Annotated in this window: 52 protein-coding genes (2 of these 52 only partly in view); 19 read left to right on the top strand and 33 right to left on the bottom strand. The window is 67.0% G+C overall.

Annotation, left to right across the window (positions count from 1 at the left end; all coding sequences use genetic code 11):
- The 4 genes from dxs to KAJ83_RS11555 all read left to right on the top strand — a co-directional run.
- Positions 1-1,140, top strand: the 3' portion of a protein-coding gene (gene dxs / locus KAJ83_RS11540; RefSeq protein WP_246484464.1) for a 1-deoxy-D-xylulose-5-phosphate synthase. It extends 813 nt beyond the left edge of the window; 1,140 of the gene's 1,953 nt are visible here — the last part of the coding sequence; its start codon lies beyond the left edge, outside the window; it ends in the stop codon at positions 1,138-1,140.
- Positions 1,141-1,385: 245 nt separating this feature from the next.
- A complete protein-coding gene (locus KAJ83_RS11545) occupies positions 1,386-1,778 on the top strand; it encodes a YbaN family protein (protein ID WP_210682234.1) in 393 nt (130 codons plus the stop codon).
- Between the two features lie 76 nt (positions 1,779-1,854).
- Complete coding sequence (locus KAJ83_RS11550) at positions 1,855-3,270, top strand: MATE family efflux transporter (protein WP_210682235.1); 1,416 nt, start codon at positions 1,855-1,857, stop codon at positions 3,268-3,270.
- Positions 3,267-4,025, top strand: a complete 759-nt coding sequence (locus KAJ83_RS11555; protein WP_210682236.1) for a TlyA family RNA methyltransferase — start codon at positions 3,267-3,269, stop codon at positions 4,023-4,025. Before KAJ83_RS11550 ends, KAJ83_RS11555 begins: the two co-directional genes overlap by 4 nt.
- Positions 4,026-4,051: 26 nt before the next feature.
- Here KAJ83_RS11555 and KAJ83_RS11560 read toward each other — a convergent pair whose 3' ends face one another.
- From KAJ83_RS11560 to fabI, 5 genes are all read right to left on the bottom strand, one after another.
- A complete protein-coding gene (locus tag KAJ83_RS11560; protein WP_210682237.1) occupies positions 4,052-5,833 on the bottom strand; it encodes a S49 family peptidase in 1,782 nt (593 codons plus the stop codon).
- Positions 5,834-5,993: 160 nt separating this feature from the next.
- Entirely contained in the window at positions 5,994-7,379 is a 1,386-nt protein-coding gene (locus KAJ83_RS11565; protein ID WP_210682238.1) for a tetratricopeptide repeat protein, read from the bottom strand.
- Positions 7,380-7,761: 382 nt separating this feature from the next.
- Positions 7,762-8,661, bottom strand: a complete 900-nt coding sequence (locus KAJ83_RS11570; RefSeq protein ID WP_210682239.1) for a GNAT family N-acetyltransferase — start codon at positions 8,659-8,661, stop codon at positions 7,762-7,764.
- An 18-nt stretch (positions 8,662-8,679) separates the two neighbouring features.
- On the bottom strand, positions 8,680-9,801 hold the full coding sequence (gene aroC, locus KAJ83_RS11575) for a chorismate synthase (protein ID WP_210682240.1): 1,122 nt from the start codon (positions 9,799-9,801) through the stop codon (positions 8,680-8,682).
- A gap of 54 nt (positions 9,802-9,855) precedes the next feature.
- Positions 9,856-10,716 (bottom strand): enoyl-ACP reductase FabI, encoded by an 861-nt coding sequence (gene fabI / locus KAJ83_RS11580; RefSeq protein ID WP_246484465.1) that lies wholly within the window; start codon positions 10,714-10,716, stop codon positions 9,856-9,858.
- Between the two features lie 234 nt (positions 10,717-10,950).
- Here fabI and KAJ83_RS11585 point away from each other — a divergent pair, with 234 nt between their 5' ends.
- A complete protein-coding gene (locus KAJ83_RS11585; RefSeq protein WP_210682241.1) occupies positions 10,951-12,366 on the top strand; it encodes a YihY family inner membrane protein in 1,416 nt (471 codons plus the stop codon).
- A 16-nt stretch (positions 12,367-12,382) separates the two neighbouring features.
- Here KAJ83_RS11585 and KAJ83_RS11590 read toward each other — a convergent pair whose 3' ends face one another.
- From KAJ83_RS11590 to purS, 3 genes are read right to left on the bottom strand one after another with little or no spacing between them, the layout of a single operon-like run.
- Positions 12,383-12,772, bottom strand: coding sequence for a DUF2237 family protein (locus KAJ83_RS11590; protein WP_246484466.1), 390 nt, complete (start codon positions 12,770-12,772; stop codon positions 12,383-12,385).
- 27 nt (positions 12,773-12,799) lie between these two features.
- Positions 12,800-13,495 (bottom strand): phosphoribosylformylglycinamidine synthase subunit PurQ, encoded by a 696-nt coding sequence (gene purQ / locus KAJ83_RS11595; protein ID WP_210682242.1) that lies wholly within the window; start codon positions 13,493-13,495, stop codon positions 12,800-12,802.
- Between the two features lie 26 nt (positions 13,496-13,521).
- On the bottom strand, positions 13,522-13,764 hold the full coding sequence (gene purS / locus KAJ83_RS11600; RefSeq protein WP_210682243.1) for a phosphoribosylformylglycinamidine synthase subunit PurS: 243 nt from the start codon (positions 13,762-13,764) through the stop codon (positions 13,522-13,524).
- A 192-nt stretch (positions 13,765-13,956) separates the two neighbouring features.
- Between purS and KAJ83_RS11605 the strand changes: the two genes are divergently transcribed.
- Positions 13,957-14,814 (top strand): CE1 family esterase, encoded by an 858-nt coding sequence (locus tag KAJ83_RS11605; protein WP_210682244.1) that lies wholly within the window; start codon positions 13,957-13,959, stop codon positions 14,812-14,814.
- A gap of 201 nt (positions 14,815-15,015) precedes the next feature.
- On the opposite strand, the gene KAJ83_RS11610 is transcribed toward KAJ83_RS11605, so the two are convergent.
- Both KAJ83_RS11610 and purB read right to left on the bottom strand, forming a co-directional pair.
- A complete protein-coding gene (locus KAJ83_RS11610) occupies positions 15,016-17,148 on the bottom strand; it encodes a tetratricopeptide repeat protein (RefSeq protein ID WP_210682245.1) in 2,133 nt (710 codons plus the stop codon).
- 25 nt (positions 17,149-17,173) lie between these two features.
- Positions 17,174-18,487 carry an adenylosuccinate lyase gene (purB, locus tag KAJ83_RS11615; RefSeq protein ID WP_210682246.1) on the bottom strand — a complete coding sequence of 438 codons (1,314 nt, stop codon included), beginning with the start codon at positions 18,485-18,487 and terminating at the stop codon, positions 17,174-17,176.
- A gap of 176 nt (positions 18,488-18,663) precedes the next feature.
- Between purB and purL the strand changes: the two genes are divergently transcribed.
- The 3 genes from purL to grxD are packed head-to-tail and all read left to right on the top strand — an operon-like array spanning position 18,664 to position 21,605.
- Positions 18,664-20,937 carry a phosphoribosylformylglycinamidine synthase subunit PurL gene (purL, locus tag KAJ83_RS11620; RefSeq protein ID WP_210682247.1) on the top strand — a complete coding sequence of 758 codons (2,274 nt, stop codon included), beginning with the start codon at positions 18,664-18,666 and terminating at the stop codon, positions 20,935-20,937.
- 33 nt (positions 20,938-20,970) lie between these two features.
- Positions 20,971-21,207: a BolA family protein gene (locus KAJ83_RS11625; RefSeq protein WP_210682248.1), complete on the top strand. Its 237-nt coding sequence runs from the start codon at positions 20,971-20,973 to the stop codon at positions 21,205-21,207.
- A gap of 59 nt (positions 21,208-21,266) precedes the next feature.
- The gene (gene grxD / locus KAJ83_RS11630) at positions 21,267-21,605 is read left to right on the top strand and encodes a Grx4 family monothiol glutaredoxin (protein ID WP_210682249.1); all 339 of its coding nucleotides are present in this window, start codon (positions 21,267-21,269) and stop codon (positions 21,603-21,605) included.
- 112 nt (positions 21,606-21,717) lie between these two features.
- On the opposite strand, the gene KAJ83_RS11635 is transcribed toward grxD, so the two are convergent.
- Both KAJ83_RS11635 and KAJ83_RS11640 read right to left on the bottom strand, forming a co-directional pair.
- The gene (locus KAJ83_RS11635; RefSeq protein ID WP_210682250.1) at positions 21,718-22,872 is read right to left on the bottom strand and encodes a pyridoxal phosphate-dependent aminotransferase; all 1,155 of its coding nucleotides are present in this window, start codon (positions 22,870-22,872) and stop codon (positions 21,718-21,720) included.
- Between the two features lie 3 nt (positions 22,873-22,875).
- Positions 22,876-24,552 carry a gamma-glutamyltransferase gene (locus tag KAJ83_RS11640; RefSeq protein ID WP_210682251.1) on the bottom strand — a complete coding sequence of 559 codons (1,677 nt, stop codon included), beginning with the start codon at positions 24,550-24,552 and terminating at the stop codon, positions 22,876-22,878.
- Between the two features lie 106 nt (positions 24,553-24,658).
- Here KAJ83_RS11640 and KAJ83_RS11645 point away from each other — a divergent pair, with 106 nt between their 5' ends.
- From KAJ83_RS11645 to radC, 5 genes are all read left to right on the top strand, one after another.
- Complete coding sequence (locus KAJ83_RS11645) at positions 24,659-26,032, top strand: M48 family metalloprotease (protein WP_210682252.1); 1,374 nt, start codon at positions 24,659-24,661, stop codon at positions 26,030-26,032.
- Between the two features lie 192 nt (positions 26,033-26,224).
- A complete protein-coding gene (locus KAJ83_RS11650; protein ID WP_210682253.1) occupies positions 26,225-27,007 on the top strand; it encodes a DsbA family protein in 783 nt (260 codons plus the stop codon).
- A 3-nt stretch (positions 27,008-27,010) separates the two neighbouring features.
- Positions 27,011-27,742, top strand: coding sequence for a DNA/RNA nuclease SfsA (sfsA, locus tag KAJ83_RS11655; protein ID WP_210682254.1), 732 nt, complete (start codon positions 27,011-27,013; stop codon positions 27,740-27,742).
- A 53-nt stretch (positions 27,743-27,795) separates the two neighbouring features.
- Positions 27,796-28,611: a type I methionyl aminopeptidase gene (gene map / locus KAJ83_RS11660; RefSeq protein WP_210682255.1), complete on the top strand. Its 816-nt coding sequence runs from the start codon at positions 27,796-27,798 to the stop codon at positions 28,609-28,611.
- Between the two features lie 35 nt (positions 28,612-28,646).
- The gene (gene radC, locus KAJ83_RS11665) at positions 28,647-29,354 is read left to right on the top strand and encodes a RadC family protein (protein WP_210682256.1); all 708 of its coding nucleotides are present in this window, start codon (positions 28,647-28,649) and stop codon (positions 29,352-29,354) included.
- A 21-nt stretch (positions 29,355-29,375) separates the two neighbouring features.
- Here the strand turns inward: radC and KAJ83_RS11670 are convergent, their stop codons facing one another.
- On the bottom strand, positions 29,376-30,884 hold the full coding sequence (locus tag KAJ83_RS11670) for a phospholipase D-like domain-containing protein (protein ID WP_246484467.1): 1,509 nt from the start codon (positions 30,882-30,884) through the stop codon (positions 29,376-29,378).
- Between the two features lie 84 nt (positions 30,885-30,968).
- Between KAJ83_RS11670 and KAJ83_RS11675 the strand changes: the two genes are divergently transcribed.
- The 4 genes from KAJ83_RS11675 (at position 30,969) to KAJ83_RS11690 (ending at position 36,199) form a co-directional block, all read left to right on the top strand.
- Positions 30,969-32,141: a homogentisate 1,2-dioxygenase gene (locus KAJ83_RS11675; protein WP_210682257.1), complete on the top strand. Its 1,173-nt coding sequence runs from the start codon at positions 30,969-30,971 to the stop codon at positions 32,139-32,141.
- A complete protein-coding gene (locus KAJ83_RS11680; protein ID WP_210682258.1) occupies positions 32,138-33,202 on the top strand; it encodes a fumarylacetoacetate hydrolase family protein in 1,065 nt (354 codons plus the stop codon). The genes KAJ83_RS11675 and KAJ83_RS11680 overlap by 4 nt, the downstream gene beginning before the upstream one ends.
- A gap of 262 nt (positions 33,203-33,464) precedes the next feature.
- Positions 33,465-34,016 (top strand): MarR family winged helix-turn-helix transcriptional regulator, encoded by a 552-nt coding sequence (locus tag KAJ83_RS11685; protein WP_210682259.1) that lies wholly within the window; start codon positions 33,465-33,467, stop codon positions 34,014-34,016.
- 140 nt (positions 34,017-34,156) lie between these two features.
- Positions 34,157-36,199 (top strand): NADH:flavin oxidoreductase, encoded by a 2,043-nt coding sequence (locus tag KAJ83_RS11690; protein ID WP_210682260.1) that lies wholly within the window; start codon positions 34,157-34,159, stop codon positions 36,197-36,199.
- Between the two features lie 21 nt (positions 36,200-36,220).
- Here KAJ83_RS11690 and KAJ83_RS11695 read toward each other — a convergent pair whose 3' ends face one another.
- From KAJ83_RS11695 to KAJ83_RS11720, 6 genes are all read right to left on the bottom strand, one after another.
- Entirely contained in the window at positions 36,221-37,027 is an 807-nt protein-coding gene (locus KAJ83_RS11695) for a phytanoyl-CoA dioxygenase family protein (protein WP_210682261.1), read from the bottom strand.
- A 120-nt stretch (positions 37,028-37,147) separates the two neighbouring features.
- Entirely contained in the window at positions 37,148-38,083 is a 936-nt protein-coding gene (locus KAJ83_RS11700; RefSeq protein WP_210682262.1) for a bifunctional transcriptional activator/DNA repair enzyme AdaA, read from the bottom strand.
- A gap of 70 nt (positions 38,084-38,153) precedes the next feature.
- On the bottom strand, positions 38,154-38,663 hold the full coding sequence (locus tag KAJ83_RS11705) for a GNAT family N-acetyltransferase (protein WP_210682263.1): 510 nt from the start codon (positions 38,661-38,663) through the stop codon (positions 38,154-38,156).
- Positions 38,664-38,745: 82 nt separating this feature from the next.
- Positions 38,746-39,564, bottom strand: coding sequence for a PhzF family phenazine biosynthesis protein (locus KAJ83_RS11710; protein WP_210682264.1), 819 nt, complete (start codon positions 39,562-39,564; stop codon positions 38,746-38,748).
- Positions 39,561-40,559 (bottom strand): threonine dehydratase, encoded by a 999-nt coding sequence (locus KAJ83_RS11715; RefSeq protein WP_246484468.1) that lies wholly within the window; start codon positions 40,557-40,559, stop codon positions 39,561-39,563. Before KAJ83_RS11715 ends, KAJ83_RS11710 begins: the two co-directional genes overlap by 4 nt.
- 274 nt (positions 40,560-40,833) lie before the next feature.
- Positions 40,834-41,130, bottom strand: coding sequence for a DUF1127 domain-containing protein (locus KAJ83_RS11720; RefSeq protein ID WP_210682265.1), 297 nt, complete (start codon positions 41,128-41,130; stop codon positions 40,834-40,836).
- A gap of 140 nt (positions 41,131-41,270) precedes the next feature.
- Here KAJ83_RS11720 and KAJ83_RS11725 point away from each other — a divergent pair, with 140 nt between their 5' ends.
- The gene (locus KAJ83_RS11725; RefSeq protein WP_210682266.1) at positions 41,271-42,752 is read left to right on the top strand and encodes an aminotransferase-like domain-containing protein; all 1,482 of its coding nucleotides are present in this window, start codon (positions 41,271-41,273) and stop codon (positions 42,750-42,752) included.
- A 32-nt stretch (positions 42,753-42,784) separates the two neighbouring features.
- Here KAJ83_RS11725 and glmM read toward each other — a convergent pair whose 3' ends face one another.
- The 14 genes from glmM to KAJ83_RS11795 form a co-directional block, all read right to left on the bottom strand.
- Positions 42,785-44,143: a phosphoglucosamine mutase gene (gene glmM / locus KAJ83_RS11730; RefSeq protein ID WP_210682267.1), complete on the bottom strand. Its 1,359-nt coding sequence runs from the start codon at positions 44,141-44,143 to the stop codon at positions 42,785-42,787.
- 131 nt (positions 44,144-44,274) lie between these two features.
- Complete coding sequence (gene ftsH / locus KAJ83_RS11735; RefSeq protein ID WP_210682268.1) at positions 44,275-46,203, bottom strand: ATP-dependent zinc metalloprotease FtsH; 1,929 nt, start codon at positions 46,201-46,203, stop codon at positions 44,275-44,277.
- Between the two features lie 283 nt (positions 46,204-46,486).
- Entirely contained in the window at positions 46,487-47,836 is a 1,350-nt protein-coding gene (gene tilS / locus KAJ83_RS11740) for a tRNA lysidine(34) synthetase TilS (RefSeq protein ID WP_210682269.1), read from the bottom strand.
- A gap of 85 nt (positions 47,837-47,921) precedes the next feature.
- Complete coding sequence (gene ybgF, locus KAJ83_RS11745) at positions 47,922-49,226, bottom strand: tol-pal system protein YbgF (RefSeq protein ID WP_210682270.1); 1,305 nt, start codon at positions 49,224-49,226, stop codon at positions 47,922-47,924.
- Between the two features lie 314 nt (positions 49,227-49,540).
- Positions 49,541-50,074 carry a peptidoglycan-associated lipoprotein Pal gene (gene pal, locus KAJ83_RS11750; RefSeq protein ID WP_210682271.1) on the bottom strand — a complete coding sequence of 178 codons (534 nt, stop codon included), beginning with the start codon at positions 50,072-50,074 and terminating at the stop codon, positions 49,541-49,543.
- Positions 50,075-50,462: 388 nt separating this feature from the next.
- Positions 50,463-51,848 carry a Tol-Pal system beta propeller repeat protein TolB gene (gene tolB / locus KAJ83_RS11755; RefSeq protein ID WP_210682272.1) on the bottom strand — a complete coding sequence of 462 codons (1,386 nt, stop codon included), beginning with the start codon at positions 51,846-51,848 and terminating at the stop codon, positions 50,463-50,465.
- Positions 51,848-52,834 carry an energy transducer TonB gene (locus KAJ83_RS11760; RefSeq protein ID WP_210682273.1) on the bottom strand — a complete coding sequence of 329 codons (987 nt, stop codon included), beginning with the start codon at positions 52,832-52,834 and terminating at the stop codon, positions 51,848-51,850. The genes tolB and KAJ83_RS11760 overlap by 1 nt, the downstream gene beginning before the upstream one ends.
- A 48-nt stretch (positions 52,835-52,882) precedes the next feature.
- Complete coding sequence (gene tolR, locus KAJ83_RS11765) at positions 52,883-53,353, bottom strand: protein TolR (protein WP_246484469.1); 471 nt, start codon at positions 53,351-53,353, stop codon at positions 52,883-52,885.
- Between the two features lie 3 nt (positions 53,354-53,356).
- Positions 53,357-54,073: a protein TolQ gene (gene tolQ, locus KAJ83_RS11770; protein WP_246484500.1), complete on the bottom strand. Its 717-nt coding sequence runs from the start codon at positions 54,071-54,073 to the stop codon at positions 53,357-53,359.
- 108 nt (positions 54,074-54,181) lie between these two features.
- The gene (gene ybgC, locus KAJ83_RS11775; RefSeq protein ID WP_210682274.1) at positions 54,182-54,616 is read right to left on the bottom strand and encodes a tol-pal system-associated acyl-CoA thioesterase; all 435 of its coding nucleotides are present in this window, start codon (positions 54,614-54,616) and stop codon (positions 54,182-54,184) included.
- Positions 54,613-55,737, bottom strand: coding sequence for a Holliday junction branch migration DNA helicase RuvB (gene ruvB / locus KAJ83_RS11780; protein ID WP_210682275.1), 1,125 nt, complete (start codon positions 55,735-55,737; stop codon positions 54,613-54,615). Before ruvB ends, ybgC begins: the two co-directional genes overlap by 4 nt.
- Positions 55,734-56,408, bottom strand: a complete 675-nt coding sequence (gene ruvA / locus KAJ83_RS11785; protein WP_210682276.1) for a Holliday junction branch migration protein RuvA — start codon at positions 56,406-56,408, stop codon at positions 55,734-55,736. Before ruvA ends, ruvB begins: the two co-directional genes overlap by 4 nt.
- Positions 56,405-56,950, bottom strand: a complete 546-nt coding sequence (gene ruvC / locus KAJ83_RS11790) for a crossover junction endodeoxyribonuclease RuvC (protein WP_210682277.1) — start codon at positions 56,948-56,950, stop codon at positions 56,405-56,407. Before ruvC ends, ruvA begins: the two co-directional genes overlap by 4 nt.
- Before the next feature lie 12 nt (positions 56,951-56,962).
- Positions 56,963-57,136: the 3' portion of a YebC/PmpR family DNA-binding transcriptional regulator gene (locus KAJ83_RS11795; RefSeq protein ID WP_210682278.1), read on the bottom strand. It continues 576 nt past the right edge of the window; only the last 174 of its 750 coding nucleotides appear in the window; the start codon falls outside the window, past its right edge — the gene reads right to left on this strand; the stop codon is at positions 56,963-56,965.

The following is a 57,136-nucleotide window of genomic DNA, read 5'->3' on the forward strand; positions in this document are numbered from 1 at the left end:
GACGCGGGCCCCGTCCTGATCCATGTCGTGACCCAGAAGGGCAAGGGCTACGACCCGGCCGAACAGTCGGCGGACAAGTATCACGGCGTGGCCAAGTTCGACGTCGTCACCGGCACCCAGAAGAAGGGCAAGCCCAACGCCCCGGCCTACACCAAGGTTTTCGGCCGTACGCTTTCCAAGCTTGCGGAGGCCGACGACAAGATCGTCGCCATCACCGCCGCCATGCCGTCGGGCACCGGCGTCGACATCTTCCAAGAGACACACCCGACGCGCAGCTTCGACGTCGGCATCGCCGAGCAGCATGGCGTCACCTTCGCCGCCGGCCTCGCCGCCGAAGGGTATAAGCCCTTCGCCGCGATCTATTCGACCTTCCTGCAGCGCGCCTATGATCAGGTGGTGCACGATGTGGCGATCCAATCGCTGCCCGTGCGCTTCGCCATCGACCGGGCGGGTTATGTCGGCGCGGACGGGCAGACCCATTGCGGCGCCTTCGATGTCGCTTATCTCTCCTGCCTGCCGAATTTCATCGTCATGGCCCCGTCCGACGAGGCGGAACTGGCCGCCATGGTCGCCACCCAGGTCGGGATCGACGACCGGCCATCGGCCGTGCGTTATCCGCGCGGCGAGGGTGTCGGCGTCGAAATGCCGGAACACCCCGCCCCGCTGGAAATCGGCAAGGGCCGCATCGTCCGCCAGGGCGCGAAGGGCGCGCGCGGCGCGGTCGCGATCCTCTCCCTCGGCAATCGCCTACAGGACGCGCTGGCCGCCGCCGACCGGTTGGGAGCGCGCGGCCTCGTCACCACGGTGGCGGATGCCCGCTTCGTCAAGCCGCTGGACGGCGACCTGATCCGGCAATTGGCGGAAAGCCACGACCTCCTCATGGTGATCGAGGAAGCCTCCATCGGCGGTTTCGGCAGCCATGTGCTCGACTTCCTGGCGCGCAACGACCTGATGAAGGGGCTGGCCGTGCGCCCGATGGCCATGCCGGATCGCTTCCTCGACCAGGACAAGCCGGAGGAGCAGGTGCGCCTCGCCGGCCTCGACGCCGACGCGATCGTCGCCACCGCCCTCGACGCCCTCGGCATAGACGCCGGCGATCGAGGGAACAGCGACGACAAGGACGCCCCCGCCCGGGCCTGACGTCGAAGCGCGGTCCCCGAAAGGAGGCCGCGTTTCATTTTGTGGTCTTCACCTTGTTCACGGAAAGACCGCAACCCTGGCGCAATCCGATGACCACGCCAGCAGAGTGTAGCCGACTAGAGCATGAAGATATGATGCGGCCCCGCCGCACGCCTCGTCGACGGCGCGTCGGGCTTGCCGCCGGGGGACGGGCGCGATAGCCAAGGGATGTTTCGCCTGTTTCCCTGGGGAGCGGAAGCCCGCCCGTGACCGACGCCGCGCGCCGACATCTTTTCTTCGCGATCGGTATCGTCGCCACCGCGCTCGGCTTCGTCGGCGTGGCCTTGCCGATCATGCCGACGGTGCCGTTCCTGATCGTGGCGGTCTGGGCCTTCTCGCGGTCGAGCCGCCGGTTCCACGATTGGCTCTATCACCATCCCACCTATGGTCCGACGCTTCGCCGATGGGACAAATATCGGGTGATCCCGCCACTGGCGAAGCTGTGGTCCGTGTTGGCGATGGCCGGCGGGCTGACGCTGACGGCGCTGTTCACCGAGGTTCCCGCCTGGGCCGTGGTCGGCGCGGCGGTCGCGATGACGGCGGTCGGGATCTATATCTGCACGCGCCCGTCCCGCCCGCCGCCCGGAGCCGGCATATAGCGGCCGATAGATAGCGCGGCGCGGGCCGGCGCGCGGCGCTTTAAATTCCCGGGAATTTCCCCCATAAGCCACCGCCATGAGCAAGCCGACGGCCATCGACAATCTGGATGCGCGCGGGGAAACCCGCGCGATGCTGACGCTTGCCTGGCCGATCGCGGGGTCGATGCTGCTGCTGATCGCGACGGACACGGTCGATGTGGTGATGATCGGCCATCTGGGGGAACGGGAGTTGGCGGCGGCGGCGCTGGGCTTCAACTTCGCGATCCTCTTCATCCTGTTCGCCGTCGGCTCGATGAGCGCGGTGGCCGCGCTGGGCGCGCAGGCGATCGGCGCGGGCGATGCGCGCGGCGTGCGCCGCACCATGCGCCAGGGCGTGTGGTTCGCGGTGCTGGCGAGCGGACCGTGCGTCGCGATCATGTTGCAGGGGGAGGCTATCCTGATCGCGCTGGGTCAGGACCCGGGCCTCGCGGCATTGGCGCAGACCTATCTCGACTATTTCGCCTGGACGCTGGTGCCGGTGTTCCTGATCATCGTCTTCCGCAACACCATGGCGGCGTTCGAGGTGGTGCGCCCCGGCCTCTATTTCATCATGGCGATGGTGCCGCTCAACGTCGCGCTCAACTGGGTGTTGATGTTCGGCGGGCTGGGGCTGGTGGCGCCGATGGGGCTGCCGGGGGCCTCGCTCTCCACCCTGATCGCGGAGAGCATCGGCGTCCTGCTCTATATCGTCTATCTACTCCGCGCACCGAAGTTCCGCGCCATGGCGCTGTTCCGCAATTTCCACCGGCCGGATTGGCCGCGCTTCCGCTCGCTGTGCCGGATCGGCCTGCCGGCCGGCGGCCTCGCGATGGTGGAACATGGGATGTTCGTCATCGCCGCCCTGCTGATGGGCGTCATCGGGACGACGCAGCTCGCCGCCTTTCACATCGCGACCCAGGTGATCTCGATGATCTTCGTCGTCGCCTTCGGCATCTCCCAGGCGGCGTCGATCCGGATCGGCGGGGCCGCCGGGGCGCGCGACCTGCCGTTGGTGCGCTGGCGCGGGCGGCTCGCCTTCCGGCTGACGGCGGTGCTGATGGGGCTGCTCGGCGTCGTGTTATGGCTGGGCGCGGAGGAGATCTTCGCCCTCTTCGTCAACGACGCCGACCCGAAGGCGGCGGAGTTGATCCGCATGGGGGCCGGCTATCTGACGATCGCCGCCGTCTTCCAACTGGTCGACGGGTTGCAGATCGTCGCCTGCGGCGTGCTGCGGGGCCTCAACGACACGGTGGCGGCACTGTGGCTCGGCCTCGTCGGCTATATCGCGGCGGGGGTGGGCTTCGCCTGGCTTTTCGCCTTCCCGCTGGCAATGGGCGGGGACGGGGTGATCTACGGCCTGTCGGTCGGGCTGGCGATGGTGGCGGCGCTGGCGCTGGCGCGCTTCCATCTGCTGACCCGAAGCGAGGGGGTAGCCTTCCGCCGACTGCTGCGCGAGGAGGCGCCCGCGGCATGAGCGCGTCGAAACCCTCGAAGCAACGCGCCGATCAGGCGCTGGTCGATCGCGGGCTGGTGGAAACGCGTAGCAAGGCGCAGGCCCTGATCATGGCCGGCAAGGTCTTCACCGGCGAGCAACGGGTCGAGAAACCCGGCCAGCCGATCGCGGCGGACAAGCCGCTCGACGTGCGCGGCCAGGACCACCCCTGGGTCAGTCGCGGCGGGTTGAAGCTGGAAAAGGGTCTCGCCGCCTTCGCCATCGACCCGGCGGGCATGACGGCGATCGATGTCGGCGCCTCCACCGGCGGCTTCACGGACGTGTTGTTGCAGAATGGCGCGGCGCATGTCCATGCGGTCGATGTCGGGCGCGGTCAGCTTCACTGGAAGCTGCGCCAGGACGACCGCGTCACCGTGCTGGAGAGCCGCAACGCCCGCCAATTGACGGCGGAGGATGTGCCGGAGCCTGTCGATATCGTCGTCTGCGACGCGAGCTTCATCGGGCTGGAGAAGGTGCTGCCCGCCGCGTTGGCGCGCACCAAGCCGGAAGCGTGGCTGGTCGCCCTCATCAAGCCGCAGTTCCAGGTCGGCAAGGGGGAGGTCGGCAAGGGCGGCGTGGTGCGCGACCCGGCCCTGCATGAACGAGTGTGCGGGGAGGTCTCCGACTGGCTCGCCGCCCTGCCCGGCTGGCATGTCCTGGGCTTCGCGGAAAGCCCGATCACCGGCCCCCAGGGCAATGTCGAATTCCTGATTGGCGGGCGCAAGCGGGCCGGATAGCGGCCCGACGCCCTTTCCCGGTTGCCCTACCGCGCCACCCGGATCGGCGGCATGGCAAGCGGCCCGGCGGCCAGCGCGCGGAAGGGCGCGAGATCGCCCGTCACCGCCTCCACCTCCCGGCCGAGGATGCGCGCGCCCGCCGTGGCGACGAGGTCGTCGAACCCGCCCCCGCCATCGACCCACTCCACCGCGCGCTCCCAGGGCGATTTGGGCTCCGGCATCAGCCGCAGGTCGAGCGGCGCGTCGGCCGGCAAGTCGAGCGCGCCGCGCACCTCCGCCACGGCTTGCGAGAAGCCGCCCAGCGCATCGACGAGGCCGACATCGACCGCGTCCTCCCCCAGCCAGACCCGCCCACGCGCGGCCCGGTCGATCCCGGCATCGTCCAGGCCCCGCGCCCGCGCGACATGGCCGGTGAAGCCGTCATAGACCGAATCCAGCATGGCGTCGAAGCGCGCCCGCTCGCCCGCGTCGAAACGGTCGACGAAGCTCCACATCCCGGCATTCTCGCCCGCCGCGATGCTGTCCCATTCGACGCCAAGGCGGTTCCACAACTCGCGCGTGGCGAGCTTGCCGGAATAGACGCCGATGGAGCCGGTGAGGGTTCCGGGCGAGGCGACGATGCGGCTCGCGTCCAGGCTGACCATATAGCCGCCCGAGCCCGCGACATCCCCCATTGAGACGATGACGGGCTTACCCGCCTCGACCAACCGGCGCACTTCCCGCCGCACCATGTCGGAGGGACCGTAGGCGCCGCCCGGGCTTTCCACCCGGAAGAGGACGGCGGCGATGCCCGCATCCTCCCGCGCGTCGGCGAGCGCCTGGGCGACCGCATGCGGGGCGAAACCGCGCGGGCCGAACAGCGGATTGCCCGAGCCTTCCTCCGGCGTGATCGGCCCGACGCCATAGATCAGGGCGACGGATTTCTCCGCCGTCCCCTCCACATCCGCGCGGGCCACGGCGAGATACTGCCCGGGATGGACGTGACGCGCCTGCCCCCCGACCGCCGCGTCCACGGCCGCCAACATCTCGTCGCGATAGCCGAGGCGATCGACGAGGCCGACATCGCGCGCCTCCGCCGCGAGGAAGGGGCCCGCATCCACCAGCCCGCGCACGCCCGCGGGGTCGAGGCCGCGATTGAGGGCGACGATCCCGCTCAACTGACGGACCCAGCCGTCGACCACGCGACGCAGGGATGCCTCGACCGGCGGCGAGAAATCGCGCCGGATCAGCGGATCGATACCACCTTTATATTCGTGGCGCTGGCCGACCTCGGCCTCGATATCGAGATCCGCCAACGCTTCCGCGAAGAAGGGCGATTCGATCGCGATGCCGGAGAAACCGACCCCGCCCGAAGGCTGCAGCCACAGATCGTCGAAGGCCGTCGCCACGGCGACATCCGGCATCTGATCGCCGAGCGCGCCCAGATCCTCCGCGAAGGCGATCGCGGGCTTGCCGCTCTCCCGGAAATGGCGGATGGCCTCGGCCAGTTCCTGCGCCTCCGCGACGCCAAGCCCGGCCCCGCCGACCGAGGCGACCAATGCCTTGATCCCCGCATCGTCGCGCGCGCGCTCGATGGCCTCGACCATCTCGCGCAGGCTGGGGGCGGGATCGGTGTCGAAGAAGGGGGGATCGCCCGGCTTTTCCAAGGGTGCGACGGTCAGGTCGAGGCTGAGGACCGCGTTCTCCGGCAGGGTCGGGTCGTCCTGGCGCACGGAAAGGGTGAAGGCCGTGACCGCGAGTAGCAGAACGGCGAATAATCCACCGAAAATCGCGAAAAGCCATAGCGTGAAGCGACCGAAGGCGCGCATCCATCCTCCTCCGCGCCGCCGGGTGGCGACGCCATCGGGTTATCGGGTCGGGGACGATCCCGGGGCGATCCTATCCCCCAAGGCCGCCTATCACGGCGCCCACCGGTCATGCGCCGTATCGGATTGGGAGATGCCGCATGGCCGACCACCGGGCAAGGGGTCATGCAGTCGCGGTTGCGCCGTCCGCCCTCACCTCCCCCGTATCGAGCGCCCGGCAGCAGGCGAGGGTCCAGCGCTCCTCCGGCCGGGCGGCCAGCCGCTCGGATATCAGGGCGCGGGCCAGCGCGTCGCGCCCATCGGCGAGCGCCGCGCTCAACAACAGCCGCTCGAACACGTCGCGTTGGGCGTGGCTGCCGCCGATACGCAGGATTTCGGCGCGGGCGGGCAGTAGATGATCGACCGCCTCCCCCGGGCGGCCGGCGCGGCTGGCGCGCACCGCCTTGACGATGGCGGCACCGGCCGCCCGCCAGACATGCGCGAAGGTGGTGTCCGGATGCGCCCGCATATGGGCCGCCTGAGCCGCTTCCAGCCGGTCCAGCGCATCGGCATGCCCCTCGCCGTCCCCGCCGTCGCCCGCCAACGCCATCGCGAAATGGCAGGTGGCGAAGACGAGGGCGTGCTCCTCCACCCGTTCCGCCGACAGGGCGGCGACCGGCGCCCAGCGGTCGCCGACATCGACGCCCTCCTCCTCCAACCGCCAGAGGAGGGAGGCGGCGTTGGAGATATCGAGATAATCGCCCGCGACCTCGGTCCAGATATCGCGGTCATGGATATCCAGTACGTCGTCATGCAGACCGAGGTCGAGCGCGAAGAGCGCCCGGTGCCAATGGGCATGGTGCTTGAAGTTATGAACGCCCGCCCATTCCCCCTTGAGCACGTCGAGCCAGCCATAGCCCTGGCCGGAATGGCCCTGCATCTCCATGACATGGGCGACGGCATGGGCGGCCCAGATATCGGTCGGGTCGATTTCGATGGCGCGGCGCCCATGGCGCTCGGCCTCGGGATAGTGCCCCGCCTCCTCCAACGCGAAGGCGTAGGAGCCGAGGAGGTAGCCATAGCCCGGCATCGCCTCGGACCAGCCATGCAATGCCCGGGCGATGCCACCGCGCATCGCGGACGGTTGCCCCAGATAGAAGCGGTTGAGCTGCGCCAGCTTGATCGCGAACAGATCGCGCGGATGATCGATCAGGATCGCCTCCCACGCATCGCAGGCGGCACCCAGATCGCCCGCGACATAATGGCCGAGCGCCCCGGCATGCGCGCGTTCGCGCGCCGTCGTCTCGCCCGCCGCGATCACGGCCGATAACTGCGCGTGCGTCTTGGCGGCGGCCGCGTCCATCTTCGCGGTGGCGAACATCTTGAGGAAGGCCGTCTTGGCGGCGAGCGCCATCGGCATCTCCGCGTCCGCCTCGAAGACCGTCTTCATGCGGTCGCCGATATCCACGCGCATGCCGCAATAGGCCAGGATCGCGCCATCCAGCCGCGCGACCGCCGCCGCGTCGGCCGCCGTCACGTCGTGTCCCCAGCCATCCTTATGCAGTGCCATGCGCGTTCCGCTCCCTCGGGGCCCGGGTCGTCGGTCGGCCCGGCCGTCGCGGGGCCAGTGTAACCGTCGGGGCGCCGCGGGGCCACCATCCCCCTATCGCGCCCGTGCTAGAGCATGATGATTTCATATGGACCCATCCGAGATCTTTTTTCCGGGTTTCCGGCAAGAAGAGGACGCGCGGGCGATGTGGGTCATCGTCAAGCGGCCTCGACGCGGTCCGGGAGCCCGGAAAATCGACCGAAGGCGCCGCTTTCGGCTCCCCTGGGGCATGGGGGCCAGCGTCGCGCCGCGCTTCCGATGCCCCGCATCGCCGCGCGCGGCGCTCCTAGCCCAAGAAACCGAAAGCGGCGTCTCGGGCGGGTCCATATGAAATCATCATGCTCTAAAGAAACGCCTGCGCCGCGATCGCGGCATAACCCGCCCAACCACCGGCCGGCAGGGCCGTCATGCCGCGCGCCATAAGCGGCGGCCGGTCGGCGACCCGGAACCCCATGCCCTGCAAACCGTCCGAAAGAGCCGTATGTCCGGCGGGTACGTCGATGCGCAAGGGGCCTTCATGCCCCGCCGCCAGGGCCGTGCTGAGTGCCAGCGCCGCCCGATCGTCGTCCGCCGCGATCGGACCCAGGATCAGCAGATCGCCCTGCCGCACGGCAAGCCCGTAGCCCGCGAGTCGGCCGGCCGCATCGAACAGGGTCGCCGCGCCCGCGGCCTGGGAAATGCGATGCTTCAGGAACCCGTCGCGCGCGCCGCCGAAAACCCGACGGTCGAGCCGCAGGACCGGGATCAGATCCGCCATGGCGATATGCGGGCCGAGGCGCCACCCCGCCGGCAAGGCCGGGGATGCGGTGGGAAGCGGCCCGTCATGCAGCAGTTTCTCCAGACGGCCCACCGTCGCGAAGCCGAGACGGCGATAGAGCGGCTCCCCCTCCACCGTGCTGGCGAGCAGGACCGGCACCCCGTCATGCGGCCGCGCGGCGAGGCAGCGTTCCACCACCCGCCGGCCAAGACCCCGCCGCCGCGCCCCGGACGCCACCATCACCATGCCAAGCGCGCACATACCCTCGCCATAGGGGAAGAGCGCGGCGCAGGCCAGGATCGGCGCGCCCAGGCCGCCGCCTTCCGCGCGAACCCCGTAGACGATGCCGGAAAGCAGGATCGTGCGCCAATCGACCTCGGTATGCGGCCAATCGAGCGCGGTGCTCAGGTTCAGGAGCGCCTGCAAATCCTCGAAACCGAGGCGCGTCGGTTCATCCGCCAGCCCGCCGCCGGGAATTGGCGCCATCGCTTACTCCCGGGTCCGTTACGCGCCGAGCGGCGGGGTGGGCGGAAGCGGCGCGCCGCATTGCGCGCGATGACGCATCAGATGATCCGCCAGGACAAGGGCCATCATCGCCTCCCCCACCGGGACGGCGCGGATGCCGACGCACGGGTCGTGGCGGCCCTTCGTGACGATCTCCGTCTCCTCACCGTCGCGGGTAACGGTCTCGCGCGGTTTCAGGATGGAACTGGTCGGCTTGACCGCAAAGCGGGCCACCACGGGCTGGCCGGTCGAGATACCGCCCAGGATGCCGCCCGCCTTGTTGGAGCGGAAGATCGGATGGCCGTCATTGCCAATGCGGATTTCGTCCGCGTTCTCCTCGCCGCTAAGCGCGGCGGCCTCGAAGCCGGCGCCGATCTCGACGCCCTTGACCGCGTTGATCGACATCATCGCCGCCGCGATGTCGGTGTCGAGCTTGCCATAGATCGGCGCGCCCAGACCCGGCGGCAGCCCCTCGGCCACCACCTCGATCACCGCGCCACAGGAAGACCCCGCCTTGCGCACACCGTCGAGGTAATCCGCCCAGCGTTCCGCCGCCCGCGCGTCCGGACAGAAGAAGGGGTTGGCATCCACCGTGTCCCAGTTCCAGTTACCCCGGTCGATGCCGTGCGGCCCCATCTGGACCAGCGCCGCGCGGATGGAGATCGCGCCCCCCTCGATCCCCGTTTCCAGCACCTTGCGCGCGACCGCGCCGGCGGCGACGCGCATCGCCGTCTCGCGCGCGGAGGAGCGCCCGCCGCCGCGATAGTCGCGGATGCCGTATTTCATGTCATAGGTATAGTCGGCATGGCCCGGCCGGAACTTCGGCGCGATGTCGGAATAATCCTTGGAGCGCTGATCGACATTGCGGATGACGAGGCTGATCGGCGTGCCGGTGGTCATTCCTTCGAACACGCCCGATTGGATTTCGACGGTATCGGGCTCCCGCCGCTGGGTCGTGTATTTCGACTGGCCCGGCTTGCGGCGGTCGAGATGATGCTGGATATCCGCCTCCGCCAGGGGGATGCGCGGCGGGCAGCCATCGACGACGCAGCCGATGGCGGGCCCGTGACTTTCGCCCCAGGTGGTAAAGCGGAAAAGCTGGCCGAACGTATTGGACGACATGTGGTCTCGCTTCCGAAGGCCGGGGACCGCCCCTTCCCTCAGGCACCCCGCGGATCAGCCGTTGCGGCGCAACCCCTGCAGCAGTTCGGAAATCTGGTCGGCCGCGTCCTCGCGCACCATGCCGACCGTGTGGTAGCCGCAATCGACGTGATGGACCTCCCCCGTCGCGCCGGAGGCGAGATCGGAGAGGAAATAGAGGCCCGCGCCCCCGACCTCGTCGATCGTGACGTTGCGGCGCATCGGGCTGTTGATCTCGTTCCACTTCAGGATATAGCGGAAATCGCCGATACCGCTCGCCGCCAGCGTCTTGATCGGGCCCGCGGAGATCGCGTTGACCCGCACATTGCGCTTGCCGCAATCGACGGCGAGATAGCGCACCGAGGCCTCCAGCGCCGCCTTGGCCACCCCCATGACGTTATAGTGGGGCATCACGCGCTCCGCCCCGAAATAGGTGAGCGTCAGGATCGAACCGCCTTCCGACATCAACGGCATCGCGCGCTGGCAAAGCGCCGTCAGGGAATAGCAGGAGATATCCATCGTGCGCAGGAAATTGCCGCGCGTGGTCGCCAGATACTCGCCCTTCAACTCGTCCTTGTCGGAATAGGCGATGGCATGGACCAGGAAGTCGATCTTGCCCCAACTCCGCTCCAGCGCCTGGAAAACCGCGTCGACGCTTTCCTCGTCGGTCACGTCGCAAGGCAGCACCATGTCCGGCGAGCATCCGAGGCTTTCCGCCAGCGGCACCACCCGCTTCTTCAGCGCGTCGCCCTGATAGGTGAAGGCGATTTCCGCGCCCTGCGCGGCGATCGCCTTGGCGATTCCCCATGCAATCGATTTATCGTTCGCGACGCCGAGGATGACGCCCTTCTTACCGGCCATGAGCGTGCCCGATTGAATGGGCCCGGAACCGTCCATGCCGAAACTCTCCCTGGAAGCGACGCCGCCCAGCGAACCGGCGGCGAAATGTGAACCTTAGACTGGTATCCCGGCCGATTCCATCGGCACGACCCCCCAAAATCCGGCACCCGGGCCGGAAGCGCGCACATCCTACACGATGGTTCCGGGCGGTCAAAGCCGGCGTGGACGCATTGGGCAATCGGTTGAAAAGAGCCGACTCGCACCAATCCTCTATGCTATGGGAAACGGGCGATGATGGACGAACCGACATCCCCGCCGCCGGCCGGCAAGCAGCCGCCCGAGAAGGCACCGAACGCGGTCAAGGACACCGCGCGGTTCCTGCTCTATGCGGCGGAAAGATTCGCGCGCGATGGCTGCCCGCAGCGCGCGGCATCGCTGACCTTCACCTCGCTGCTGGCGATGGTGCCGCTGCTGGCCGTCAGCTTCGCGATCTTCGCCGCCTTCCCGGCCTATGATTCGCTGCAAGTGAAGGTCCAGGATTATATCTTCGAGAATTTCGTCCCCCAGGTCGGCACCCAGGTTCAAGGCCATATCCAGACCTTCATGGCCCAGACGGGGAAGTTGAGCGCGGTCGGCGTCGTTTTTCTGGCGCTCAGCGCGGTACTTCTCCTCTCCAGCATCAACGGCACGCTCAACACCATCTGGCGCGCGCGGCAAACACGCGGGCTGGTGATGCGGCTGATGGTTTTCTGGTCGGTGCTGACATTGACGCCGTTGCTGTTCGGCGCGTCGATCTCGCTGTCCAGCGTGCTCTTCGCATTGGCCCAGGCAAGCGGGGTGGAAAGCGTCACCGGCAGCCTCGCGCGGTTCGCCTTCGCGCTGCCCTTCCTGTTTCAGGCGGCGGGGCTGACCGTGCTGTTCCTGGTCATGCCGGCGGCGCCCGTCCGGCGGCGCGACGCGGTGATGGGCGGGCTCGTCGCCTCGGTCCTGCTGGAGGGGCTGAAGCAGGGCTTCGCCTTCTATGTCACCAATTTCCCGACCTACGAGACGATCTACGGCGTCATGGCGACGATCCCGATCTTCCTGATGTGGGTCTATCTGAGCTGGATGGTGATCCTGTTCGGCGCGGAGGTCGCCGCCGGCCTGCCGGAATGGCGCACCGGCGCGCGGCGGCTCGGGCGGGAGGGATTGTCGCCCATACGCCGACTAACCGCCGCGCTCGCGGTCCTGCGGGCACTTTCCCAGGCGGCCCGCGCCGGGAAGAGCCTGAGCGACCGGAATCTCTCGCGGGCCTGCCGACTGGGGCCCGACGCACTCGGCTACGCGACGCGGCGCCTCGACCAGGACGATTATATCGCGCGCACCACCCGCAACCAATGGGTCCTGAGCCGGGATCTGGAAACGGTCACCCTCGCCGATCTGCATCGCGACCTCGATCTCGGCCTCGGCACCGGCATCCCACGCGTGCATCTGCGCACCGCCTGGGGGCAACGATTCGCCAAGGCGGTGGACGGGCTGGAAGCGGCGGAGGATGAAATCTTCGCCATGCCGCTCAAGCAACTGCTCGCCCCACCGGCGGTGGGGGAGGATCGCGTTCACGCCCCCGGCCCAGAGGACGAGGATGTGGAGGATCGTATCGCGCGAAAGGGCTTCAACGCCCGTGTGCTGGCCCTGATCGGCCTGGGAACCTTGGGGCAGGCCGGTTAATCTTGGCGTTCCCCCGTCAGATCAGGTCGGCGGCGTGGCGCTTCAGATCGTCGATATCGACGATCTCCAACGCCTTCTCGTTGGTCGCCAATAAATTGACCTGAGGGGCGGCATTGGCCTCGAACGCCTGCTGCCAGCGCGCGGCGCACAGGCACCATTGGTCGCCCGGCCGAAGCCCACGAAAGCCGAAATCCGGCATCGGCGCGGACAGGTCGTTGCCACGCGCGGCGCTGAAGGCCAGGAATCGTTCCGTCATGATGGCGCAAACCGTGTGGGAGCCGATGTCCTCCACCCCGGTATTGCAGCAGCCGTCGCGGTAGAAGCCGGTTACCGGATCGACGGAGCAGGGCATGATCGGCTCGCCGAAGACATTGCGCTGACGGTCGTCGTTCGCGGCACGCATCATCCGGCGCCCTTCGGCCCATCCCCCGCGCTATGCGCTCACCAATGCCTCGGCCACGCTCTCGAACAACGGCATGCCTTCGGTCTTGCCGAGACCCGCGTCGGTCGCGTCTTCCGGATGCGGCATCATGCCCAGCACGCGCCCCGTCGTGTCGACGATACCCGCGATATTTCGGCGCGATCCGTTCAGGTTCGTCGTCGCGTCCACCCTGCCGGCGGCATCGCAATAGCGGAAAACGATGCGCCCCTCGCCCTCCAGACGGTCGAGCGTCGCATCGTCCGCGAAGTAATTGCCCTCGTTATGGGCGACGGCCACCTCCGTCACCTGACCGGGCGTCAGGCGCTGGGTGAAGGGCGGCGCGCAACGCTCCGCCTTCAGGTGGGTATATTTGCAGATGAACTTCAGCCCGGCGTTGCGCAACAGCGCGCCCGGCAGCAACCCCGTCTCCGTCAGGATCTGGAAGCCGTTGCATACGCCGAGCACCGCCACGCCGCGATTCGCCGCGTCCTTGACCGCGCGCATGATCGGCGAATTGCCGGCCATCGCGCCGCAGCGCAGATAATCGCCATAGGAGAACCCGCCCGGCACGACGATCAGATCATACCCGTCGAGCGCCGTTTCCCGGTGCCAGACGATGTCGGGGCGACGGCCGGAAGCGCGCTCGATCGCGTCGGCCATGTCCTTCTCGCGGTTGGTGCCGGGGAAGAGGATAACGGCGGATTTCATCGGCGTGGCGCTCCCGCTTGCGGCCTTCAGGCCTCGATCTCGATGCGGTAGTTCTCGATCACGGTGTTGGCGAGAAGCTTGCGGCACATCGCCTCGACCTCGCTCTCCGCCTTCGCCTCGTCCTCCGCGGCGAGGTCGAGTTCGATCACCTTGCCCTGACGGACCTCGTTGACGCCGTCGAAGCCGAGACCGCCGAGCGCATGCTCGATCGCCTTGCCCTGCGGGTCGAGGACACCGGGCTTAAGGGTAACGAAGACTTTGGCTTTCATGGCGGCGCCCTTCGCGGATCGGTGAGGAATGTCGCTGTCCCGGGCCGAATAGCCGATTCGCCGGGGATCGCGTGGCTTTTATCAGCCACCCGCCCCCCGGGCAACAGAGCAAGCGGCCACCCTTGTCCCGGAGGCCGATGCGCGCCACTGTCCTTCCTGGGAGGAGCCCGAACGAGAAAGGGGAACGCCGTCATGATCGCGCGTTGGATCGCGGCCTGCGGCATCGCCGTCCTGACGATGGTCATTCCACCGGCGCATGCCTGTGGCCCCGACAGCGATTGTCGGCTGGACAACGGACGGACCTATCGAATCGCCATGCCGAACGCTACGGGCGCGGAGGGGGGCGACCGCGGACCCGTCGGTGCCATTCTCTATGTCCACGGCTATAAGGGAACAGCCGCCGGAAGCATGGGGAATTCTGGATTGCGCGCCCTCGCCCGGTCGCTCGGCATCGCCTTGATCGCCGCGAACTCAGACGGCGGCGACTGGCCGCTGCCGAATTCCCCGTCCGTCCTGCGCGGCGAGACGACGGCCGACCTCGACGGCGCGTACGATTATTTCGAAGCCGTGCTGGCGGACGCGGCCGACCGTTTCGGCATAGATCGCGACCGCGTCATGATCTCCGGCTTCTCTGCCGGCGCAATGATGGTCTGGTGGCTTGCCTGCGAACGCTCGAACCTCGCCGTCGGATTCGCTCCCGTCAGCGGCACTTTCTGGACGCCCGTTCCGGAGGATTGTCCGGCCGAGCCGGCCCATCTCTTTCATACCCATGGGAGCGCCGACCCGGTGGTGCCGCTGGGAGGACGGCGAATCGGCCCGGCCAAACAGGGCGTCGTTCGCCAAGCGGTCACGATGTACCGCGCCGCCGGAGGCTATCGCTTTACCCGTCGCTTCGAACAGGGCGACCTGCGGTGCGAGAGATGGCGCAACCCGCGGCGCAAGCTGCTCGATCTTTGCCTCCACGACGACGGGCATCGCCTCGACCCGGAACATCTGCGACGCGCCTGGACGGTCTTGGAGAAAACGGGAGCGTTCTCTCCCGAACGCTAGAGCATGATGAGATCATATGGCCCCATCCGAGATGCCGCTTTCGGTCGATTTTCCGGCCCCGGACCGCGTCGAGGCCGCTTGACGATGAACCACATCGCCCGCGCGCCCTCCCCCCATGGGGCCATGGGCCGGAAACCCGGAAAACGATCGCGGGTGGGTCCATATGATATCATCATGCTCTAGAACCCGGCGCGCGCCGTCCTATCGGATCGCATTCGGCATCAAGGGTTGCGCCCTTCCGCCTGGGGCACCCCGAGAGCCCTGCCGCGCGGGCGGCGACGGTTCCTCTGGCCGCGTCTCGCCGGGCGCGGAACCGGGCTCCCCGGAACCATCCTGCTCAACCGGCGGCTCCTCCTCGACGGCCTCCTCCAGCGCCGGCGCCTCACCCAACGGCGAGGGCGGCGTTTCCGGCGGGGCCGTGGTGACGCCGAGGTCGGTGCGTCCGGCATCGCCCACGATTTCCAGCAGGTCGGATTCCGGCGCGGCCATGGCCACCGCGACGGCGGCGAGGCCGGCGGCCCGCGCGCTCGCCTCCTCCATCTGCTGGGCGGCGCGGATGGCGAGGTCGGTCTCGCCTAGGCGTGCGGAGGCCGCGGCCACCCGTGTCAGCGAGCGATAGCGCGGAGCGAGGAAACTGCCGTCGGAGGCGCGGATCGGGTAGTCCTCGGGTCTCGGCGGCGGAATGCGCGCCGCCGTATCGAAGGCGGAGAGCAGATCGCCGGCGGCGATCTGGGCCAGTGCTATATCCTCCAGCGCCTCCTGGAAGCCCGGTTGGTCCTTATTCTCCCAGGCGGTGCGGTAGGCCGCGCTAATGGTCTTCTGCGCATTCTCGATCCGTCCGCGTTGGGCTTCGGCGATGGCGATCTGGATCAGCGCGCGCACCTTCTGGATATCGCCGGGGATGAGATCAATGAGATCCCGGGCACGGGCGAAGATCGCGGCGTCGGCCTCCGGCTGCCCGGCACGGGTTTGTGCCTGCAGCACCTGACGCAAGGCCTCCGGCAGGAAATCGAGGATCGGCTTGTACCCGGTCGATTCCAGGGCACGGGACAACAATTCGCTCGCCCCCTGCGGATCGCCGTTGAGGCCGCGGTTCATCGCGACCGGCCCGAATATCTGGGCACGCAGACCGACATAGGGGATGTAGTCGGTGAGGATCAGCGCCTCCTCGTACTTCCCCTGGCCGAGCAGGATCTTACCCATGGCGAGCATCGCGCGCGACTGGCGCAGCTTGTCCGAAATCCGGCCGGCGGCGGTGAAGGCATCGGCAAGGCGGCCGACCTTCGCCAGTTCCACGATCAGATGTTCCAACGCGTCGGCGCGCGCGGCCATGTCCTCGATCCGATCCGTCTCCTCCTGGGCGAGACGGAAGAGCGGGACGGCGCTATCGAGATCCCCGGTCTCCCCACGTGCCCGCGCGACGGAGGCGATGGCGCGGGACCGCGCGGCGCCCTCCGGGATCAGGCGGACGATCTGCATCGCCTCCTCCGCGTCCTCCCCCTCGATCATGGCGCCGGCGAGCATGGCATAGGCGTCGAACCGTCCGCTGTCGGGGCCGGCCGCGATGCGTTCGCGCGCCGTCTCGAAGCTCGTACGCGACCCGGCGACGTCCCCCGCCGCGATTTGCGCGCGGCCGATCTCGATCAACAGATGCGCGGTCTCATGCTCGTCCCCCTCGATCCCGCGCGCCTGTGTGAAAGCCTCCTGCAACAGCGCGCTCGCCGCGCGACGCGCCTCCTGGGAATTGTCGAGCGCCGTCAGCGACGCGCTCGCCGTTTGTTGCAAGGCGCGTACACGGAATTGCGGGTCCGGAATCAGCCGGGCCGTTTCGATCGCCCCTTCGCGATCGCCCAATTCCGCCTGATGCACGGCGATGAGGCGCAGCACCTCGCCACCGTCGCGTATGCGCCCGGCGTCGAGCCCGGAGAAATTGCCGCTCGCGCGGCGCAGCAAGTCCCGGGCACTCTCATCATCACCACGGGCATGATCATGGCGCGCGATGGCGACGAGCGAGCGACCGGACCAGATGGGGTCGTAGATGCGGGTAACCTCGTCCACCGCCTCCGCCCGCTCATCGCGCGCGAGGCGGGCACGCACGATGCCGTTCAGTGCCTGGCCCGTCTCGTCCTCCCCCTCGATCGAAATGGCGAGGAAACGAAGACGCGTGAAGGCATTGCTCAACACCTCCCGCGTGACGGGATCGAGCGATAGCGGGTTGAAGGAATCGGCGAGTTGCGCCCGAGCCACCCCGCCCAGCGGCGGAGCCGCCAGCGTCAGGACCCCCACCGCCCCAATGGCAAGGCTATGGACGAGCGAGTGGGTAAGCGACCGCATGCCCCGGCCGAGGCCGGCGCGGCACCTACCCCTCGGCGAAGACCCGAGCGAAAATCGTCTCCACATGCTTCATGTGGTAGCCGATATCGAACAGCGCGTCGATTGCTTCTTGTCCGAGCGGACCGGAGACTTCCGGGTCGGCCTTAAGCAGGTCCTGGAAGCTCGTGCCCGTCCGCCAGCTTTCCATCGCGTTGCGTTGGACGAGGCGATAGGCGTCCTCGCGGCTGACACCGGCCTGGGTCAGGTTCAGCAGCACGCGCTGGGAATTGTGCAGCCCGCCCAGCTTGTCGAGATTCTCCTGCATCTTTTCCGGATAGACGACGAGCTTCTCCACCACCCCGGCGAGCCGGCCCAGCGCGAAGTCGAGCGTCACGGTCGCATCCGGGCCGATCATGCGCTCGACCGAGGAATGGGAGATATCCCGCTCATGCCAGAGCGCGATATTCTCCAACGCCGGCACCGCATAGCCGCGCACCATGCGGGCGAGACCCGTCAGATTCTCCGTCAGCACCGGGTTGCGCTTATGCGGCATGGCGCTGGAGCCCTTCTGCCCCTTGGAGAAGAACTCCTCCGCCTCGCGCACCTCGGTGCGTTGCAGGTGGCGAATCTCGATGGCGAGGTTCTCGATCGAACCCGCGACGACCGCCAGCGCGGCGAAGAACGCCGCATGCCGGTCGCGCGGGATGACCTGGGTCGACATCGGCTCCGGCTTCAGGCCGAGCTTGTCCGCGACATGCACCTCCACCGCCGGATCGATATTGGCGAAGGTACCGACCGCGCCGGATATGGCGCAGGTCGCGACCTCCGCCCGCGCGGCGACCAGCCGGTCGCGGCCGCGCTTGAAGGCGGCGTAATGACCGGCAAGCTTGAGGCCGAAGGTCGTCGGTTCCGCATGAATGCCGTGGCTGCGGCCGATGCAGACGGTTTCCCTATGCTCCTCCGCCCGCGTCTTGAGGGCGGCGAGCAGCCGGTCGAGATCGGCCAGCAGGATATCGGCGGCCTGGGTCAACTGTACGTTCAGGCAGGTGTCGAGCACGTCGGAGGAAGTCATCCCCTGATGCACGAACCGCGCGGGCTCGCCCACATGTTCCGCCAGTTCGGTCAGGAAGGCGATGACGTCGTGCTTCGTCTCCGCCTCGATCGCGTCGATGTGCTCGATGCGCGCCTCGGTATAGGGCTTGTCGCCCTTCTCCCACACGGCCGCCGCCGCCTCTTTCGGGATCACGCCCAGCCCCGCCAGCGCGTCGCAGGCATGCGCCTCGATCTCGAACCAGATGCGGAACTTGTTGGCGGGCTCCCAGATGGCCGTCATCTCGGGCCGGCTATAGCGCGGAATCATGGGGCGGAACCTCCTTCGGAAGCGCGGATGGGCGTGCGGGCGGGTTCTAGCCCCCGCATCGGGGGAGGGCAAGCGGCGGGCTGGAATCGCCCTCCCGCTTTGACCTCGTCATCGAACCGGAGTATTGAGCGCGCGAGCGAGCGTCACCCCGTCCATCCGAAGGATCGCCCCCGCCCATGAGCGACAGCGCAAGCACCGCCCCGCGCGCCAATCCCGAGATCGAGATCACCGACGACATCGTCAAGGAACACGGGCTGACGACGGACGAGTACCGCACGGTGCTCGACATCCTGGGCCGTGCGCCGAACCTGACGGAACTCGGCATCTTCTCCGTCATGTGGTCGGAGCACTGCTCCTACAAATCGAGCCGGGTCTGGCTCAAGACCCTGCCGACCAAGGGGCCCCAGGTGATCCAGGGGCCGGGCGAGAATGCGGGCGTGATCGATATCGGCGACGGCGAGGCGGCCGTGTTCAAGATCGAGAGCCATAACCATCCGAGCTTCATCGAGCCCTATCAGGGCGCCGCGACCGGCGTCGGCGGCATCCTGCGCGACGTCTTCACCATGGGCGCGCGCCCGATCGCCAGCCTGAACGCGCTGCGTTTCGGCGATCCGGACCACCCGAAGACGCGCCATCTGGTGTCCGGCGTGGTTGCCGGGATCGGCGGTTACGGCAACTGCATCGGCGTGCCGACGGTCGGCGGCGAGGTGAATTTCCACAAGGCCTATAACGGCAATATCCTGGTAAACGCGATGACCGTCGGTCTCGCGAAGGCGGACAAGATCTTCTATTCAGCCGCCGCCGGCGTGGGCAATCCGGTGGTCTATGTCGGCTCCAAGACGGGGCGGGACGGCATCCATGGCGCCACCATGGCCTCGGCCGAGTTCAGCGAGGATTCGGAGGAGAAGCGCCCCACCGTCCAGGTCGGCGACCCCTTCACGGAAAAGCTGCTACTGGAAGCGTGCCTGGAATTGATGGCGACCGACGCGATCGTCGCGATCCAGGACATGGGCGCGGCCGGCCTGACCTCCTCCTCCGTCGAGATGGCGGACAAGGGCGGCGTCGGCATCCGTCTCGATCTCGACCGCGTGCCGATGCGCGAGGAGGCGATGACGCCCTACGAACTCATGCTCTCCGAAAGCCAGGAGCGCATGCTGATGGTGCTCAAGCCGGGCCGGGAGGATGAGGCGCGCGCGATCTTCGAGAAATGGGAACTCGACTTCGCCGTGATCGGCCAAGTGACGGAAAGCGGCGCGCTGGAGCTTTTCTGGCATGGGGAGCCGGCGGCCGCGATCCCGGTTTCGCCGTTGGTCGATGCCTCGCCGATGTATGAGCGGCCTTGGGAGCCCACCCCGCCGCGCGCCCCCATCGCCCCGGCGGAGGTTCCGGCGCCCGCCGATTACGGCGCGCTGCTGCTCGACCTCGTGGCCGACCCGGACCTCGCCTCGCGCCGCTGGATCTGGGAGCAATATGATCACTTGATCCGGGGCGAGACGCGCATGCCGCCGGGCGCCGCCGACGCGGGCATCGTGCGTCTGCCGAAGGAAGGCACCGCGATCGCCGAACGCGGCCCCGCGAAGGCGCTGGCGGTCACGACCGACTGCACGCCGCGCTATTGCCTCGCCGATCCGGAGGCCGGCGGCAGACAGGCCGTGGCCGAGGCTTGGCGCAACCTCACCGCGACAGGCGCCACGCCGCTCGCGCTTACCAACAACATGAATTTCGGCAATCCCGAGCGCCCCCGCATCATGGGGCAATTCGTGGGCTGCGTGCGGGGGATGGGGGCGGCGTCCTCCGCGCTCGACTTCCCCGTCGTCTCGGGCAATGTCTCGCTCTATAACGAGACCAATGGCGAAGCCATCCTGCCGACGCCCGTGATCGGCGGCGTCGGGCTCCTCGCGGACGCGGACAAGGCCGTCGGCCTCGCCCTTCCCGGCGCGGGCTATCGCCTCTATCTGGTGGGGGAAACCGCCGGGTGGCTCGGCCAGTCCATCTACCGCCGACTTGTCGAGGGGGTCGAGGACGGTGCCCCCCCGCCGGTCGACCTGACGGTCGAACGGCGCAACGGCGACTTCGTGCGCGACCAGATCAAGAGCGGCCATATCGCCGCCTGTCACGACCTGTCCGACGGCGGCTTGGCCGTGGCACTGGCGGAGATGGCCATGGCGGGCGGCGTCGGCGCCGCCATCGCGGTGGAGGATGCCGCAGACACCCTGCCGCCACACGCCTGGTTGTTCGGAGAGGATCAGGCGCGCTATGTTCTCGCGGTGGCGGCACCGAATGCGGCCGCGGTCGAGCAGGCCGCCACCGGCGCGTCCGTCCCGCTCGTCGCGATCGGCGAGACCGGCGGCGACGCGTTGAAGCTGGGCGGGCTCGCCACCATATCGGTCGCGGCGCTCGGCACGGCGCATGAGGGGTGGCTGCCCACCTATATGTCCGGCGAAGGCTGAGCACGCCGACGCGAAAGGGAGAGAGACAAGCCCATGCCGATGAGCTCGGGGGAGATCGAACGCTTCATCAAGGAAGCCCTGCCCGACGCCGAGGTCGTGATCAACGATCTGCGCGGCGACGGCGACCACTATGCCGCCTTCGTGAAGTCGGCGGAGTTCAAGGGCAAGAGCCGGGTGCAGCAACATCAGATGGTTTATCAGGCGCTGCAGGGCCGCATGGGCGGCGAACTGCACGCGCTGGCGCTTCAAACGGCGGTGCCGGAAGACTGAGCGCGCCCAACCGGAACAGCAGCGGCCCGATACCGGGCCGGGACGAGGAGACGAGAGACATGGACGAACAGGTTCGCGAACGCATCCAGGGCGAGGTCGACGGCGGCGATGTCGTCCTCTTCATGAAGGGCACCCCGGTCTTCCCGCAGTGCGGCTTCTCCGCCGCCGTGGTCCAGGTGCTCAATCACCTGAACGTGCCCTTCAAGGGGATCAACGTCCTTGAGGACGATTCGATCCGCCAGGGTATCAAGGATTTCTCCAGCTGGCCGACGATCCCGCAGCTCTATGTGAAGGGTGAGTTCGTGGGCGGCTGCGACATCATCCGCGAGATGTTCGAGACCGGCGAGCTGGCCGAGATGCTGCAGACCAAGGGCGTCGACGTTCAGCTTCAGGCCTGACGCCCGCCGGTCGCTATCGATCCGATAAAGCGCGCCCCGCCGCTCCGCCCCCTACTTCCCAACCGGGATAGGATGCGGAATGGCGGGGCGTTCGCGTTTCGGAGACTTGGTGTTATACCCGCCAGGCCTTGAGCGCCTCGGCCGCCGCCGCGCATTCCTCCGTGCTGCCGGCGAAGGAGAAGCGCATGGTCCGGTGCCCCCGGGCGGAATCGAAATCCAGCCCCGGCGTCGCGGCCGTCCCGGTCTCCGCCAGGATGCGCGCGCAGAATTCCCGGCTGTCGTTGGTCATGTCCGAGATATCGGCATAGAGGTAGAAGGCCCCGTCACTCGGCGCGATATTGGTGAAGCCGGCCTTCGGCAGTTCGTCGAGCAGCAGCGCGCGATTTTCCCGATACCGCTTCACGTTCGAGCGTAGTTCGTCATGGCAGTCGAAGGCCGCCGTTGCCGCGATCTGGCTCAAGGTCGGTGGCGAGATGAAGAGATTCTGCGCCAGGCATTCCACCGCACGCTGCAGATCCGGCGGCACGATCATCCAGCCGAGACGCCACCCCGTCATGCAGAAATATTTCGAGAAGCTGTTCACCACGATCGCGCTCTCGGAAAGCGAGGCGGCGGTGGCCGATTTGAAGTCGTATTCCAGCCCGTGATAAATCTCGTCGGAGATGAGCCGGATGCCCTCCGCGTCGCAATAATCGACCAGCCGGCGCATCTTCGTCTCGTCCAGCATGGTTCCGGCGGGGTTGGACGGGCTGGCAACGATCAGACCGGCGATGTCGCCGCCCGCCCGCGCCTCGTCGATTAATTCCGGGGTCGGCTGGAAGCGGTGTTCCGGTCCCGTCTCGATCTCCACCGGCACAAGGCCGAGCGCCTTCAGGATATGGCGATAGCAGGGATAGCCCGGCGAGGCGAGCGCCACCCGGTCCCCCGGATCGAAGGCCGCCAGGAAACCGAGGATGAAGGCCCCGGTGGACCCGGTGGTCGCGAATATCCGATCCATCGGGATATCGAGATTGTAGAAATGCGCGTAGTGGGCCGAGATCGCCTCGCGCAGTTCCGGAATCCCCGGGGATACGGTGTAGCCGAGCTTATCCTCCTGCAATGCCTGATGGGCACGGGCGATGACGCCCGCGGGCGCGGAGGTGCTGGGTTGGCCGACCTCCAAATGATAAACCGCTTTCTCCTGGGCCTCTCGTTCGGCCGCGGCCATCATCACCTCCATCACGATGAAGGGAGGGAGAGTGCCGCGACTGCCGACTTTCAAGGTCATGGATCAGTTTTCCTCGCTTGGCGCGCTCACGGACAGACCGAAGCCGCGCGGGTCGTGCGCGACCGCGCACAAGGAGTCGTATTGGCTGTCCGGCAGGCCATATGGACAATGGATGACGTTCGCCCGCGCGGGCCAGATCGTCTCCTGTACTTGATGGTTGGCGCGGCGCAGCGCCTCGACCGTCTCCGGCGCGCCGCGCTCGACCACGGCGAGCGACGGCTGGTCGAAGCCCAGCACCCGTTTCGCCGCCACCGCGTCGCCCGGCTTCTCGCCGCGCAGGACGACATCGGCGGCGATCTGATTGACCGTGGCCTGACTGAAGACCCCGCCATTCGCGGCGACCGCGAAACGAAAGGCGAAGGAGCCCGCCTCCACCCCGATCGCCGGGCCGAGGGCCAGCGTGTTGCGGCCATGGCCGGTGGGCGCGGCGGCCGGGATGATGCCGGTGCCGGGCGCCGCGCGTCCGATACCGAAGGGATAATAGTTGGTCAGATCGCAAGCGACCGCCATGCCGTCGCGATCGACCACGACGAAGCCGGTTCCCGCCGGGGCCTCCACCATGTCGAGGCCGGCACCGCCCCCCGCGCCCCCGGGCGCGAAAGCCGCGTTCTGATCGTAGCCGGCGAACAGATCCTCCAAATGCGCCTGGGCGACCAGCGCCCGCCAATCAGGCCGCGCGAAATAGCCGTCCAGCCATTGCCGCCGGTCGGCGAGCGCGCGGCGCGACGCCTCGACCAGCAGATGGGGGCGCTCCGACGGGTCCGCCTCCGCATAGCGATCCTCGGCTCCCAGCATGCCGAAGACCTGGGCCTCCACCACCCCGGCCTGGGCGGGTGGCGGGGCGAAATGCATCTCCACCTCGCCCTGGGGCATCACGACCGTCGTGCGCCATTCGGGGATGAATTCCCGCAAATCCTCGCGCGTCAGCGTCCCCCCGACCTCGCGATAGGCCTCGACCAGCCGGTCGGCGAAATTCCCGGTATAGAGCACGCCACCGCCCTGCCCCCGGATGCGGCCGAGCGTCCCGGCGAGATCGATCTGCTGGAACCGCTCCCCCTCCGTCAGGGGTTGTCCGCCCGGACCGGAAAAGACGCGGCGCAGGGGCTCGTCCCGGAACAACTCGGGCGCCGCGGGGGCGAGTTCGGTGGTGAAGGCCCGGCTCGCCCGATGGCCGAGACGGGCAAGCTGCTCCGCCGGCGCGACCAGCAACCGCCAATCGAGCCGCCCATAGCGGGCATGCAGCGCGACCAACCCGCGAACCAGACCGGGCACCGCCGTCGGGCGTCCTCCCGCCGGCCCGCTTCCCGCGCCGGGCGCGAAATCCAGCGCCTCCGTCACGCCCAGCGTCGCGTCATGCACCACGCAACTGCCGCCCCCACCCAATGTGATGGCGGACGGATAGGTGACGGAGAGCGCGAGGCTGATCGCCGTCGCCGCGTCGGCCGCCGAGCCGCCGGCCGTCAGGACGTCCCGGCCAACCAGGGCGGCGTTGGGCTCATCGACGGCCAAGCCGCCATAAAACCCTTGAATATAGCCGACCTCGCCGAAAACGCTTTCTTCCTCATCACCCGCGCAGCCCGCGAGCGCGCCGGCAAGCGCCACGACGAAGGCCAGGGATAGGGAGTGCGAGATCCGGGAGAAAAAAGGGGCGATACTGGGGCGCTGTTTGCGACGGATCATCAGACTCACTAGATTAGGTGGCGGACAAGGACGGGACGGGACCAAGAGGCCCATGCATCTTTCTACCCTGTACCACATCTCAGTCAAACATGCATGGCCCCGGCGGATGGGGACGATCGGCCGCATCCGTCCCGTCCGCGCGTTCCTCATGGGATTGCTCGCGCTCTGCGCGGCGACGGTGACGCCCGCCTTCCAGGCCGCGGCGCAAGGGCGGGATTTGCGCTTTATCCGCGATACCGAGATCGAGAACGCGATGCGCGTCTATCTGGCGCCGATCTTCGATGCCGCCGGGCTGGACCCCGCTTCCGTCAAGATTCACCTGATCCAGGACGATGCCATCAACGCCTTCGTCGCCGGGGGAATGAACATCTTCATCCATACCGGACTCCTGATCCAGGCCGACGGGCCGGACGAGGTGATCGGCGTGCTGGCTCACGAAGTGGGCCACATCACCGGCGGTCATCTGGCGCGTTTCCAGGAAAACGCGGCGAACGCCCAGATCAAGGGACTCGCCGCGATGATCCTGGGCGGCGCGGCGGCGATCGCGGCCGGCGAGGCGGGCGGCGTGCAGGCCGCGACCATGTTGGGCTCGCAGATCGGACGCCGCTCGCTCCTCAGCTATACCCGTCAGATGGAGCGCTCGGCCGACCAGGCGGCGATGGAATTCCTGCATCAGGCCGGCTTCACGCCGGAGGGATACCGGGACATCCTGGAAAAGCTGGCGAACCGCGCGAAGCTCTATAGCGCGAACGCCAACCCCTATGAGCAGACCCACCCGGTGACCGAGGATCGTATCGCCTTCGTCGAGAACCAACTGGCCAACTGGCCGACGGACGCGCCCGGCATTCCAAAGTCGTTCTACGACCTTCATGAACGGGTGCGCGCCAAGCTGATCGGCTATCTGGCGGAGCCCGAACGGGTGCTGGAACAATATCCGCCGTCGCAAACGGATCTGAAATCACGCTATGCGCGGGCGATTTCTCATATGCGCGCCTATCAGCGCGAGGATGCGCTGGAACTCGCCAACGGCCTGATCGAGGACTTTCCGAAGGACCCGTTCTTCCGCGAACTGAAGGGCGATATCTATCTCAATACCGGCCAAGTGCGCGAGGCGATCGAGCCTTACGAAGAAGCCATCGAGATGTTGCCCTGGGCCGCGCTGATCCGCATCAATCTCGCCCGTGCGCTCCTGGAAATGAACGAAAGCCAGTACGAGGAACAGGCGCTCGACCACCTGACCAAGGCGCGCCGTTACGAGCCGGATTCCTCGGAGCTGTGGCGCCTGACGGCGGCGGTTCAAACACGGCTCGGCAATAGCGGCCAGGCGGCGCTTGCCCAGGCCGAGCGCGCCTTCCGGAGCGGCAGCAGGCCCGAGGCCAAGACCTACGCCGATCGCGCCATGGTGGAACTGCCCGAAGGGTCCGCCGGATGGCTGCGGGCGCAGGATATCTCGCTGCAACTCGAAAAAGCGTCCGAGTGACCGCGCATCCCGTCTACTCCCGGTTTTAGGGCTGTCTTGGGGCGGTCTTGGCCGCATCCGCTCAAAGCCGCGTGATCGGGAGAGGATCGAGATGCTTTTTCCTTGGCCCGCGCCACCGGCCCGCCTAGCCTGCGCATCCGCCTAGCCTGCGCATTCGCCGACACGCCCCCTGTAATGGAGAACGAGGCGCCCATGTTCACGACCATCCGCCCCCTGCCCGCCCTGGTTCTCGCCGCATGCCTCGCCCTGACGCTAACGGGCATCGCGCGGGCGGATGACGACGCATCGGGGAACGACGGGCTGAGCGAACGTGAGCGCGCGGAGGTCGAGACGCTGGTACGCGACTATATCCTCGACCATCCGGAGGTGATCCTGGAGGCCGTGCAGCGCTTGCAGGCCCGCCAGCAGGCGGAGGAGGAGGCGCGCTCCCAAGCCGCGCTCGCCGACCGGGCGGAGGATATCGACAATCACCCGATGGACCCGACCCACGGCCCCGCCGACGCGCCAGTCACGCTGGTAGAGTTCTTCGATTACAATTGCGGCTACTGCAAGAAGCTGCTGCCCGTGATGACCAAGCTGATCGAGGAGCGGGACGATCTGCGCATCGTCTTCAAGGAATTCCCGATCCTGACACCGGAATCGGAGATCGCGGCGCGCGCCGCGCTGGCCGCCGACAGGCAGGACCTCTATCTCCCCTTCCATCAAGCCCTGATGTCCATGCGCGGCCAGATGACGGAAGCACGTATCCTGGAGACGGCCGCCTCCGTCGGCCTCGACCTCGACCGGCTGCGGCAGGACATGGCCGCCGGGGAGATTTCCAGGCATATCGCCGAAACCAAGGCGCTGGCCCAGGAAATCGGCGTCACCGGTACGCCGGCATTGGTAATCGGCGACACGCTGGTACCGGGCGCGGTTCCCTATGAGCGGATCGTGGCGCTGCTCGACGAAGCCGAGGCGCGCGCGACGGCCGAGTGACGGATGCGCTTCCCGACGCCCCTCGTCCCCGGGCGGCTGACGCGCCGCTATAAGCGGTTCCTGGCGGACGTACGGCTGGAGGACGGAAGCCTCGTCACCGCCCATTGCGCCAATCCGGGATCAATGATGGGACTGGCCGCGCCGGACAGCCCGGTCTGGCTCGCCCCGAACCCCAATCCGAAGGCGAAGCTCGACTGGCGCTGGGAGATCGCGACACAGCGCATCGACGGCACCGACCACATGGTCGGAATCAATACCGGGCGCGCCAACCGCATCGCGGAGGAGTCGATCCTGGCCGGGCGCATCCCGGAGCTCGCCGGCTATGAAAGCCTGCGGCGGGAGGTAAAGTACGGCCGGGCGAGCCGCGTCGATCTCCTGCTCGAAAGCCCGGAGGCGGACGCGCCGCCCTGCTATGTCGAGGTGAAGAGCGTCACGCTGCGCCGCCCGGACGGCCCATTTCCCGGGGCCGCGGAGTTCCCCGACGCGGTCACCGCGCGCGGGGCGAAGCATCTCGACGAACTGGCCGCGATGCGGGCGGAAGGCGCGCGCGCCGTCATGCTCTATCTTGTTCAGCGTGCCGATTGCACCCATTTCCGGATAGCGGACGATATCGATCCCACCTATGCCGAGGCGCTGGAAGAGGCGCGGGGGGCATGCGTCGATTGTTTGTGCTACGATTGTGTCGTGGGGCCGGAGGGCATAGAACTCCGTTCCGCCTTGAACATTTCACCCTGACCCCGTTCCCCGACCGCCCGTCGGGTGTCTCTCTCGAAGATCGGACATAACCGATGAACAAGATCTATAATAGCGAGGCTGGCCGCATAAAGCTGCATGGCGCCAGCGAATTCGAGGGCATGCGCCGCGCCGGACGGCTGGCGGCCCAGGTGCTGGACTTCATCACGGACCATGTCCAACCCGGCATCAGCACCGGCGAATTGGACCGGCTGTGTCACGATTTCATCACCGCCGCGGGCGCTACTCCCGCGCCGCTGAATTATCGCGGGTTCCCGAAATCGGTCTGCACCAGCATCAACCATGTCGTCTGCCACGGTATTCCGGACGATTCGAAGAAACTTAAGAATGGCGACACCCTCAATATCGATATCACGGTAATCCTGGACGGCTGGCACGGCGATACCAGCCGGATGTTCCTGGTCGGCGACAAGGTGTCGGTGAAGGCCCGTAACCTGACCCGCGTCACCTATGAATGCATGATGAAGGGGATCGAGGTCGTGCGGCCCGGCGCGACGCTGGGCGACATCGGGGCGGCGATCCAGGAGCATGCGGAGGCGCATCGCTTCTCGGTCGTGCGCGATTTCTGCGGGCACGGCATCGGCCGCGTCTTCCACGACGCGCCGAGCGTCCTGCATTACGGCAAGGCCGGCGAGGGCCTGGAACTGAAGGAAGGCATGTTCTTCACGGTCGAGCCCATGATCAATGCCGGGAAGTATCCGGTGAAGATCCTGAACGACGGGTGGACGGCCGTGACCAAGGACAAGTCCCTTTCCGCCCAGTTCGAGCATACGATCGCGGTTACCGCCGACGGGTACGAGATATTCACGCTCTCGCCCAAGGGCTGGAACCAACCCCCGTACGACGCCTGATCCCATATCGCTCAAGCGCAAGAGACCCGCACCCGATGGCCGAGGGCAATCCGCCGGAACAACCGCGCGAGAAACCACACTACCATGAGCATAGGAAACGTCTGCGCGCCCGTTTCACGGGGGACATGGGCGCGTCCATGCCGGACTACGAACTGCTCGAACTGGTGCTCTGCGGTATCATCCCGCGTCGCGACGTGAAGCCGATCGCCAAGGCGTTGCTGAAACGATTCGGCGGGTTCGGCGATGTGATCGGCGCCGACCCGCGCGAGATCGCCCGGGTCGAGGGCATGGGCGAGACCTCGGCCATCCAATTGAAAGCGATCCAGCAGGCGGCGATCCGCCTCCTGCGTCACGAGATCACGGATGGTCATGTGCTATCGAGTTGGGACGCCGTGCTCGACTATTGCCGCGCGGCGATGGGCCGGGAAAAGGTGGAGCAGTTCCGCCTGCTTTTCCTCAACAACCGCAACCGGCTGATCGCGGACGAGGTGCAGCAGACCGGCACCGTGGATCACACCCCCCTCTATCCGCGCGAGGTGGTGCGGCGCGCGCTGGAACTCGGCGCCAGCGCGCTTGTCATGGTCCACAATCACCCATCCGGCGACCCTACCCCGTCGAAGGCGGATATCGCCATGACGCACGCGGTGCGCGATGCCCTGTCGAAGATCGACATCCGGCTTCACGACCACATCATCATCGGACGCAAGGACACAGTCAGTCTGCGCAGCGACGGGCTGATCTGACGGCCTTCGGCTGTTCACCGCTTACATATAGGGCTGAACCAGATGCGCGGCGCCGTCGCGCAGTTTCGTCAGAATCGGACGGGTTCGCAGTTCACCCAGCGACAACGGCCGCGCCACCGCGACCCGGCGGTCGATCAGCGCATCGATCCGTGCGGCGAAATTCGTATCGTACCATTCCGCGACATATTCGAAATTGAGCCGCAGCGAGCGCATGTCCCAATTGCCGCTGCCGATCAGCGACCAGGCGCCGTCGACGGTCATCAGCTTCGTATGATCGAAGGGGGCGGGCCTGAGCCAGATCTTGGCCCCGGCGGCGAGCGCCGTCTCCTGCTCGACCCGGCCGGCCCATTGCAGAATACGATGGTCCGACGTCTCCGGCAGCACGATCTCGATGCCGACACCGCCGGCCGCGGCGAGTTTCAAGGCGGACAGCACCGTCTCGTCCGGCAGGAAATAGGGCGTGACGATCCGGATCGACCGCCGCGCCGACAGGATGGCGGCCAGCAGCGTCCAGCGCAGCGGATTCTCCTCGTAATCCGGGCCGGAAGCGATCCCGCGACCGAGCAGATCGCCGGCGGGCGCGAGATCGGGATACCATTCCTCCCCCATCAGCGTCTCGCCGGTGGTGAAGCACCAATCGGCGGCGAAGCGCTCCATCACCTGGGTGACGATCGGCCCTTCCAGCCGGAAATGCACGTCGTCGACGCCCTCGGCCGGCCCCACCGTCTCCAGCAGGCATTCCTCCTTGATGTTAAGCCCCCCGGTGAAGGCGAGCCGCCCGTCCGCGATCAGCAGCTTCGCGTGATTGCGCATGTTGAGATAGGGCATGCGCCAGGGAACGAGGCTGAAAAGGAACCGCTGCACCGGAACACCGGCCCGACGCAGATGATAAAGAACCGGCTGCCAACTGTCATAGGCCCCGACACCGTCAACCAGCACCCGGACCGTCACCCCGCGATCATGGGCGCGTTCCAGCGCATCCGCGAAACGCCCGCCGATCGCGTCGTTCCGGAAAATATAGCTGGAGAGCGCCACGCTGCGCGTCGCACCGTCGATGGCGGTCAGCATCTCCGCATAGGCCCGGTCTCCGCCGTCAAAGGGCTCCACCTTGTTGCCGCCGACCGGCGCATTGCTCGACAGGTAATCAACTCGACGCGCGATACCCGCCAGATGGTGCAGGCGGGGAGACAAAGCCGCGCGCGCGGCCTTCGGCCCCACCCCCGTTCCGGCCAGGGCCGGATCATCCCGTACGCGCAGCCCCTTCAACTTCGCGGCCCGCCGCGCCACGCGGTTGATACCGAACAGATAATAGATCAAGCCCCCCGCCACGGGGACGAACAGGATGAAGCCAACCCAAGCCACGGCGCCCCTGCTGTCCCGCTTCTTCAGCAAAACGTGACCAAGAGCCGCGAGCGCCAGAACGACCGCCGAGAGCGTGAAGAGGAGATTCGGATCGTCCGCTGTCCAGTACATCTCGTCTATATGCGCGGGCGGGTCGATGCGCTCAAGCACGCCGATGGGGCCAGCCATTCGGTTTCATTTGCAACCATCTTGCGCGAAGCATCGGTGAAAGCGAAGGTGGGGATAAGAGAAAGAACGAGGAGGACGCCCATCATGCGGCATCATATACCCGTGCACCATGTCGAGGGCACGGCATCGCGTCAGGCGCATGCCGGCCTGCCCGAGGGCACCTATGAACGCGAGATGGGCAAGGAAGGGTTCTTCGGCCCGGCCTCCCATCTCTATCACGCCAATCCGCCGACGGGCTGGATCGATTGGGAAGGTCCCCTGAAACCCCGTGCCTTCGACCTGAACCGGATCGAAACGGTGGCGCCGGGTCCCTGGGACGCCCCGACCTTCCTGCATAACGCCAATTGCAAGATGCGCTTCTGGCGAACCGAAGGCGCGATGGACCATCTGGCGCGTAACGCCGACGGGGACGACTTGATCTTCATCCACGCCGGCCAGGGCGACCTGTTTTGCGATTTCGGGCATCTGGCGGTCGAGGCCGGGGATTATATCGTCCTGCCACGCGGCACCATGTGGCGGATGGCGGCTTCGGGCCGGATGGAAGCCCTGCTGATCGAGGCGACGGGCGGCAGCTACATGCTTCCCGACAAGGGGCTGGTGGGCCCGCATGCGATTTTCGATCCAGCGATGCTCGACCTGCCGCGGTTGGACGAGGCCTTCGACGCGCAGCGCGCGGGGCCGGAGGCGGGCGTCGAATGGCGGGTCCGCATCCGGCGCCTGGGCCAGATTTCGACCGTCACCTATCCCTTCAATCCGCTCGATGCGGTCGGCTGGAAGGGGAATCTCGCGCCGGTGCGCATCAATGTGCGCGATATCCGGCCCTTGATGAGCCACCGCTATCACCTGCCGCCCTCGGCCCATACCACCTTCGTCGGCAATCGTTTCGTCGTCTGCACCTTCGCGCCGCGCCCGTTCGAGAGCGATCCGGATGCCCTCAAGGTGCCGTTCTTCCACAACAACGACGATTACGACGAGGTGCTGTTCTATCACGCGGGCGACTTCTTCAGCCGCGACAATATCGATGCCGGCATGGTGACCTTCCATCCCTGCGGCTTCACGCACGGGCCCCATCCGAAGGCGCTCCAGGCCGCCTTCACCCCGCGCAAATCCGCGACCGACGAATATGCGGTAATGATCGATACCCGTGATCCCCTGGAGGTCGGGCCCCTTCCCGCCGGGGTCGAGAACCCCGACTATCACCGTAGTTGGATGGACGGCGACGCATCCGGCGCATCGTCTCCGGAGGCTTCGAAATGAGACTGGCCAGCCTGCGGGACGCGGTACCCGGCACGCCGGCGCACCGGGACGGCACGCTCGTCCTCGTCGATCGCGCCATGCGCTCCATGGTCCATGCCACCGACATCGCGCCGACCCTGCAGGCCGTGCTCGACGATTGGAAGACCTTCGCGCCGGCCTTGAGGGATCTGGCAATGGCGTTGGAGGCGGGCACCCTGAAGGATGCCGGCCCCTTCGACCCGTCTCGGTGTCTCGCCCCCCTGCCGCGCGCCTATCAATGGGCCGACGCGTCGGCCTATGTGAACCACGTGGCGCTGGTCCGGCGGGCACGTGGGGCGGAACTTCCCGAGAGTTTTTGGGAAGACCCGCTGATCTATCAAGGTGGCTCCGACGGTTTCCTCGGCCCGACGGACGATATCGCGCTGGCGCATCCGGATTTCGGTCTCGATTTCGAGGCGGAGATCGCCGTCGTCACCGACGATGTGCCGATGGGTGTCGATCCGGAGGAGGCGGCCGGACATATCAGGCTCCTGATGTTGGTGAACGACGTCAGCCTGCGCGGTCTGATCCCCGGGGAACTGGCCAAGGGGTTCGGGTTCTTCCAATCGAAACCGCCCAGCGCCTTCGCCCCGCTCGCCGTCACGCCGGATGAACTCGGCGACGCTTGGGACGGGCGGAAACTTCACCTGCCGTTATCCAGCTATTTGAACGGCACCCTGTTCGGCAGACCGGAGGCGGGCGAGGACATGACCTTCGACTTCCCCCGCCTGATCGCGCATGCGGCACGAACGCGCCCCCTTGGGGCGGGCACGATCATCGGTTCCGGCACGGTATCGAACCGGGACCCGGACGGCGGCCCCGGAAGGCCGGTCGCATGGGGCGGGCGCGGCTATAGCTGTATCGCGGAACAGCGCGTGGTCGAGACGATTCGCGACGGCGCGCCCACGACCCCGTTCCTGCGAACCGGGGACCACGTGCGAATCGAGATGGTCGATCCAGACGGGCATTCCCTGTTCGGCGCGATCGACGCACGCGTCACGGCCTATTCACCATATAGTACCAACGACCGATTTCGCGACTAACCCCCATCCGGCAAAAAGGCCCGATATCCGCCCTTTTCCCTACGGAATCAGGGAATCACACTCCCTGAAACTTTAGTAATTTATAAACGAAATTCCGAAAAAATAGACCTTTCGGCCCTCGAAATGTAGATGAGAAATCATAACATATGTTATACTCAGCAAGCCGAAGCATTGAGCTTACTGGTAGTCATCGAGGGGTTTCGGAAGCGGGTATCACGTTCCCGAAGGGCCCAGTGCGCGGAATGAACAGCGGTCGGACTTCATGACGATGAATTCTTTCGAGGACAACGGGCGGGCGTTCAGCGTCCAAACGGTCAATACGAGTTATTCGGGCCCCCCACTTTCCCAGGCGGTCAGGCCGGAAGGGTTGGCGTTGCTGATCGATCAGGCGGCGCGCTCGGTTTATACCGTGTCGAACAACCGCGGTTTGACGCCCGCGCAATGGGCCGTGCTGCGCTATCTGAAGCGGGCGCGCAACACCGACCCCACGATGATGGGGCTCGTGCGCTATCAGAAAATCGCGCCGGCCACCGCGTCGGAGACAATCTCTCTGCTGGTCAAGCGCGGCCTGCTCGAGAAGGAGCGCGATCCGAACGACCGCCGCCAGTTCCTCTTGCGCCTTACCGACGACGCGGAAGCGTTGATGGAGCATGACCCTCTCCTCCAACTCTCGGATGCGCTGGCGGAAATGGATGAGGGAACGTTGAACTGCATGGCGGATGGGTTGGAGCGCGTGCTCTTCAAGATCGTCGGCGCCCCCGGCGAGAAACCGCCCGAAACCTCGCCGGCCCGGCCCGGCCAGCAGGGGGATTGAAGGCCTGCCATAAGGTCTTCGCCCAACATTACCGTTTCCCCCGCGCCGGCCACGCCGCCCTTTACGCGGGCTTCTCCGGTTTGCTCTACTAAGGCGCTACAATCGCGCCCCCGCAGGGCCATTCTCCGGAGAATTTCGCCATGGCGGCCACCGACCCGCTGCTTCAGCCCTATCGCCTGAAGCATCTCACGCTGCGCAACCGCGTGATGTCCACGGCGCACGAGCCCGCCTATTCCGAGGACGGCCTGCCGGGCGCGCGCTACCGCCTCTATCATGTGGAGAAGGCGAAGGGCGGGATCGCGCTCACCATGACGGCGGGTTCGGCCATCGTCTCGGCCGACAGCCCACCCGCCTTCGGCAATCTCCACGCCTATCGCGACGAGATCGTGGCGCCGCTCAAGCATCTGGCCGAGGACTGTCAGGCCCATGGCACCGCGGTGATGATCCAGCTCACCCATCTCGGTCGGCGCACCAACTGGAACAAGGGCGACTGGCTGCCCGTCCTGGCGCCGAGCCCGGTGCGCGAGCCCGCGCATCGGGCCTTTCCCAAGGAGATCGAGGACTGGGATATCGAGCGTATCGTCGCCGACTATGCCGCCGCCGCGCAGCGCATGCAGGCCGCCGGCCTCGACGGTATCGAGATCGAATGCTACGGCCATCTCGTCGACAGTTTCTGGTCGCCCGCGACGAACCACCGCACGGATGACTATGGCGGTAGCCTCGACAACCGCCTGCGTTTCGCGCGGCGCGTCTTCTCGGCGATCCGCGCGACCGTCGGCCCCGACTTCATCGTCGGCGCCCGGGCCGTGGCGGACGAGGATTGGGACAAGGGCCTCAGCCGCGAGGAAGGGGTCGATATCTGCAAGCGCCTGGTGGCGACTGGCGATATCGATTTCCTCAACATCATCCGAGGCCATGTCGATAGCGATTTGGGCCTGAGCCGCGTTATCCCCGTGCAAGGCATGCGCTCCGCCCCGCATCTGGATTTCGCGGGCGAGGTGCGGGCGGAGACCAAGTTCCCCGTCTTCCACGCCGCGCGCATCAACGATGTCGCCACCGCCCGCCACGCCATCGCGGAAGGTAAGCTCGACATGGTCGGCATGACCCGCGCGCACATCGCCGACCCGCACATCATGCGCAAGGTCGCCGCCGGCATCGAGGACCGCATCCGCCCCTGCGTCGGGGCGACCTATTGCCTCGACCGCATCTATGAGGGGGGCGAGGCGCTCTGCGTCCACAATCCCGCGACCGGCCGGGAAGCCACCATCCCGCAGGAAATACCGAAGGGCGACGGCCCGGCCCGCAAGGTTGTCGTCATCGGCGCCGGTCCGGCCGGGCTGGAGGCCGCGCGCGTCGCGGCCATGCGCGGCCACGATGTCGTGCTGTTCGAGGCGGCGGACCGGCCCGGCGGTCAGGTCCGGCTGCTGGCCCGCTCGAAACGGCGGAGCGAGTTGATCGGCATCACCGACTGGCTGACGGCGGAATGCGAACGGCACGGCGTCGCCCTGCGGTTCAACAGCTATGTCGAGGCCCCGGACGTACTGGCCGAGACGCCCGATATCGTGATCGTCGCGACGGGCGGCCTGCCCAATACGGATATCCTGGAGGCGGGAAGCGACCTCGCCGTCAGCTCCTGGGACATCCTATCCGGCGATGTGAAACCGGGGGAACGCGTGCTGGTCTATGACGACAACGGCCAGCATCCGGGCATGCAGGCGGCGGAGTTGATCGCGGAGAGCGGCGCCCAATTGGAAATCGTCTCGCCGGAGCGCTTCTTCGCCCCGGACATGGGCGGGCTGAACCATGTGAAATACGCCGAATGCTTCGCGGAGCACGGCGTGCGCATCACCATCAACAGCCGCGTCCTGAAGGTGGAGCGTGCCGGCAACGGCCTGATCGCCACGGTCGGCAGCGATTATTCGACACGCACGGAGACGCGGGAGATCGACCAACTCGTCATCGAGCATGGGACGCTCCCCCTCGACGACCTCTATTTCGACCTCAAGGAAGGCGCCATCAATCGCGGGGAGATCGACTGGCGCGCCTTCACCGACCTCCGCCCCCAGCGGGTGGAGAGCAATCCGGCGGGTACCTATCGCCTGTACCGCGTCGGCGATGCCGTCGCCAGCCGCAATATCCACGCCGCGATCTACGAATCGCTCAGGCTGTGCCTGCCGATGTAACCGGGGGACGGCCCGCAGCCCTCACGCGTCGTACCAATAACCGTCCGGATCGCCGGGATAGACGCCGAGCATGGTGCCGTGCGCCTGATAGCCCATCAGGCGCCGGATGTTCTCGGGATAGCTATCGGCGATTTCGCGCGGGACGGTGAGATACTGGTTCTCCTCCTGGCGCAACCAACCCAGGCTATAGGTATTGATCAGACCGGAGCGCGGGCCGTTTGAGTGATTGGCCCCGCCGCCATGGACCGTCGCACCGAGATAGAGCAGGAGGGAGCCGCGCGGCATGACGGCCTGGATCACGTCCTCCTCCGGGATATCCTCGATCGGGCGCAGGTCCTGGCTGCCCAGGATGACGCGGGTCGCCCCATTCTCCACCGTGAAGTCGTCCAGCGCCCACATCGCCGCGATCTGATATTCGATCCCCGGAATGCGATAGGGATAGAAATTATCGTCGCGATGAAGCTCCTGATGCCCCTCGCCCGGGTGGATCTCGATCGCGGTGGTGCTGCCGATGCGATAGTTCTCGCAATGGGGTAGGAGCGCCGCGTCGGCCGCCGCCATCACGCGCGGATGCGCGATCAATTCCGCCGACGCGCGCGAGATGCCGAGGACACCGCCCAGCCGCAACGTCTTGTAGCCGTTGAAGTCATTGGAAAAGACATGCCCTTCCCGGTCGAAGGGCTCGCGGAAATCGGCCTGCACGCGGTCGATCAAGTCGCGCGGCGCCGCGCCCTCCACGATCGCCGCGCCGACGCGCATCAAGGCCTCGTTGACGGCCTCGTCGCTTGCCTTGTTATCGAACCGCTGGATTGTCCGGTTCTCGCTCATGACCGCACCTTGCCTCGCTTATTGACTGAACAATTGTTCAGTCAATAACGTGTTTCATCGATTTTGGCAAATCCGGCAAGGTGGCGGGCCGGCACGGTACGAATGGATAGATACGGATGTTCAGGCCGCCTTTCCGGTGGGATGAAGCGCCAATCCCCGGCCCGATGCCTCATGTCCCAGCATCGCGACCTTGCGCGGCAAGCCCCAGCGATAACCGCCCAGCATGCCCGAATTGCGGATCACCCGATGGCATGGGATGAGCCAACTGAGCGGATTGGCGCCGACCGCCGTGCCGACGGCGCGGGCCGCGCCGGGCTCCATGCCGAGGCGCCGGGCGATATCGCCATAGGTCGTCATCCCCGCCGGCGGCAGGCGCATCAAGGCTTCCCACACCTTCACCTGGAACTGCGTTCCCTTGAGCAGCAGGCGCAGTTCCGGCCGGTTCCCGCCGGCCGAACGATCCGCGAAGATGCGCGCCATGTCGTCCGCGACGGCGGCGCGATCCTCGACCAGCCGCGCCTTCGGCCAGCGCATCGCCATGTCCTCGAAACAGGCCGCGCGGCCGCGCGCATCGAGGAAGGCGAGACCGCATAGCCCGCGTTCGGTGCGCAGCAGCAGGGTCTCCCCGAACGGCCCCTCGTGCCAGCCCCAGCGGATGGTCAGCCCCTCGGCCATGCGCTTGTAATCGCCGGGTGTCATCGCCTCGACCGTGACGAACAGATCGTGCAGCCGTCCGGGACCGGACAGCCCGGCATCGAACGACGCGTCCAGCACGCTGCCGGACCCGTGCAGCGCCTCCTTGGCCCGGTCCAGGCTGACGAGCGAGAGGAACTTCTTCGGGCTCAACCCGGCCCAGCGCGTGAAGACGCGCTGGAAGTGATGCTCGCTCATGCCCGCGCGCGCGGCGAGGTCGCCGAGCGAGGGGTGTTCTCCCCAATGCTCCGCGATATAGGCAAGCGATTCACCGACAAGATCGTAATGGGCGTGGTCCGTCTGCGTCACGGGGCGTTCCTCAAGCGCGGTATCGGTCATCACGGGCGTTTCTCCGGCTGCCATGATCCATGACCTTTGAATAGCCCGGTCCGCATGTGGCGCCCACCCGGTTCTTGCGGCCCTTACGCGACATTCAGAGGTCCAGCCGGTAGAAATCGACACCGTCCGGCGCGCCCTCGTAATACCGGCCCGTCCGCCGGAAGCCGAGACCGCGATAGAGGCCGATCGCCCGCTCCATCCGCCCGCCGACGGTGTCGAGCAACAGGCGTCTATAGGACCCGGAGCGGGCGAAATCGATCGCCGCCTCGATCAACCGCGTGCCCAGCGAATGCCCCCGGAAACGGGGCCGAACATAGAGGCGCTTTATCTCCCCCGCCGGCATGCCGTCATTGAGGTCGATCACCCGGCGCAACGCGACGCAGCCCGCGACCGCACCATCCACGCGCGCGATCCACAGATTGCCGTCCGGTGGCGAATAGAGACCCGGAAGCGTGTCCAATTCACGGTCGAAATGCTCGAAGCACAGGTCGTATTCGAGCGCCTCGGCATATTCGACGAAGAGTGTCTTCAGATAGCTCAGCCGGTCGCCCGACGTAACGGGCTCGATCTCGACGACCGCCGTCTCGGCCTCGGTTCCGGACACGGCATGTTCCTCCAGAGTGGATCGCGCGCCCCGATCCTACCCCGGCCGCGCGGGCCGCGCAGCAGGGATCGGGCAGCGGAGTTCAGATCGTGATCCGCCCTTCGAGATATGGACGGACATGCCCTTCGATCCGCACACGATCACCGGAGACGGTGCAATGGAGATCCCCGCCCCGGGCCGAGACCTGGCGGCAATGAAGCCGCGTCCGGCCCAACCGCTCCGACCAATAGGGGGCGATCATGCAATGGGCGGAGCCGGTGACCGGATCCTCGTCTATTCCAGCATGCGGCGCGAAATAGCGCGAGGCGACATCGCCGCCCGCCCCATCGCGCCCCGCACCCGGCGCGGTCACGACCAACCCGTCGCCTGGCAGCGCCGCGATCGCCTTCAAGTTCGGCGTTACCGCGCGCACCGCCGCCTCGTCGGCAAGAACGGCCATGTTCATATAGGCCTTGTGGAAGGACAGGACATCCACCCCGCCCAGCATCTCGGCAAGCCCCGCCGGCATCGTGATCGGTCTCGCCGGCGCGACCGGGAAGTCGAGGGCGAGGCGCCCCGCCTCCCCGCGCGCGACGAAGAGGGGACCGCCGCGGCTGTGGAATCGCACCCGCTCGCCCGCGAAGCCCATCTCCCCGAACAGCACCGCGCCGGTGGCGAGCGTGGCATGCCCGCACAGATCGACCTCCACCGTCGGCGTGAACCAGCGCAGGTGATAGTCGCTCTCCGCCCCGTCCGGCATGGGCACGACGAAGGCGGTCTCGGAGAGGTTGTTCTCCGCCGCGACCGCCTGCATCACTTGGTCGGGAAGCCATGCGTCGAGGGGAACCACGGCCGCCGGATTCCCGGCGAAGGGCGCCTCCGCGAAGGCGTCGAGTTGATAAAGCGGGAATGTCTTGGTCATGCGGGAAAATCCTTCTCGTCCCCGGCGTCCGCCTCACCCAACACATCGAGGAAAAGCGTCCGGTCGATATTGCCCCCGGTGAGGACAAGGCCGACCTTGCGTCCGCGCATCGCCTCGCGCTCCGCCATCAGGGCGGCGAGCGGCGCCGCGCCCGCCCCTTCCGCTATATTATGCGTATCGTGGTAATAGGCCCGGATGGCCGCGCGGATCGCGGCATCGCTGACGGATAGGATGCGCGAGGCGCCGGCGCGGATAATCTCGAACGCCTCATCGACCGGCACGCGGCAGGCAACGCCGTCGGCCATCGTATCGGCGCTGTTGGTGGCGACGGGACGGCCGGCCTCGAAGCTCAGCTTGTACATCGGCGCCCCTTCCGCGACGACGCCGACCACCTCCGTCCCGAGGCCCAGCGCGTCGCGCGCCGCGATGACCCCGCATATGCCGGAGCCGAGGCCAATCGGCACATAGACGGTGTCGAGATCGGGACAGCCCCGGAAGAACTCCATCGCATAGGTGGCGACACCGCGCACCAGAAGCTCGTGGAAGCTCGGCAACATCAGGAGCTTGTCGGCCGCCGCGCGTTCCCGCGCATGATCGGCGGCTGCCTGAAAATCATGACCGTGAACGATGAGATCGGCGCCCTGGGCGCGCATGGCGGCGTTCTTCTCGCGGCTGTTCCCCTCCGGAACGACCACGGTCACCCGCGCGCCCAACCGCCGGCAGGCCGTCGCGATCGACTGGCCATGATTGCCGCGCGTGGCGGTGATGACACCGGCCTCCGCGCCCAGGCGGCGGACATGATCCTCGATATAGACGAGCCCGCCGCGCACCTTGAAGGCGCCGGTCGGTGTATGATTCTCGTGCTTGACCCAGGTCTCGCAGCCGGTCCGCTCGGCCAGCAACGGCCACATATACTGCGCCGTCCCGGGGAAGAGGGTGGCGACAAGCTCCTGCGCGCTTTCGATCTGCGCCCTGGTCGGCGTGCGGGCCATCATTCTCCCCTTCGTCAAATCGCATGGTTCGAAGATGGCGGCGCCCCGGTTCAACGGAAGGCGCCGCGATCAAAGCCGCGCGTACTATAATCCGTCCACGCGATGGACGAAACGACGGCCCCGGCGGTGTCCGCGCTATTGTCCGCCGGGGCCGCCCATCGCCGGCCCTTCCGGCCCGGGGCTCCGGCCTCTCCGCCCGATAGGGGTAAGGGGGGCGAGAAAGGTCGGATTTCTGAATGCGCCGGACCGTCGGGGAACGGTCGCGGCGCCGGGGGTATCAGGGGCGCCAGAAGGGCTTGGCGATTTCGCTGTCCACATCCGCGCGGGTGACGCCGATATCCTTCAGCAGGCGGTCGTCGAGCGTGCGCACGTGATGGCGCATCTCCACCCGTTCCTGCCAAAGACGCAGCAGCGTCCATACCGTGGCCAGGACCGTCTTCGTCACGCGGATGGGCTGATACCCGGTATTGGCAAGGCGCGGCGCGCCCTCCATTTCCGACCCGGAGCGATCCGATCCCGCCAAGAACGCGGCCTTCGACCCGAACGATCCGGGTTTTTGGATAATTGTACTCATACAATCCTCCTTCACCCAGATGTGGAGACATGATTGTCTCGAAACATTGTATAAATTGTTTACTTTGTGTGGTTCAATCCCTATATTGTCACCATAACAATTTTCATGGAGCGTCTCTTCCGCCAAACCGAAAGGCTCCGATGACCAAAACGACCGATGCCGCCGCGCCCGATATCACGTGGATTCCCGACATCTCGAATGCCGAAGGTCCGCTCTACCGCGCCATTTCCGATCGTTTGGCCCATGATATACGCGGCGGCGTCCTACCCGTGGGCACGCGCCTGCCCCCACAGCGGGAACTGGCCTGGCGGCTCGGAGTCACATTGGGCACCGTCAGCCGCGCTTATCGCGAGGCGGAACATCGTGGCCTGATCGGTGGCGAGGTCGGGCGCGGCACCTATGTGCGGGGACGCGAAGCCCGAATCGGCGGCTTGCTGGCCGGCCGGCAACCGGGACCCGGCACACCCTGGGCCGCCGGCGATCCGGTGATGGAGGAATCGCTGGAAGGGCCCGAGACCGGCCCGATCGCGATGCAATCCAACGTGCCGCCCCCCGGCCCGGAAGCGCAAATCTTTCGGCGGACGCTGGCGGAGATGTCGGAAGCGCAGGGGATGGCCGATCTGTTGGCCTATAACCCACGCGACGCGGCGCGGCGTTTCCGCCTCGGCGGGGTGGCGTGGCTCTCCCGGCGGGGACTGGATACGAGCGAGGACGATATCGCCCTATCCGCCGGCGCGCATAACGGTCTGACCGCCACCATGGCCACGATCCTGAAGCCGGGCCAGCGATTGATGACCGAAGCGCTGACCTATCCCGGCATCAAGACGGTGGCGAGCCTTCTCAACCTGACGCTCGTCCCCGGCGAAATGGACGAGGAAGGGCTGACGGCCGAATGCATCGCGACCGAGGCCGCGGCCGGACGAATCGACGCCATCTATACCGTGCCGGTCCTGCAAAATCCGACCAACGGCATCCAGTCGGAGGCACGCCGGGCGGAAATCGCCGCCATATGCGAGCGTTACGAGATTCCGATCATCGAGGACGATATCTGCGGCCTCTTCATCGACGACGCGCCGCCGCCACTCGCCCGGCACGCGCCGACCATGGGCTATTACGTGACCTCGCTTTCCAAGACCTTGGCGCCGGGATTGCGCATCGGCTATGTGCACACGCCCCGGCGGATGCGCGACCATGTCGCGGCCTCGGTACGGGCCAGCACCTGGATGGCCTCTCACATCACGGCGGAGATCGCGACGCGATGGATCGAGAGCGGCGCGGCCGACCATATCCTGGCCGAACGCAAGGCGGGACTGATCCGGCGCAACGCGATCGCACGGGAAATCTTCGACGGACATGATTTCCGCATGCCGGAAGGCGCGCTGCATCTCTGGCTGACATTGCCGCGCGAATGGCGGGCGAGCCAGTTCGTGGCGGCGGCCGCGGCACGAAACGTCGTGCTGACGGCGGCCCATGCCTTCACGGTCGGCGAGGCGCCGTCACCGGGCGCCGTGCGCATCTGCCTCGGCGGTCCTAGGGACGACGCCCGCGTCGTGGAGGGCCTAACCCGCCTGCGCAAAATCCTGGAGGAACACGACCCCCTGGCCGAAGCGGAGGTCATGTAGCACCGCCTTCGGCCGGCAGCGACGGATCAGGATCAGACGTTGGCCGCCGCCTCGATCGCCTTGGAGACATCGGCGACCACCGCGTCGACCAGACCGGCATCGTCCCCTTCCGCCATGACACGGATCACCGGCTCCGTCCCCGACGGGCGGATGACGAGCCGACCGCCGCCGGCGAGGCGCGCCTCGCCCGCCTCGATCGCATCGCGCACGAGATCGCTTTCCAACGGCCGGGCATCGCGGGCGAAACGGACATTGTTGAGAAGCTGGGGAACCGGCTGGAACTGACGGCCAAGCTCGCTCATCGGACGGCCGCTCGCCACCATGACGGCGAGCACCTGCAAGGCGGCGACGAGCCCGTCGCCGGTCGTGCCGTAATCGCCGAGGACGATATGGCCCGACTGCTCCCCCCCCAGATTGCAGTCGCTGGCGCGCATCGCCTCCACGACATACCGGTCACCGACCTTCGTGCGGGTAAGGCCGATGCCGCGCGTCTCCAGGAAACGCTCCAGGCCGAGATTGGACATCACGGTCGCCACGACCGATCCCTTCAGGCGCCCGGCCTCCGCCCAGGACCCCGCGATCAGCGCCATCAACTGGTCGCCGTCGACCAGTTCGCCCGCCTCGTCGCAAACGATCAGCCGGTCCGCGTCGCCGTCGAGCGCGAGCCCCAGCGCGGCGCCGTGCGCCACCACCTGCTCGCGCATGGCGCGGGGCGCGGTGGCGCCGCAATCCCGGTTGATGTTGGTGCCATCCGGTTGAACGGCGACGGGAATCACGTCCGCGCCCAACTCGTGGAAAACCACCGGTGCCACACGATAGGCCGCGCCATGAGCGCAATCGACCACGATCTTGAGCCCATCGAGGCGAAGCGTCTTCGGAAAGGTTGCCTTCACGAATTCGATATAGCGGCCCGGCGCGTCCTCCAGCCGCTGCGCCCGGCCGAGCGCCTGGGGCGCCGCCGGCGCCGATGGGCCATCCGCCAGCCCGTTCTCCATCAGCGCCTCGATCTCGCTCTCCATGGCGTCGGAAAGCTTATAGCCGTCCGGTCCGAACAGCTTGATCCCGTTATCCTGATAGGGGTTGTGGGAGGCCGAGATCATGACCCCCAGATCCGCGCGCATGGAGCCCGTCAGCATCGCCACCGCCGGCGTCGGCAACGGGCCCAGCAACATCACGTCCATGCCCATGGAGATGAAACCGGCGGTCAGCGCCGGCTCCAGCATATAGCCGGAAAGCCGCGTATCCTTACCGATCACCACGCGATGGCGATGGTCCCCCCGCCGGAAGACGGCGCCCGCCGCCATCGCGAGCCGCAGCGTCACCTCCGGCGTGATGGGCCAGCGATTGGCGGTCCCCCGCATGCCGTCGGTGCCGAAATATTTACGCGTCATCCTACTCTTTCCGCGCTTTTTCAATCCGTTGGAGTCTGACCGGACTCTTGTCCCCTGGCAAGATTGGGCAGGGAGCGGAAGTCGATAGAGAAAGGCCCGATCCGGGGATCGGGCCTTTCGTCGTCACAGGGTCAGGCCGGGCCCGGTTCGGGGTCCGGATCGGGCCCGATGGGGCGGGAGCCGCCCTTGTTCGTGCTGGGCACCGAGGAGCGGGCACCTGCGCCACCGGAGGGACCGGCATTATCCTCTTCCCGGCTGATCGGCTCGCCCTTGATGACCTTCTTTACTTCCGCGCCCGACAAGGTCTCGTAGTCGAGCAGCGCCTGGGCGAGCTTGTGCAACTCGTCCTCATGCTCGCGCAGGACACTGTAGCAGCGTTCCTCCGCCTCCTCGGTGATGCGGCGAATCTCGTCGTCGATGATCTGCGCGGTCTTCTCGGAGATATTCTGCTGCCGCGCCACCGAATGGCCCAGAAACACCTCGTCCTGGTTCTCGTTGTAGCGCAGCCGGCCAAGCTTATCCGACATGCCGTATTCGGTGACCATGGCGCGCGCCATGTTGGTCGCCTGCTGGATATCGTTGGCCGCACCGGTGGTCACGTTCTCCGGTCCGAAGATGATGTCTTCCGCCGCGCGGCCGCCATACATCATGGCGAGCTTGGCGGTCATCTCCATCTTCTTGTAGCCGAGGCGGTCCCGCTCCGGCAGGTTCATGGTCACGCCCAGCGCGCGCCCACGCGGGATGATCGTCACCTTGTGAAGCGGATCGTTCCCATCGATATAAATGCCGGCCAACGCATGCCCCGCCTCGTGATAGGCGGTCAGCTTCTTCTCGTCCTCCGTCATCACCATGGAGCGGCGCTCGGAGCCCATCAGGACCTTGTCCTTGGCATCCTCCAGCTCCTTCATGGAAACGACACGGCGGTTACGGCGCGCGGCCATGAGGGCGGCCTCGTTCACCAGATTGGCGAGATCCGCGCCGGAAAAGCCGGGCGTGCCGCGGGCGATGATCTTCGGCTCCACGTCCGGGCCCAGCGGCACCTTCGATAGATGGACCCGCAGGATCTTCTCGCGGCCCACGATATCCGGGTTCGGCACCACGACCTGACGATCGAAGCGCCCGGGACGCAGCAACGCCGGGTCGAGCACGTCCGGACGGTTGGTGGCGGCGATGATGATGACGCCCTCGTTGGCCTCGAAACCGTCCATCTCGACTAGCATCTGGTTCAGCGTCTGCTCACGCTCGTCATTGCCGCCGCCGAGACCGGCGCCACGATGACGGCCGACCGCATCCAACTCGTCGATGAAGATGATGCAGGGCGCGTTCTTCTTGCCCTGCTCGAACATGTCGCGCACGCGGCTGGCGCCGACGCCGACGAACATCTCCACGAAATCCGAGCCGGAGATGGTGAAGAACGGCACGTTCGCCTCGCCCGCGACGGCGCGCGCGGTCAGCGTCTTACCCGTGCCGGGCGGGCCGACCAGCAGCACGCCCTTCGGAATCTTGCCGCCGAGGCGCTGGAACTTCGAGGGGTCGCGCAGATATTCCACGATCTCCTGTAGTTCCTGCTTGGCCTCGTCGATGCCGGCCACGTCGTCGAAGGTGACGCGGCCCTTCTGCTCGGTCAGCAGCTTGGCCTTGGACTTGCCGAAGCCCATCGCCTTGCCGCCACCGCCCTGCATCTGGCGGAACAGGAAAATCCAAACCGCGACCAGCAGCAGGATCGGCAACATGCTGATCAGCAATTGGCCGAGGAAGCTCGTCCCCTCCGGCTCCTTCGCCTGGATCATCACGCCGTTCGCCTGCAGCTTCTCGATCAAGCCGGGGTCGTTCGGCGAGTAGGTGCTGAAGGCCCGGCCGGAATCCAGATGCCCGCTGATGTTGTTGCCCTGGATCGTCACGTCCTTGACGCTGCCGCTCTCGACATCGGCGAGGAACTGGGAATAGGGCGTGCGCTGGGTTTGCGTCGGGCCGGTGTTGTTCTGGAACACATTGAACAGGAACACCATCAACACGATGATGATAATCCACAGTGCCAGGTTTCTGCCGAAGAAATTCACGAGCCAAAGCCTCTTGTCAGTCGCGGGCGCCCCAGCCCAAAGCCTGCGTGATGATCGCAGAAGAGGCGCCCTGTCGAGCCGTCATCCACGCCGCCCCCGCGGGCCCCTACCGGCCGATCGCGGGATTAAACGCCTTTTGGAAGGCCACGTCCAGCGAAGCCTCCTGTGCGGATCGCATGAAACGTGCCTCAGCTACATAGTGCCTACGCGCCCGCGAAAAAAGGGCCGCGGCACGCTATTCCGCCGCCGCGCCGCCCGGCGCCGCGCGGCGATCGTCTCTCCCTCACGACCGAGGCCCGGCGAAGGACAACCGCTCGACGCGCGGAGCCTCCTCAATCAGCGGCCCGTCCGGTTGTAGATGGGGCGCATGCGCGAGTTCCTCCCCGCGCCAAAGCGCCGGCAATGTTGGCCGGATCGTTCCCGGCAGGGCCTCGCCCCGCCGGCCGGCCGCCCGGTCCACGCGACGCAGATACCGCCAACCGTCGAGGCCGAGCGCACCGATCCGGTAGGCCGAGGCCGTTCCCATAGCGCCCACCGGGAAATGAAGGGAAAAACGACCATCCCACAGCACCTCCGGCGCGAGGGGCGCATCCTCCCGCACGGTCGCCAGTTCTCGGCGCACCAGGATATGATCCGCCCCGTGCGACGACACCACCGTCCCGGCGAGCGTCCGCCCGCGTCCGAGCGTACCGTCGAGAAGCGCGTCCCGTAGTCGTTCCAACCGGTCGAGGCGCGGCGGGTGAACCCGCCCCCCGACCCGGCAAACCAGACGCGCCAAGGCACGTAGACCGACTTCCTCCGACGCGTCGCGCAACGGGGCGATCGCCACGGTGATATATCCGGTCTCGTGATCCCGTGAAGCCTCGGTCAACAGCGCGTCGCAGTCCCCCTCCAAGGCGGCGCGCGCGCGGGCCATGCGGCGCGCCGTCCCGGCCAAGCGTTCCGGCGTGAGACCAAGCGCGTCGAGCGCCGCGCGCGCCTGACGAACGCGCACCCGATCGAAACGGGTATCCCGGTTCGACGGATCCTCCACCCATGCCACGCCAGCGGCGCGCAGATGGGCCGTCAGCGCGCTTTTCGGCATGGCGAGCAACGGTCGGATCAACCGTACCCCGGCCCATTCCCGCGCGGGCATCATGGCGGATAGGCCATCGACCCCACTCCCCCGCGCGAGACGCAGGAGAAAGGTTTCCGCCTGATCCTCCAGATGGTGGGCGAAGGCCAACGCCTCCACCCCGTCCGCCCGACAGCGATCCAACAGCAGACGATAGCGCAGTTCGCGCGCCCGCGCCTGGATATCCCCGCCGGCTCCGATCGCGCGTTCCGATTCCCCCCGCAGGACGTCAGCGCGAATCCCGAGCACGCCGAGCCGGTGGCATACGCTCGCCGCCTCCTCGGCCGCTTCGGGCCGCAACCCGTGATCAACCGTATAGGTCCGAAAAGGGATCGACCGGGCCGCCGCCCAATCCTTGAGCAATAGGGCCAGCGCCATGCTATCCGCCCCGCCCGAGCAGGCGACCGCCAGACCGGCCGGCGCCCGCGGCAGGCAAACCGCCATAGCCGCGTCGATCCGGGAAGGATCGACCGGGGCGGCATCGATCGGATGGGCTTTCGATGTCGGGTCTGCCGTCATCGTCGTCTCCGCCGGGTCACGCACCGTCCGGCCTGATCCGGTGGCAGGGGTGAAGGTATCCCCCGGATCGCCGGCTCCGCGCGCGTCAGTTCCCGCAGCCGAGCTTCCCGGCCTCGGATTTCGCAGTATCCAGGATGCGAGGTCCGGCATCGCCTTCCTGGCGGAGCGTGGAAAAGGCTTGGCATGCCGCATCCGTCTTACCCAGCGCGCCAAGCGACATGGCGAGTTTCAACAGGCTGTGGCTCGCCTTGTCGTTCTTCGGGTAGCCGGTATAGGCATCGAGAAAGGTCGCGGCGGCATCGCGATAATTGCCTCGCGCGTAATAAGTCTCGCCCAGCCAATACATGGCGTTCCCGGCCAGATCGCTCTCGCCGTGGCGATCCACGAAACTGCGCATCGCCGCCTCGGCGGCCGCGAAATCGCGTTTGCGCAGAAGGGAGAAGGCATATTCGTACTGCTCGTTCACCGACCCGTCGGGCAAAGCCCCGGACGCCGCGGAGGCCGTGGTTTGGGCCCCGGACACGTTACCCGATCCCGGCGAGGCCTGCACGCGAGGTTGCGCGTCACCGCCGTTGGCGCCGGCGTTCCCACCACCCGACGCGACGGCGCCCGACTGGCCATCGCCGGTGCCCTGCGACATGTCGGCGCCGAGAATCTCGCCGGCCGCGTTGGTGCGCAAGCTGCCGAGGGTCTGACCGGCGCCGGCCGCCCCCGCGCCTTGGCCGGCCTCCCGGGTCGCGCCCGTAGAGGAAATCACGGTCGTCCCTTCATCCGTCCCCGTGGCGGCGCCTGTCGATCCCCCGGCGCCAGAGGACGAATTGGCCGCGCGGCCCAACTGCTGCGGGGCGCCGGCCGGCCGGGCGCCATTCCCATTACCGGACCCCCCATTACCGGAAATCTGGGCTCCGCCCTGCTCCAATTGCTGCAGGCGGAAGTCCATGTCTGAGGCCAGCTTCTCCATTCGGTCCGCGGCTTGGCGAACGCGGAATTCCACTTCCTCGACCCGGCCGGTCAACTCGCGCATCTCGCGCTCGACGCGCTGAATCTTTATCTGCAATCGCCCGGCGACATCACTCGGCATGGGCTCGCCGGACCTTCCGGACGGCGCCGTGCCGGTATCTTGGCCAGTATCTTGCCCCGCCGCCCCGTCGCCGAGAGAGGCCGGGGGAATCGTCCCCTCCCCCCGATAGATATAGCGCTGGAGATCCTTCAGATCGCGCTTCAGAATCTCGACCTCGCGGCCCAGATCGCTCTGCGCGGCGGCCGGCAGGGTCGGCGCCATCAGCATGGCGAGCACCGCGGCCGCGAATGCGCCCCGGACATAGGCGGAGGGGCGCGCGGAGCGGCGCGTGGCGGAAGTCCGTCGGGCGGAAAGGCTTGAATCGGTCATCGGCATCCGGTCTGACGTCTCGTTCACTCTATGGAAGCGCAGCTTCGAAGATGCTGCCTGATACGCGCCCATTTTGACGGCAATAAGGCGCGAACGCCAGATCCAGAGGGGCCCCACCAAGCACCGCCTCCCACCATCCGGGATGCATCCGGGATGCGCCCGGGGATTGGGAGAACCGAGCCCCGTGAACCCAGACGCGAAATGAAACGGTCGCAACAAAACGACCGGCCCCGTTCCACGAGGTCGGTCGCTCCGTTCCGGGACGAGCGCTTGAGCCGAGGCTTCGGCCGCCCGCGCCGCCGCTCAAGCGGTCCTTAGCTGGCCGCGCCGCTGACGATATCCGTCACGCCGCGACGATTCTGAGCCCAGGCGGCCTCGGTCGAGCCGGCGACCGCCGGCCGCTCCTTGCCGTAGGAGATCGTACGGACACGGTTCGGATCGACGCCCTGGCTGACCAGGTATTCCTTGACCGCGTTGGCGCGACGCTCGCCGAGCGCCAGGTTATACTCGCGAGTACCGCGCTCATCGCAATGCCCCTCGACCACGACCTGGGTCGACGGATACTGCTGCAGCCACTCCGACTGGCGATCCAACGTCGCACGCGCCGAGGACGACAGTTCCGAGCTATCGAGCGCGAAGAAGACGCGATCACCGACCTCGGTGATGAACTCCTCCTCCGAGCCCGGCGTGATCGACGGAGCCGACGACGTCGTGGGTTCGCTGGTGGTGGTCGTGGTCGTCGTCTCGCTCGACCCCTGACCGCTGGTATCGGCCGTTTCCTCGGGCTCCGAGGCGCAGGCGGCCACCAGGGTCAAAGCCGCCAACAGGCTGATCATCTTCACGCGCATAGAAGCACCCCCTAAAGGAAGGGCGGACGCACCACCGCGCCGCCCGTAAGTCCTTGATCGACCCGCGATCCGTCGCGATCAATCCCGATCGCGCCTCGTCGCGGGCACTCCGGCCATTGCCGGCCGAAACCCTAACCCGAATTCCACGCGGCGTTCCCGCCGGAGACGTCCGACAAGGAAAGGGCCGGGAAAGCGCCACCCGCGAAGCTGGTTTGATCGGACGGGTCCGATCGGCGCGATCCGGCCTCTGCCCCGGAACACCGCATGTTTCCGGCATGGAAGTTTAAGCATGCGGTGTTTCGATTATCAACAGAAACCGCGAGGGAAGCGCCGTGAAAAATACTGAATTTTCGCGATTTTTGATCTAACCGCGCATCCGTACAAACCCTCAGGGGTTGAGCGGCGACCAAGCCGGGTCGGAGGCATCGCCCGGGGTGACGACCTCGCGTAGATTGTATCCCGTCAGGTCTATCGAGTATAGAGAGCTGTTCGTGTTTTCCCCGCGCTGCTCCCGGAAGAACATCAGCACCCGGCCGTTCGGCGCCCAGGTCGGCCCTTCATTGTGGTAGCCGCTTACCAACAACCGCTCACCACTGCCGTCGGGTCGCATCACGCCGATAAACCATTCGCCGCCATGTAGCTTGGTGAAGGCGATAAGGTCCCCGCGCGGCGACCAGACAGGCGTGCCGTAACGCCCGTCACCGAAGCTGATGCGCCGCACATCGCCCCCCTCGACATCCATGACATAGATCTGCTGCGAGCCGCCCCGATCGGATTCGAAGCAGACCTGCGTACCATCCGGCGCGAAGGACGGAGCCGTGTCGATGCCGGGGTTGCTGGTCAACCGGCGTGGCGAGCGCGTACGCAAATCCATGACATAAATATCGGTATTGCCATCCACGGCGTGGCTCATGACCACCGAATTGCCATCCGGCGAAAAGCGCGGCGCGAAAGTCATGCCCTGGAACGCGCCCAACACCTCCTGACGGCCGGTGCGGATATTGAACAGATAGACCCGGGGCGTGTTGTTGAAGTAGCTGAGATAGGTGATCTCCTGCCGCGCCGGCGAGAAACGCGGCGTCAACGCCATGGCACGACCATCGGTCAGGAAACGATGATTGGCCCCGTCCTGATCCATGATGGCCAAACGCCGGGTCCGGTCGGTCTTCGGGCCACTTTCCGCGACATAGACGATGCGGGTGTCGAAATAGCCCTGTTCCCCGGTAATCCGCTGATAGATCGCGTCGGAGATGATATGCGCGACACGACGCCAGTGCGGCTGCTCCGTCTGGTAGGCGCGGCCCAGCATTTGCGCCTCGGCGAAGACGTCCCATAGCCGGAACTCGACCCGGACACGGCCATCCTCGCGCAGTTCGACGGACCCGTTGACCATCGCCTGCGCGTTGATCACCCGCCAATCCGAGAAACGCGGCCGCACCTTCATGCTGGCCGCCGTCTGGATGAAGGCGCGCGGGTTGATCGGCGCGAACAAGCCGGAACGTTCCAGGTCCGCCGTGACCACCTGCGCGATATCGCGGCCGATGCCGGATTCCGTTTCGTTCACACCGAAGAACTCGGTGATGGCGATCGGCAGCGGTTCGATATTGCCGCGCGTGATATCGATGCGCACCTCCGCGCCCGCGGGCCGCGCGCCCGCCAGCGCCAATCCCGCGCCCCCTCCGAGAAGGCCGAGAGCGGCGCGACGCGTGAAGGAAGGACTATGCGTTTCCGGCCCTTGCGGGCGGTCCGCGTCGATCTCGCTCGGATATCCCATCACCCCAGCATCTCCTTCGGGTTGAAGGTAAAGATTATCGAGTTCCAGACATCATATTTGTCGGGCGGCAGTTTTAAAGGACTGCAACGCGGATTCAGTACCGCCCGGCGCGCGCTTTCGGCCGCCGCCCGCCAGAAGGGATCGGACGCCTTCTCCGGATGGAGCAGGGTCGCCGAACTGACCGTCCGGTCCGGCCGCACCGTGACCCGCATCTCGATCACGAGATCGTCGGCATCGCGCGCACCGGCCGGAACCGCCCAACATCCAGCGATCTGTTGCCGGACCGCGTCGAGCTCGCCGGCATTCAACGCCCCTTCCGCGCGGATCGAGGACTCCTGACGAGCCGGGGTTTCCGGCGTATCGGCCAGAGCTTGCTTGATCTTGTCCTGAAGGGACGGTTGCGCCTGCTCCTCGGGTTGCTCCGCCGGCTCCTCCCGCTCGGGCGAAGGCGGCGGCGCATCCTCCTGCAATTCCTTCTCCAGGTCCTTCAGCAATGAGGCGAAATTCTCCTGCTTCGGCGCTTGAGGCTTCAGACGCGGGCTCGGCGGCGTGGGCTGGGCCTCTGCCTGCGGTTCTGGTTCGGGTTCGGGCTCGGGCTCGGGCTCCGGTTCCGGCTCTGGCTCCGGCTCAGGCACGGGCTCCGCCTCCGGTTCGGGCACGGGCTCCGCCTCCGGTTCGGGCACGGGCACGGGCTCCGGTTCCGGCGGTTCGGGTGTCGGGGCCGGTTCGGGCGCGGGCGGAGGTTCTGGCGGAGGCTCCGGAGCCGGTTGAGGTTCCGGCTCTGGCTCCTGCGCGGCCTCGGGTTCCGGTTCGGGGGCAGGCTCCCGCGGCGTCTGGCGCATCGCCAGATCCTGCTCGCTCACCACCTCGACATCGACAACGGCCCCCATCGGCGCGATCTCGACGTCGGCGCGCGGAAGAGAAACATAGGCCAGCGCGACGACGCCGGCATGCAGCATGATGGAACCGACAACGGACCCGCGCATCGCGTCAGCCTCCGCCGTACCGGTCGGTCCGCCTGATCGGGCTCCGCGTCACTGTCCGGCGACACCTTCTTCTTGGCCCGGCAACTTGGCGAGCAGAGCTACCTTGTTGAACCCGGCGGCACTGACTGTCCCCATGATCTCCATCACGCGGCCATAGGCGATACGGCTATCGCCACGCACGAAAATACGGACATCCGGATTGTTACCGGTGACGGCCCGCAGGCGCGGCACGAGGTTCTCCAGCTCGATCCCCGTTTCCTGGATATAGACCTTGCCGTCCCGATCCACGGTAAGGACAAGCGGCTCATCCGCGTCATTGAGACTCGCCGCCTTGGTTTCCGGCAAATCGACGGGCACACCAACCGTCAAGAGCGGCGCCGTCACCATGAAGACGATCAACAGCACCAACATCACGTCCACGAAGGGCGTCACGTTGATATCCGCCATCGGGCGATAGCGCGAGCGCCCGGAAATTCCCGATCGCCCGCCCCCCGGCGGTCCGAGCATGCCACCGGCCATGGATCAGGCCTCCTCGTCCAACTGGCGGGAAATGATCGAGGAAAACTCGCCCGAGAAAGCCTCCAACCGGCCGGCATAGCGGGTAAGGTCCGTCGATATCTTGTTGTAGGCGACCGTCGCCGGAATCGCCGCCACGAGGCCGAGCGCGGTGGCGAATAGCGCCTCCGAGATACCCGGCGCCACCACGGCGAGGCTCGTCTGCTTCGTCGCCGCGATCGAGGTGAAGCTGTTCATGATGCCCCAAACCGTGCCGAACAACCCGACGAAGGGCGCCGCCGAACCGACCGAGGCAAGGAAGGGCAGGTATTTCTCCAGCCGTTCGATCTCGCGCGCCATGGTCACCTGCATCACACGGTCGACGCGCTGTTGCAGCCCGGCCGCGCTCTCGCGCAGATGGCCCCGGCTCGCCGAACGCTGCCATTCGCGCATTGCGGCGGAGAAGACCGAACTCATCGGATCGCCCGGATACTGCCCCACCCGCTGATAAAGATCATCGAGAGAGCCGCCCGACCAGAACGCATCCTCGAACTTGTTGGCGAGGCGCTGCAGCTTCCGCATGCGGCCGATCTTCTCGAAGATGATCGCCCAACACCAGATCGAGGCGAGGATCAAAAGGATCATCACCGCCTTGACCACCCAATCAGCCCGCAGGAACAGGGCGACCAAGGACATGTCGGGCGATGCCGCGATATCACCGCCCATGATCAGCGTATCGATCATGCTCGCGCCCTCCGAGACGCCGTTCGCCAAGCCATCGCCACCCATCTGATCCTGTTCCATGCTGTCCCGTCCCTTGTCGGAGATTCCGGTGTCGGAAATATGGCGACCTCACGACCTTGCCGTGGTGCCATGGCGGCCGACCGCCGCCGCCATCTCGCGCGGCAGGCGTTTCGGCCGGCCGGCGCGGTCGATCAAGACCACCTGTATATCGATCGTCGCGACCGTCGTCCCGTCGCGCCGGATGGTTTGAAGCATATCGACGCTCGCCCCGCCAACGGCGGCAACCCGCGTCTCCACCTCCAGCATGTCGTCGAGCAGCGCCGGCTTGAGAAATTCGATCGCGCAGCGCCTCACCGCGAAACCCGCGCCCAGGTCGCCCATCAACGCGCGATGCTCATAGCCGGCCCGTCGCAGGAATTCGGTTCGCCCGCGCTCCGCGAACTTGAGATAGTTGGCGTGATAGACGATTCCACCCGCGTCCGTATCCTCGTAATAGACACGCACCGGCAGACGATGGGCAACGTCATCGGTTCTATCGCTCACGCGGCGCCCCCGTTGTCCGTTCCGTCGTCACGCGCCTCGTTCGAGCCATCGTCGAGCGCGCCGGCCTTGGCCAACATGTCGAGCTGCGCCGTGACCGCCGCCGGCGGCTCCAGGTCGATATAGCGCCAACCCGGCGGCGTCAGCATGCGACCACGCGGCGTGCGTTGCACCAGCCCCTGCTGGATCAGGAAAGGTTCCACCACCTCCTCCAGCACATCGCGTTCATTGCCCAACGCGGCGGCCAGCGTCTCCGCCCCTACCGGCCCGCCGCCGTAATTGGTCGCGATGCAGCGCATATAGCGCCGATCCATCGCATCGAGACCGCGCGCATCCACGTCAAGCCGCAGCAACGCCTTGTCGGCGGCATCCGCATCCACCTCCGCCACCCCATCGACGGCGGCGAAGTCGCGGACCCGGCGCAGAAGCCGGTTGGCGACGCGCGGCGTCCCGCGTGAGCGGCGCGCGATCTCCCGTGCGCCGTCCTCCGTCAGGACCATGCCGAGAATTCCGGCGGCGCGGGAGACAATATGCGTCAACTCGTCCTCGGTATAGAAATTCATATGGAGCGGGATGCCGAACCGCTCGCGCAGCGGCGTGGTGATGAGCCCCGCGCGCGTCGTCGCTCCGACCAGCGTGAAGGGCGGCAGGTCGATACGCACAGACCGCGCAGCCGGCCCCTCCCCGATGATCAAATCCAGTTGGAAGTCCTCCATCGCGGGATAGAGAATCTCCTCCACCGCCGGCGAGAGACGGTGGATCTCGTCGATGAACAGCACATCGCGCGGCTGAAGATTGGTCAGCAGCGCCGCCAAGTCGCCCGCCTTCGCGATCACCGGCCCGGACGTCGCGCGGAACCCGACGCCGAGTTCACGGCTGACGATCTGGGCGAGCGTCGTCTTGCCGAGGCCGGGCGGGCCATAGAACAGCGTGTGGTCCATCGCCTCGCCCCGCTGCCGCGCGGCGGCGACGAAAATGCCCAGATTCTCCTTCACCGCCCCCTGGCCGACGAATGCCGCCAGGCTAAGAGGCCGGACCGCGCCGTCGCGGCTTTCCTCCCCGTCGGCGGCGGTTCGCTCGGGCGATACGGCGCGATCCTCGGGCGTGCTCGCCGCGGCACTCATCGCGAAAGCTCCTTCAACGCGCCACGGATCAGGAAGGCCGCGTCGACGGTCCCGCCGCCGTCCTCACCCGCGGCCCCGCCGGCCCGCGCCGCCTTGGCCACGGCGGCGAAAGCCTCCGACCGGCCATAGCCGAGATTGACGAGGGCGGAGACCGCGTCGTCGCTCGCGCCGGTATCCGGTGCTCCGGCCCCGTCGGCCTTACCGCCCGCGCCGCTGGCGCCCCCGGCGTTCCCCGCGCCGGAAAACGCCCCACCGGGGCCAAGCGCGATGCCGCCTGCCTTGTCCTTCAACTCGGCCACGATGCGCTGGGCCAGCTTCGGCCCGACGCCGTTGGCGCGCGCGACGGCGGCCTTGTCCTGCGCGGCGACCGCTTGAGCCAGCTGATCCGGCGCCAGCACGGAAAGTATGGCGAGCGCCACGCGCGCGCCCACCCCCTGAACCGTGGTCAGCGCGCGGAACCAATCGCGCTCCGCCCGCTCCGCGAAGCCATAGAGATGGATATGATCCTCGCGCACATGGGTCTCGATATCGAGGGCGATGGCCCCGCCCGTCGCCGGGACCCGCGACAGCGTGCGGCTGGAGCAATAGACGCGATACCCGACCCCGCCGACATCGACGACGAGACCGTCTTCCTCCGCTTGCTCCACCAGCCCCTTCAACTTCGCGATCACCGCGCGCCTCCCCCGGCCCCGCCGGTCGCGAACCGCGTCGTGGCGAGACCGCTGCCGGGGGCCCAGGCCCGATTGGTGGCGCCGTGATGGCCGTGACAGATCGCGACGGCGAGCGCGTCGGCCGCGTCCTCGCTGCCCGGATCGGCGCCCGGCAACAACGTGCGCACCATGATCCCGATCTGGTCCTTGCTGGCGCCGCCGGTGCCGACGACCGCCTGCTTGACGCTCTTGGCCGCGTATTCGTGCACCGCCAGCCCCGCGAGCGCCGGGGCCAGCAGCACCACGCCGCGCGCATGGCCGAGCTTCAGCGTGGTGCCCGGATTCTTGTTCAGGAAGGTCTCCTCGACCGCCGCCTCCTGGGGGGCGTGACACGCCAGCACCGCCATCAACTCGTCATGCAACGCCTTCAACCGGTCGGCCATGGGCAGGCGGTCGGGCGGATCGACGGTGCCACAGGCCACGAAGCGCAGATGGACGCCGTCCATGTCGACGACGCCCCAGCCCGTGTGCCTCAATCCCGGATCGAGCCCGATGATGCGCATCCCGATTGCCGATCAGCTCGCCAGCCGCTCCATCTCCGCGTCGGGGATGTCGTAGTTGGCCCACACATTTTGGGTGTCGTCGTAATCGTCGAGGGCGTCGAGCAGCTTCATCAACGTCTCCGCCTGATCCCCCTCGACCGGCATCATGTTCTTCGGCTTCCAGACAAGGCGCGCCTGCTCCGCCTC

This window comes from Marivibrio halodurans (assembly GCF_017963645.1).
GTDB lineage: Bacteria > Pseudomonadota > Alphaproteobacteria > UBA8366 > Aestuariispiraceae > Marivibrio > Marivibrio halodurans.

Excerpts from the sequence above, each read along its gene's own strand:
- KAJ83_RS11585 (WP_210682241.1), top strand. The coding sequence starts at position 10,951 with ATGATGGACGAACCGACATCCCCGCCGCCGGCCGGCAAGCAGCCGCCC.
- KAJ83_RS11555 (WP_210682236.1), top strand. The coding sequence starts at position 3,267 with ATGAGCGCGTCGAAACCCTCGAAGCAACGCGCCGATCAGGCGCTGGTC.
- KAJ83_RS11605 (WP_210682244.1), top strand. The coding sequence starts at position 13,957 with ATGATCGCGCGTTGGATCGCGGCCTGCGGCATCGCCGTCCTGACGATG.
- KAJ83_RS11635 (WP_210682250.1), bottom strand. The coding sequence starts at position 22,872 with ATGACCTTGAAAGTCGGCAGTCGCGGCACTCTCCCTCCCTTCATCGTG.
- KAJ83_RS11685 (WP_210682259.1), top strand. The coding sequence starts at position 33,465 with ATGACGATGAATTCTTTCGAGGACAACGGGCGGGCGTTCAGCGTCCAA.
- KAJ83_RS11690 (WP_210682260.1), top strand. The coding sequence starts at position 34,157 with ATGGCGGCCACCGACCCGCTGCTTCAGCCCTATCGCCTGAAGCATCTC.
- aroC (WP_210682240.1), bottom strand. The coding sequence starts at position 9,801 with ATGTCGTCCAATACGTTCGGCCAGCTTTTCCGCTTTACCACCTGGGGC.
- KAJ83_RS11675 (WP_210682257.1), top strand. The coding sequence starts at position 30,969 with ATGCGGCATCATATACCCGTGCACCATGTCGAGGGCACGGCATCGCGT.
- KAJ83_RS11760 (WP_210682273.1), bottom strand. The coding sequence starts at position 52,834 with ATGCGCGGGTCCGTTGTCGGTTCCATCATGCTGCATGCCGGCGTCGTC.
- KAJ83_RS11645 (WP_210682252.1), top strand. The coding sequence starts at position 24,659 with ATGGGGACGATCGGCCGCATCCGTCCCGTCCGCGCGTTCCTCATGGGA.
- ruvB (WP_210682275.1), bottom strand. The coding sequence starts at position 55,737 with ATGAGTGCCGCGGCGAGCACGCCCGAGGATCGCGCCGTATCGCCCGAG.
- map (WP_210682255.1), top strand. The coding sequence starts at position 27,796 with ATGAACAAGATCTATAATAGCGAGGCTGGCCGCATAAAGCTGCATGGC.
- tolR (WP_246484469.1), bottom strand. The coding sequence starts at position 53,353 with ATGGCCGGTGGCATGCTCGGACCGCCGGGGGGCGGGCGATCGGGAATT.
- glmM (WP_210682267.1), bottom strand. The coding sequence starts at position 44,143 with ATGACGCGTAAATATTTCGGCACCGACGGCATGCGGGGGACCGCCAAT.
- KAJ83_RS11570 (WP_210682239.1), bottom strand. The coding sequence starts at position 8,661 with ATGGCGCCAATTCCCGGCGGCGGGCTGGCGGATGAACCGACGCGCCTC.
- KAJ83_RS11695 (WP_210682261.1), bottom strand. The coding sequence starts at position 37,027 with ATGAGCGAGAACCGGACAATCCAGCGGTTCGATAACAAGGCAAGCGAC.
- grxD (WP_210682249.1), top strand. The coding sequence starts at position 21,267 with ATGGACGAACAGGTTCGCGAACGCATCCAGGGCGAGGTCGACGGCGGC.
- ybgF (WP_210682270.1), bottom strand. The coding sequence starts at position 49,226 with ATGACCGATTCAAGCCTTTCCGCCCGACGGACTTCCGCCACGCGCCGC.
- KAJ83_RS11550 (WP_210682235.1), top strand. The coding sequence starts at position 1,855 with ATGAGCAAGCCGACGGCCATCGACAATCTGGATGCGCGCGGGGAAACC.
- KAJ83_RS11625 (WP_210682248.1), top strand. The coding sequence starts at position 20,971 with ATGCCGATGAGCTCGGGGGAGATCGAACGCTTCATCAAGGAAGCCCTG.
- tilS (WP_210682269.1), bottom strand. The coding sequence starts at position 47,836 with ATGACGGCAGACCCGACATCGAAAGCCCATCCGATCGATGCCGCCCCG.
- ruvC (WP_210682277.1), bottom strand. The coding sequence starts at position 56,950 with ATGCGCATCATCGGGCTCGATCCGGGATTGAGGCACACGGGCTGGGGC.
- KAJ83_RS11710 (WP_210682264.1), bottom strand. The coding sequence starts at position 39,564 with ATGACCAAGACATTCCCGCTTTATCAACTCGACGCCTTCGCGGAGGCG.
- KAJ83_RS11725 (WP_210682266.1), top strand. The coding sequence starts at position 41,271 with ATGACCAAAACGACCGATGCCGCCGCGCCCGATATCACGTGGATTCCC.
- KAJ83_RS11715 (WP_246484468.1), bottom strand. The coding sequence starts at position 40,559 with ATGATGGCCCGCACGCCGACCAGGGCGCAGATCGAAAGCGCGCAGGAG.
- fabI (WP_246484465.1), bottom strand. The coding sequence starts at position 10,716 with ATGGACGGTTCCGGGCCCATTCAATCGGGCACGCTCATGGCCGGTAAG.
- radC (WP_210682256.1), top strand. The coding sequence starts at position 28,647 with ATGGCCGAGGGCAATCCGCCGGAACAACCGCGCGAGAAACCACACTAC.
- purS (WP_210682243.1), bottom strand. The coding sequence starts at position 13,764 with ATGAAAGCCAAAGTCTTCGTTACCCTTAAGCCCGGTGTCCTCGACCCG.
- tolQ (WP_246484500.1), bottom strand. The coding sequence starts at position 54,073 with ATGATCGATACGCTGATCATGGGCGGTGATATCGCGGCATCGCCCGAC.
- sfsA (WP_210682254.1), top strand. The coding sequence starts at position 27,011 with ATGCGCTTCCCGACGCCCCTCGTCCCCGGGCGGCTGACGCGCCGCTAT.
- purB (WP_210682246.1), bottom strand. The coding sequence starts at position 18,487 with ATGATTCCGCGCTATAGCCGGCCCGAGATGACGGCCATCTGGGAGCCC.
- KAJ83_RS11560 (WP_210682237.1), bottom strand. The coding sequence starts at position 5,833 with ATGCGCGCCTTCGGTCGCTTCACGCTATGGCTTTTCGCGATTTTCGGT.
- KAJ83_RS11590 (WP_246484466.1), bottom strand. The coding sequence starts at position 12,772 with ATGATGCGTGCCGCGAACGACGACCGTCAGCGCAATGTCTTCGGCGAG.
- KAJ83_RS11670 (WP_246484467.1), bottom strand. The coding sequence starts at position 30,884 with ATGGCTGGCCCCATCGGCGTGCTTGAGCGCATCGACCCGCCCGCGCAT.
- purL (WP_210682247.1), top strand. The coding sequence starts at position 18,664 with ATGAGCGACAGCGCAAGCACCGCCCCGCGCGCCAATCCCGAGATCGAG.
- KAJ83_RS11650 (WP_210682253.1), top strand. The coding sequence starts at position 26,225 with ATGTTCACGACCATCCGCCCCCTGCCCGCCCTGGTTCTCGCCGCATGC.
- KAJ83_RS11680 (WP_210682258.1), top strand. The coding sequence starts at position 32,138 with ATGAGACTGGCCAGCCTGCGGGACGCGGTACCCGGCACGCCGGCGCAC.
- KAJ83_RS11565 (WP_210682238.1), bottom strand. The coding sequence starts at position 7,379 with ATGGCACTGCATAAGGATGGCTGGGGACACGACGTGACGGCGGCCGAC.
- KAJ83_RS11720 (WP_210682265.1), bottom strand. The coding sequence starts at position 41,130 with ATGAGTACAATTATCCAAAAACCCGGATCGTTCGGGTCGAAGGCCGCG.
- KAJ83_RS11640 (WP_210682251.1), bottom strand. The coding sequence starts at position 24,552 with ATGATCCGTCGCAAACAGCGCCCCAGTATCGCCCCTTTTTTCTCCCGG.
- KAJ83_RS11700 (WP_210682262.1), bottom strand. The coding sequence starts at position 38,083 with ATGGCAGCCGGAGAAACGCCCGTGATGACCGATACCGCGCTTGAGGAA.
- purQ (WP_210682242.1), bottom strand. The coding sequence starts at position 13,495 with ATGAAATCCGCCGTTATCCTCTTCCCCGGCACCAACCGCGAGAAGGAC.
- tolB (WP_210682272.1), bottom strand. The coding sequence starts at position 51,848 with ATGGGATATCCGAGCGAGATCGACGCGGACCGCCCGCAAGGGCCGGAA.
- pal (WP_210682271.1), bottom strand. The coding sequence starts at position 50,074 with ATGCGCGTGAAGATGATCAGCCTGTTGGCGGCTTTGACCCTGGTGGCC.
- KAJ83_RS11610 (WP_210682245.1), bottom strand. The coding sequence starts at position 17,148 with ATGCGGTCGCTTACCCACTCGCTCGTCCATAGCCTTGCCATTGGGGCG.